Source organism: Lacibacter sp. (assembly GCF_035299325.1).
Taxonomy (GTDB): Bacteria; Bacteroidota; Bacteroidia; order Chitinophagales; family Chitinophagaceae; genus Lacibacter.
The window spans coordinates 1-57,671 of sequence record NZ_DATGWT010000017.1; the positions used below are offsets into that span (position 1 = coordinate 1).

Consider the following 57,671-nt stretch of genomic DNA (forward strand, 5'->3'; position numbering starts at 1 on the left):
TCCACATACATCTGCAATACTTTCAACTCTTCATCCAACGGAATAAAATTCTTTTCGGCATAGTTGAGCAGCGAACGAAGAAAGTTGGAGAAGATGGTGAGATATTTATACGCCTTTGTTGTTTGCTGCGAAACAATTAAATGCTGAATAGAGCTTAATGCATTGAACATAAAATGCGGATTCATCTGTAACCGCAGGTTCATAAACTTTGATTCAGCCATCTTTACATTCAGCTCCATTACTTCCAGTTTTGTTTTCTTCATGGCGTCCATGGCCATGGCACGGGAAATTTTTGCGGAGCTGAGAGAAGCAATGGTTTGCAATGCTTCAAGATGTTGTTTGGTAAAGAAGTTTTTGCGTTGATGTTCTGAATCGATCACTGCAATTACTTTGCCTTCGTGAATGATGGGAACTGTTATTTCAGAAAAACGTTGTTCGTCATCAACAATGTATCGTTTATCTTTTGTAGTGTCGTTGATGATGGTTGGTTTTCCGGTTGATGCCACATCGCCTACAATACCTTTTCCGAACGGAATGATGATTGGGTTTTTGATCTCATAGGCCTTGGGGCTTTTGGGTCCATACGCCGCTTTTTGCTGTAATGCTTTTTGTTCTTCATCAACCGTATAGATCACGCAATCTTCAAAGCCCAAACGAGAGATACAGTTACGGGCAATATCCCAAAGAATATCATCTACTGATGAATGTTCAAAACCTGAATGAGCGAAGTAATCGATCATCTGTTTTACTTCTTTTTCTTTTTTGCGTCGTTGCAGGAAATTGAAAATGCCATACAGCAACGCAAAAAATGCAGCGATGTAGGTAACACGAAACCATGTTTGCTGCCACCAGGGTTTACTGATATTGAGTTGAATGGGATGTGCAGCTTCAAACCAATTAATACCATCTCTGGATGCTTTTACCTGGAAGCGATAGCTGCCCGGCGGGAGTTTGCTGTACACGGCCTGTCCGTAAGCGATCGGTTTTTTCCAATCAGTATCATACCCATCAAGTTTATACAGGAACTGTATTTTTTTTGATCCGGTTAATTCACCTGATGAAAAATAGAAATGAAAAGCGGATGTGTTGTACGGAAAACGAAGTGTGTCGGTAGTTGTAAAACGATAACTGCTATCTGTTGTGTACAATGAATTGATGGATGGTTGCAGTTGCACAGAGATTGTATTCAGTTGCTGCGGATAAAACGAGTTAAGTCCTTTATCACTGCCCCAAAACATTTCACCATCAGCTGCTTTAAAACAACTACGCATCCGAAAACCTGCATGACTGAAACCTAATCCTTCTTCATAAACAGAATAATTATTGGTCGTAGGATCAAAACGGATCAAACAATTCAAATTGCCGATCCAGAGAAAGCCATTTTCATCTTTTAAAATGCCTTCGCATTTATCATTTCGTAAACCTTTGCTGCGGTTGTATACTGTTGTTGTTCCGTTTGGCGCAAGTACTGTTAAGCCGGCAACAGTTCCGATATAAATATTGCCTTGATTATCTTCATTGAACGAGAACACACGATTATGTGAAAGTCCTTCTTTATCGGTGTATCGCTTTAACGTTTGTCTCTGTTCATTATAACACCAGGCTCCTCGACTGGCGCCTATCCAGAGTTGTTGCTTACTATCAATCCAAACGGTGTTTGTATAAAGACCATTTAATTCTTTTAACAAAGGATGTGTTTCAAAATTAGTTACCTGTAAACTGTTGGTGTTTATCTTACAGATGCCTCGCATGGTTGCTACCCAAAGATTACCGGCAGCATCACTACAAAATCCATTTATCCATAGTGAAGGAAGTGAATCATTACTTTCATTCTTTCTTCCAAAATGTGCAATTGTTTTTTGTTGCTTGTTAAGCAACAGTATGCCGTAACGTGATGTACCAACCCATAAGCGATCCTGTTCATCATTATACAAGGCTCTTATCGTTTCTTCTTTATTGAGGTTGGTGCCATTGGGCAAATAATAATCAACAAAAGATGTTTGATTCGTTGTTCTGTTTAAACGAATTAACCGATCCTGTGTGCCGAGCCATACTAAATTATCTTTTGCTGTAATGGCCTGAATAAATCCATCAAACAAATTTCCCTGTTCATCTTTAAAATAAGGACGGTAAGCAATTTGCGGCTGTTTCAGATGCAGGTAATGCAAACCGGATGTGCGTGTGGTTACAAAAAGATAACCGCTGCTGTCGTAATGCACCACATTGGTATTATCACCGCCAATGCTTCGTTCATTCAACGGATCATGATTCAGCAATTGCAAACTTTCTTTCTCCAGATCGATGAGATACATACCGGAGAAACGGGTGCTGAGCGCAAATTGCTGTTCATTGATGCGGGTGATATTTCGAAGGTCTTTTGCCAATGCGTTTCCGTTTTGATCTTTCAGGTTTGTATAAGTGTGCGTTGCAGTTTGTGTTTTTATATTGATGCGGTAGACATTGCTTCCGGAAAGGTTGTACGTAATAATCTCATTGTTGTTGATCCGTGCAGCACCCATTAAACCCGGCATTTCGATCTCCATTATTTTTTTTTGCGTTGCATAATCGATCAGCAGTACACGGTTGTTGCCATAAAACAGAAATTTGTTTTCATCAAACGGCTCAACAAAGCGGGCCGCTTCGGGGAGAAAGGAATCAATAACAGTTTTCCATTCTTCAAAGCGATTGGTTATTGTATTTAAAACATAATGCCCGTTTGCTGTACGAACAATAAGACCTTTTGTTTTCGTTAGCAGATAGTTAATCGGAATATTGGTTTCAGAAGTATCACCAACAGGGAACGAATGAAAATTCCGTTTTGCATCGAGCATGGTTACAACATTTGTGGGTGTTCGTAGCCAGATGCGGTTTTCATTGTCGCAGATTACCTGCAGTATATCATTTGCTGCGAGTTTTGGGTGATTGTATTTGTAATACGTAGTAATGCTGTTACCATCAAAACTATTGAGTCCTTCTGTTGTGCCGATCCAGAGTATCCCGTTCCTGTCACGCTTCACATCATTCACACTGTTATCGCTCAATCCTTCTGCTGTGCTGAGGTGATAAAATGCAGGGCCCTGTGCAGTTACTTTTTGTGCAGTACATGCAATCAACAGAAGAAGCACGATATGAATTACTTTCATCAAACGAATACAACGATTGGTTTCACGGGTCAAAAATTACTCTTTTTCTTTCAAAGCGTTGTAACCAAACTCCGCATTTGCAGCGGAGCCTGATCAACAACGAAAAACAAATAGGGTGTAAACAAGGTCAGCAACTTAACTTCTTATTACCATGCATTATCATATGCCTGTACCAGTTTAGCGGGGCTGGCAACATGTTGTGCGTTATCATCCACATTGCTGTTTGAGTTAATGCTTACATAAACACTGTTGGGGAAACTCATGATGATGCATTCACCGCCGGGGCCGGGACCACCGGGGCCTCCACCATTTTTCCAAAAGTATCTTCCTTTGTCACCGGCAATACCATTTACTCCATCAAAACCGCAACCGGCTATTTTCATTAGTTGTTTTGTTTGTTCAGGCACCAGTTGATTATTTTCAAAGGCGATCATTACCTGCGCAATTTCATAGGTGCTCATCACCAGGCCTCTTGAACCGGCGATCAATACATCATCGCTGTTCGTTACGGGCGCCATATTACTATTCCAACGGTAGAACAAGGTGTAAGGATAATTATTCAACCCCTGGTGATTCCAGTTTCTGAAATCAATTTTTTCCCAATGTGCAATGTTCGATGGTTGCAGCACAAGATCACGCATAATCTCTCTGAACTCTAAAGCAGTTGCAGATTCCAACGTATTATTCATTTCAGCCCCTGCAAAATAACCCTTACCATATTTCATATAGGGAAGCAGTATGCGGCACAATGCAAAGTTGGCATTGTTATAAGTGCGTGTTGTATCGCCTTGTGGCATATTCATCATTTGTTTTAATGATGCATAGTCACGATCGTTTTTTGCAAAGCCGCTGTTGTGTGATAATAATCTGCGAAAGCTGATCTGCATCAACGAAGGATGAATGGTCCATGAGTTAGGCAGATAATTATGGATATAGGCGTCAGGCGAAATGCCTTTCATCTGCAGCATTTTAAATACTGCAATTGCCGTCATGAATTTTGTAACGCTGAAAATTTCCTGTCTTGTTTCAATGGTGTAAGGAACATCGCCATCTGATCTGGAGGCTTTGCCGGCAGCACCAAACCGCATGATCTTATCGCCCACAACAATTGTGTAAGAATAACCAACGGCCTGCGGACCATACGTGGTTTTGATATTCTGTTCAAATTTGTCGAGATCAAATTTTGGTTGGTTACTGTTAATACCCTGTTCTTTCTTTTGGCAGGCAACCACCAGTAGAATAAAACTGGCGAGAATAAGTGTTTGTTTCATGTCTTTGATTTTTGGTTTATTTTTTGGTACTGCTAAAGTAGATGGCCAAAAATCAATTAATGGTATACCGGTTAGTTTGCGGCTGTTGTGTTTGAGTTAGCGGTTAACACTATAAAAAAATCCCCTTTTGCGAAAACAAAAGGGGAGCGATGATAAGGTTAGCGTTTTTACCAAACTGGTCCCTCTTGAAGAGTCAAAAGGGAGTAATAATCAACATGAGAAAAAGGTTTTAGATCACTTGCTTATTTTTTGTTTTGTTTTTTTCTTTCTCTTTCATTTCAGCTTCTGTTGCCTCACCAATAATGATGCGGCCGAAGTTTGACTTCACTTCTACTTTCGATGAACCGGAACCTGATTTTCCTTCATAACTACGATTTGAATCAGGACCATATTTATCCGGAGTATCCGTACGTTTGATGTTGGCATTGGTACGGTCTACCACCGAACCAAAACTTGTTTTGATGGTATAGGTAGCAGAGAAATTTGAAGCAGGACGTAAATTAACAGTGCTGTACGATTCGTTCAACGTAAGGGACGTAAGATCATTGTCGATATTGATGCGGCTGCTGCTGCAGAACTCCATATTGATCTTGTTGCTGCCTGTAAGATTTTCAATGGTTACAGTTGAAAATTTGAATATAGAAGTTGAGTTGTTTACATTCTTCAAGTTTGCTTTACCAAATTCAACTACCAGTTTTTCCGTTTTAGGCAGATTGCCTGCGGTTAATGAACCAAACTTACTGCTAAGTGAAACATTGCCATTATAGTCAGGTAATTTGATTGCACCAAACGAGTTCTCAATTTTTAAAGTGTTGTTGGAAGGTATCTGTACAGTATAGTTAATGCTCATACTGCTTTTGCAATTTTTACAATTGTAATTACTGTTCTTGTTTTTACTGGTTGTGGTTTTGAATTTTATTTCATTGCCGTCTTTGCTTTCTGTAACGTCGATATTCTCGAACATTTTATCCGCCAGTTCTTTGTCGGTAGAACTTGCTTCTATATGAATGTCTACTTTAATTTCATTTCGATCCCAGGTGGTAACAGTTACATTACCAAAACTGTTATTAATGTTCAATGTATTTCCGGAAGCGGAATACGTCTTAGAGATGTTACGTTCTTTAAAATGTTCGTAACGTTTTTTCTCTGTTTTCTCTTCTTTTTGCTGTGCTGTTGCCTGTACTGTAATAAACAGCAGGGCCATACCAAGAATGGTTTTGAATGAAAGGTTCATGTTCATACTTTTTTAATGATGTAAAGTGAATCGTTTGAATGGCATTAACCATTCGGTAATTCATTGTTTTGTTTTGTTTGTTTCTTGATGTCGTTGGTGATCATCAACTGGCGATACAACAGTTCTGCCTGCAGTTGCAGATTCTGAAGCATGGCTTTCATGATCACATCTTTATTGGGCGTGTGAGCTGCTTGTTTTTGCAGCATATTATACGTACTGTCGAGTAATTGCAGATCATCTAAAAACTGTTTGTACAATTCAGGATTGTCAACGGTTGCTTCCTTTAATTCTTCCTGGCGTGTTTCAATGGCATTGAATACTTGTTTTGCTTCTGCTGCATATTCCGGAGCAATGCCGTTAAGTTGTGCAGTATTGGTTGTTGCTTTTGGATCAGTTACTGCCAGTTCATTTTTCTGCTGACGGACATACAGGAAGTACACCGATGTCAGCACAATACAAACCACAGCGGCGGCGGCCGAAAATTTATAGATGTCTTTCAGGGAAAAAACCTTTGCTTCTTTTTTGATGGGGAGCGTTTTTTCGATCTTGCTCCATACATCGGCACCCGGGTGCTCCGTATCAAACTCACTTCGGTTTCTGTTCACGAATTTTTCCAGGTTACTGCTCATATACTTCTTGTTTTAACAGCTGTAATAATTTTTGTTTGGCCCGCATGTATTGTGTGCGAACGGTTGAATGTGCCACTTTCATCATCTCAGCCACTTCTTCCTGTTCGAACCCTTCAATTAAATGAAGCGTCAACACCGTACGGTAGCCATCGGGTAATTTTTGCATGGCTTGCTTAATACTGTCAACCGTGTACCACACTTCATCTTCTTCCAGCACTGTTTCATCTGCAATATTTTCTGCATCCGTTTCCAATCCATTCACATGCAGTTTTTGTTTTTTGAGATGTGCAATGCTTTTGTACACCACGATCTGTCGTAACCATGCACCGAATGTTGATCTGCCTTCAAACGAACGGAGTTGCTGAAACGCATCGGTGAATGCTTCCTGCAGAATATCTTCTGCATCATCGGCCCGGTTCAAAATCCGCAGCGCTGTATTGTACATGGCCTTTGAGTAACGGTCATACAGGGCCCTGTATGCCGAAGCTTCTCCGTTGATGCATTGCTGCACCAATACGTCTGCTGATGGGATGATTGTTGACAGGTTCAATGGTTTTTATAATAGAAAGTATAAAGTTCATTGATTTTGTTGCACGGCCGGGGCAGGAATTTTTTGGCGAAGCGATGGAAGGAGGAAAAAGAGGATGAGTGGAAGCGATAGCTTATCAAGAAAAATCACGCCACCATCATCACCTGCTGATCTTCCTTTGCATGCTTCATCACAAACCAAAGCGTAACGATTGTGGAGAGTAGAAAGTAAGCGCCAATCATATATTTAAGTACAGGACTAAGTGCTGCTACGCCAAACCAATCGCCGGTTTGTAAAATGATAGCAATGCCCAAGCTGTTCTTGATGATCTCCCACACGATGGCGTATTTGTTACGATCCATCAAATCGGTGTAAGCATACACGCTCAGGAAAATGAACAAGCCATAGATATAAATATAATAAGCGTTCAATGCGTTGATGGATGCAATATTGCCAAAGAGATAACTGATAAATAATAATGTCATAGTTATCTGCACCCAACTCCACACATGCAATGAAGTGGAAGCTTTGGTGTCGTACTTCTGCATGTTGTACACATCATTAATCTTGTGTACCGGATATTTCTCCGCAACATCTGCTGGGCGCCAACCGGTTGGCATCATCCAAATACGGAATTTATCGTTCCAGTTTTTTGTCAACCATGCATCTTTAATGAGTAAGCCCAAATGCATGAAATTTATTTTGATCGGGTTCCATGTTTGCACCGGCCGTGTAATACCGTAAACAGGTTTTTTGTCAGGCAGTTCTTCCTGGTACGTGCCAAAGAGTTTATCCCAGATGATAAAGATCTGTCCATAGTTCTTATCTAAATATTCAGGATTGATGGCATGATGCACTCGATGGTGCGAAGGTGTAACAATGATCTTTTCCAAAAATCCCATCTTATTGATGTGTTGCGTATGATACCAGAACTGTGCAAACAAATGCAGAGGTGCCACAACAGCAATCACCATAGTTGGTACACCCAGCAACGCTGCCGGTAATAAAAAGATGGTGAAGAGACGGAATACAACAGAAATACTTTGCCGCAATGCACAGGCCAAATTAAAATCTTCACTGCTATGATGAATGATATGTGCGTTCCAGAAAAAATTATATTCATGATCGAGACGATGCACCCAATAGCCTGCAAAGTCGAGTGCAACAAAAGCAATGACGTACGTAAGAATGGTATTCTCAATATGTACGATCGCTAATTTATCTGCCAGCCAACCATAACCGATAATGGCAATACTTAAACCCAACACATCTTTTGTAACATTGGTAATACCGCTGCTGAGACTGGAGATCATATCCAGATTGCGGACAGTTTGCTTTCCTTTCCAAACACCATACCAGGCTTCGGCAAGTACCAGCAATAAAAAAGCCGGCATGGCAATGAGTAAAATTTTACCGTAGGTTTCCATGTGCAAACAATCTTACTGCGAAAATACGGAAAGGCCGTCAGTTTACCTGCTCCCGGTAATCGGCCATGTATCGGGAAGGCGAAACACCCGTCACCTGTTTAAACACCCGGTTAAAACTTACTGCACTGCTGAAACCACAGTCGTACGCTACGGATGAAATAGCAACAGGATGATTGCCCGTCATTTGTTTGCAGGCTTCGCTGATACGTATTTCGTTGAGGAAACTGATATAAGTTTTACGGGTGTGTTTTTTAAAGTAGCGACAAAAAGCCTGTACTGTCAAATGCGCAACTGCTGCGATCTGTTCAAGGCTGATGTGCTCCGTATAATGTTCCATGGTGTATCGATATACGTCATTCATACGCAAGCCTTCGGTATCGGAAATACTGTAAATAGTTGATGCCGATGAAAGAACCCGATTGCCTCTGCTGTTGCTGAGTGTTTGCAACAGCTGAATGAAATAGGAAAGTCGATACGCTTGTTTTGCCTGTTGCACCTGTTGCATTTCCACAAGAATCTTTTTGGTTGCTGCAGCAGAAATTTTTAATCCGGAGTTTGTCTGTTCAATGAAACGCCGGATTGGTTTGGTTTCCGGCAATGCAAGTACGGTTTCATAGAATTGTGCGGGATTAAAGAAAAGTGACAGTGATTCTACCTTTTTCTTCTTGCGTTTATTAAAGTAAACGGGATCGCTTTTAAACAGGTGGGGTTGATTGGCGCCGAGGATATAAATATCACCGGGTAAGAATGGTTGCATGTAATTACCGGCGATCAATGTTCCCGTTCCTTCTTTGATCCAGGTAATCTGAATTTCCTGATGCCTGTGCAGATGCACATAAAAATGCGGCAATACTTCGTGCTGCACCACAATGGAACTGTCACCCGCCACCGGTATGGTAAACTGTACAATCTTCATTTTTAGCGAATATTAGCCTTGATTGTAAAAATATAGGTATATCGGGTTAATATCGGTAAAGAATCCGTTAAGAACGGCCTCTGTTTTCTATGGGGCATCGGTTACTTTCGTTTAAAATTTTATACTATGTCATTCGAATGGAAAGGGGTATTCCCCGCTTTGCTTACACCGTTTACCGCTAACGATGAAGTTGATCTGCAAATGTTTGAAAAAAACCTGCAGGCGCAACTCGATGCCGGTGTGCATGGCGTGATCATTGGTGGTTCACTCGGCGAAGCCAGCACCATTACAGCTGAAGAAAAGGAATTGCTAATCAAACATGCAATTAAATTCCTAAACGGAAGAATTCCGGTGATCATGAATATTGCAGAGAGCACAACCAAAGATGCAGTGCAACAGGCCGCCAATGCAAAAGAATGGGGCGCAAAAGGATTGATGTTGTTACCACCCATGCGTTACAAAAGTGATGACAGGGAAACAGTGGAATATTTTAAAACCATTGCGAAGTCAACTGATCTGCCGATCATGATCTATAACAATCCGGTTGATTATAAAATTGATGTGACGCTTGATATGTTTGAAGAACTGATCGAATGCAGCAATATCACAGCAGTGAAAGAAAGCACAAGAGATGTAACAAACGTTACCCGTTTGATCAATCGTTTCGGTACACGTTTAAAAATTCTTTGTGGTGTTGATACATTAGCGATGGAAGAATTGTGTTTGGGTGCTGATGGCTGGGTGGCAGGTTTGGTTTGTGGCTTTCCGAAAGAAACGGTGACTATTTACAACCTTGTGAAAGAAGGTAAAATAGCAGAAGCAGCAGCCATTTATCGTTGGTTCATGCCGTTGCTCGAACTGGATATTCATCCAAAGTTGGTGCAGTATATTAAACTTGCTGCTACACAAGCAGGAATTGGAAGTGAATATGTTCGTGCTCCTCGTTTAACTTTACAGGGCAGCGAACGGGATCGTATTTTAAAAATCATTAACGATGGACTCGCTGCACGACCGGTTTTATAATCCATCAAATAACAAACATGAATTTAGCAGATACGCCGTTACATGAAATTGATGCTTACATGCAGGAAGCATGGAAAGCATTTCATATCTATCGCAAAAAAAGTTTGAAAGAACGTGCAGCTTTTATGCGTTCCATTGCCGTTGAGTTAGAAAACTGTGGCGATACATTAATTCAAACAGCGATGCGTGAAACGCATTTACCTGAAGCAAGATTAAGAGGCGAACGTGGCCGTACTATTTTTCAATTGAACAGCTATGCAGCTGCATGCGAAAATGGCGAATGGCTCGAAGCAAGTATTGACACAGCTGTTCCTGATAAAGTGCCTGCAAAGCCGGACATCAGAAAAATGCTGATACCAATGGGACCTGTTGTGGTGTTTGGTTCAAGCAATTTTCCCTTTGCGTATTCAACAGCAGGTGGTGATACAGCATGTGCATTAGCTGCTGGTTGTCCCGTTATTGTAAAAGCACATCCTGCACATCCTGAAACTTCGCACATAGTAGCAGATGCAATTTTTAAAGCAGCTGCATTTAATAATTTACCATTGGGTGTGTTTACGCATGTGTATGGTGCAGGGTTTGAAACAGGTAAAGCATTGGTTACACATCAGCATACAAAAGCAGTTGGCTTCACCGGTTCTTATGGTGGAGGTAAACAGTTATTCGATTGGGCCAATCAACGTAAAGAACCGATTCCGGTATTTGCAGAAATGGGGAGCGTGAATCCTGTGTTTTTATTACCGGAGAAATTGGCAAGTGATGCATCCGGAATTGCAACAGCCTATGCAGGTTCCATTACATTAGGTGTGGGACAGTTTTGTACCAACCCGGGTTTGATCATTGCCATTGAAAGCGAAGCATTGAAAACTTTTACGCATGATCTTGGTAAAGCAATACAAAAAACACAACCGGCAGCTATGTTGCATGCAGGTATTGTAAAAGCGTATAAAGAGAAAAAAGGAAATGCATTGTTGCAGGATGATGTACACCTTGTTGCAGAAAGTGAAACAGCTGTAAAAGAAGATGAGGGTTTGCCAACTGTTGCAACTGCAAGTGCAGAAACTTTGTTAAAGAATCCGTTATTGCACCAGGAAGTGTTTGGTCCGTATTCACTCATTATCCGTTGTAAAGATGAAACAGAGATGCTGGCTGTTGCACAACAACTGGAAGGACAGTTGACGGCAACGCTCATGGCAACTACAAATGAGTTGAAGAAGAATGAAGAATTGATAGAAGCCGTTAAAAATATCTGCGGTCGTTTTATTTTGAATGGTGTGCCGACAGGTGTAGAAGTTTGTTTGAGTATGCACCATGGTGGTCCGTTCCCATCAACAACCGATAGTCGTTTTACGAGTGTTGGTGCCGATGGCATTAAACGTTTTGCACGACCGATCTCTTTACAAAACTGGGAGAATGAATTATTGCCCGATGAATTGAAGAATGAAAATCCATTAGGGATTTGGAGAAGAGTGAATAGCGAACTGACGAAAAATGTTGTTCAGTAAAGTTTATAAAGTTTCAATACATATTGAACGAAGAATTGATAAATCATGAGCCGAATCGATCAACCCATCATAAAGAAATATCCCAATAGTGAACTCTATCGTTTTGGTGGTTGGGTATTTCATTGTGTGGATGCACATACCTGCGGCAACCCGGTTCGTTTAGTCGCTGAAGGTGGTCCTGCATTGCAGGGAAATACGATGAGCGAAAAACGTCAGCACTTTTTAAAAGAGTATGATTGGATACGCAAAGGGTTAATGTTTGAACCAAGGGGTCATGATATGATGAGTGGAAGTATTCTCTATCCACCACATGATCCGCAGAATGATGTAGCTGTTTTATTTATTGAAACAAGTGGATGCTTACCGATGTGTGGACATGGTACCATTGGTACAATCACCATTGCAGTAGAAGAAGGTTTGATCGTTCCGAAAACGCCGGGCATCATTCGTATGGAAGCGCCAGCAGGATTGGTGATGATCGAGTACAAAATGACTGGCCCTGGCCTTCAGGCAAAGGTAAAAAGTGTAAAGCTCACCAATGTACCTGCTTATTTACACTCAACAGAATTAACCGTTGATTGTCCGGAGTTGGGTGAGTTAGTTGTTGATGTTTCCTACGGAGGAAATTTTTATGCCATCGTTGATGTGCAGAAAAATTTTAAAGGTCTTGAACATTATGCTGCTGATAAATTAATTGCATGGGCGAGAGAGTTGCGGAGGAATATCAATGCAAAATATACATTCGTTCATCCGCAGGATGAAACGATCAATGGCTGCAGCCATATTTTATGGGCGGGTTCTGTGATCGATCCCACATCTACTGCACGAAATGCAGTATTCTATGGTGATAAAGCAATTGACCGCAGCCCATGTGGTACAGGAACCTCTGCACGTATGGCGCAATGGTACGCAAAAGGGAAATTGAAAAAAGGCGATCAGTTTATACATGAAAGTATTATAGGTAGTAAGTTCATTGGTACAATAGAAGAAGAGTTGGAAGTGAATGGTATGAAAGCTATCAGGCCCGGTATTGAAGGTTGGGCAAAGATCTATGGTTACAATACCATCAGCATTGATAAAGATGATGATCCTTATGCTTATGGGTTTCAGGTTATCTGAACCATGATTTACAGGATTTATGGGATGGCAGGATAGAATCAAGAAAGCAGAGTTTTCGCATAACAATAATTTATTTACAAGTTTTCAATAGCTGGGTACATGAAAAAAGTATTTCTCCTTTTCCTTGTTTGTCTGTTTCAATTAAACCTGTTTGCGCAAAACAGTTTACAGAAAATTGAATTCGTCAATTTTTCACAGGTGAATGTTACAGATGCTTTCTGGAAACCAAAGATTGATAAAGTAGCTACCAAAACATTGGCAGCCTGTATTTATCAAACAGAAGTAGCTACGCCACGTATTCGAAATTTTGAACGTGTTGCAAGAAACAAAGGTGAACAGCACGAAGGTATTTTTTACGATGATAGCGATGTGTTCAAAGCATTGGAAGCAATGGCGTATTCATTAAAGACCCATCCCAATGCAGAAATGGAAAAGAAATGCGATGAGTGGATCGATAAGATCGCTGCTGCTCAACAGCCCGATGGTTATCTCAATACCTGGTACACATTGAAAGGTTTGCAGGATCGCTACACCGATATGAGTATGCATGAAGATTACAATGCAGGTCATATGATCGAAGCAGCAGTTGCGTATTTCAATGCAACAGGCAAGCGTAAGTTTTTAGATGTATGTACCAAGTGGGCCGATCATTTTGATGCATTGTTCGGCCCCGGTAAACGTCATTGGGTTACCGGTCACCAGGAATTAGAGTTAGCATTGGTGAAATTGTATAAGACAACCAAGAATGAAAAATATTTGAAACTTGCTGATTGGTTATTGAGCGAACGTGGCAAACGTTTGGCAAAAGGTTATACATGGACCGATTGGAAAGACACCGCTTATGCACAGGATGTATTGCCGGTGAAAGAACAAACACAAATTACTGGTCATGCAGTGCGTGCCATGTACATGTACACGGGTGCAGCTGATGTGGCTGCACAAACAGGTGACGTAGATTACATGCGTGCCATGAAAACGGTGTGGCAGGATGTGGTGTTTCGTAACATGTACATCACCGGTGGTATTGGTTCTGCAGGAAGTAACGAAGGGTTTAGTCAGGATTATGATCTGCCGAATGAACAGGCTTACTGCGAAACTTGTGCAAGTGTGGGCATGGTGTTTTGGAATCAGCGAATGAATGCATTAACAGGTGATGCAATGTATATAGATGTATTGGAACGCAGTTTATACAATGGCGCTTTGGATGGATTGAGTTTAACAGGTGATCGTTTCTTTTATGGGAATCCGTTGGCATCACGTGGACAGCATCAACGCAGGGAATGGTTTGGTACAGCATGTTGCCCGGCAAATATTGCACGTATGGTGGCATCGCTCGGCGATTATATTTATGCAAAAAGTGATGAAGGAATTTTTGTGAATCTGTTTGTTGGCAGTAATACGAATATTCAGTTGCCGAAGACAAAAGTGGATGTAAAGATGGAAACAAATTATCCGTGGGATGGGAAAATAAAATTGACTGTTGACCCGGAGAAGAATTCAAAATTCAAAATTTATATTAGAATTCCAGGGTGGTATTTGCCCGTAGGGTTTATTTCTACTGCAGAGGACTTGTATCGTACACCAGAACTTCCTGATTCCTTATGGACTGTGAAATTAAAAGGCAAAGCCCATATTACTACATTCAGGAATGGATATTGTGAAATCGAACCCACTGGAAACTGGACCAAAGGCGATATTGTTGAAATCAATATTCCGATGACGGTTAAACAAGTTGAAGCGAGACCAGAAGTCAAACAAAATAACAACCGCATCGCCATTCAACGAGGACCAATTGTGTATTGTGTGGAAGGTGCAGATAACAATGGTAAAGCATGGAATATAATAGTACCACTCGATACAAAGTTTGAAACCATCGATTATAAAATAATGGATGAACCGGTGAAAGCATTAACAGCAGAAGTACCGGTGGTCCTTGTTGGCGAAGATGGTTTATCGATCCGTACCGGAAAACGTAAGATTATTGCCATCCCTTATTACACATGGGCCAACCGTGGTAAAAATGAAATGCAGGTGTGGTTGCCAACAACAATCAAAGATGTAAAAATTAATTATTAAGATCATGAAAAAATATTTCATCGTTCTGCTTGCGTTGGTTTCTTTCGTTTTACATCATAACGTAAATGCACAGCAAACAAAAATCTGGTCTGTTGAAAAAGCAAATGCATGGTATCAAAAACAAGGTTGGCTCGTTGGGGCTAATTTTTTACCAAGCACTGCCATCAATCAACTTGAAATGTGGCAGGCAGAAACATTTGATCCTGCAACGATCGATAAAGAGTTGGGCTGGGCGGCAGCAATCGGTATGAATGTAATGCGTGTTTATTTGCATGACCTTGCATGGAAAGCAGATGCAGCAGGGTTTAAAAAAAGAATGGATCAGGTTTTAAAAATTGCAGCAAAACATCGGATCAAAATTGTCTTCACCATTTTTGATGATTGCTGGAATCCCGATGCAGCTATTGGCAAGCAACCTGATCCAAAACCCGGTATTCACAATAGTGGATGGGTCCGTAGCCCGAATAAGGAAGTACACAATGATTCCTCTCAATGGAACTATCTTGAGCTGTATGTAAAAGATGTGCTCAACAACTTTAAAAATGATGATCGTGTGTTAATGTGGGATCTGTACAATGAGCCCGGTAACAGCGCATACGATCTTACTTCGCTCCCCCTGCTGAAGAAAGTATTTGAATGGGCATGGGCTGTTCGTCCATCACAACCACTCACCTGTGCAACCTGGTATAACAATAAAGAATTAAATGAGTATCAGCTAAGCCATTCCGATGTGATCAGTATTCACAATTATAATGATGCAACGAATCTTGAAAAAGAGCTGCAGGAAAAATTAAAACTGGGCCGACCTGTTATTTGCAGTGAGTACATGGCCCGCACAAGAAACAGTAAGTTTCAAACACACTTACCTGTTTTTAAAAAGTATAATGTTGGTGCTATCAATTGGGGACTGGTAGCCGGCAAAAGCAACACCATCTATCAATGGGATACACCAATGCCGGATGGCAGTGAACCAAAACTTTGGTTCCATGATGTGTTTCGGAAAGATGGGTCGGCTTATGATCCCAAGGAAATTGAAGTGATCAAAACCTTTACAGGAAAAAAATAGGTAATCGTTATGAAGCAAGTTTTCATTACTGTTTTTCTTTTCACATTAACATGTTCTTACAGTCAATCGTATATTCCTGAAAGGAAAAATGCAAAAGTAAAAGTGCAACCTGTTGTACCGATCAAAGCATTTGCTTTTCCGTTGAGTAATGTGAAACTGTTACAAAGTCCGTTTGCAAAAGCAATGCAGTTAGATAGTGCCTACCTGATATCGTTGAGTGCAGATCGGTTGCTGTATCGTTTTTATGAAAATGCAGGATTGCCCGTGAAAGATTCTGTGTATGGTGGATGGGAGATATTAGGATTGTCAGGTCATACATTGGGGCATTATCTTTCGGCTGCATCGATGATGTATGTGTCAACAGGTAATGTTGAATTTAAAAAACGTGTTGATTATATCGTTGCAGAACTGGAACGTTGTCAGCTGGCACGCAAGACCGGTTATATTGGCGCCATACCAAACGAAGATTCCATTTTTGGCAAAGTAGCTAAAGGAGAAATTAAATCATCCGGTTTTGATTTGAATGGTGGATGGAGCCCTTGGTACACGGTACATAAAGTAATGGCTGGTTTATGCGACGCCTATTTGTATTGCAACAGCAACAAAGCATTAAAGCTGGTAACAGGTATGGCCGACTGGACTTATAACACCGTAAATCATTTGCCCGATTCAACACGATTGAAAATGTTGAATTGTGAATACGGCGGCATGAATGATGTGCTGGCGAATATCTATTCCTTCACAGGCAATAAAAAATATCTTGATCTCTCGTATAAATTTTATGATGATTTTGTAATGGGCAAACTGGCGCAACGCATCGATCCGTTACCCGGCAAACACAGCAATACCAATGTGCCGAAAGCGATCGGCAGTGCAAGACAATATGAGTTAGCAGGAAATAAAAGTGATCAAACAATTGCTACGTTCTTTTGGGAAACCATGGTGCATAATCACAGCTATGTGATTGGCGGTAACAGTAACTATGAGTATTGCGGCGAAGCAGGTAAGTTGAATGAACGACTTAGCGACAACACCTGCGAAACCTGCAATACCTACAATATGCTGAAGCTGACAAGACACTTGTTTGCATGGCAACCTTCTGCACAATTAATGGATTATTATGAACGTGCTTTGTACAATCATATTCTTGCTTCACAAAATCCGGAGAACGGCATGATGACTTATTTTGTGCCGTTGCGTATGGGAACAAAGAAACAGTTCAGCGATCAGTTCAATACATTCACCTGTTGCGTGGGTAGTGGTATTGAAAATCATGCGAAGTATGCGGAGCAGATCTATAGTTATGATGGAAAGAATAATTTGTATGTCAATCTTTTTATTCCTTCAGTATTAAACTGGAAAGAAAAGAATATCCGCATTACACAAACGAATTATATTCCTGAAAGTAAACAGGTAAAACTTATTGTTGGCTCTGCAACTTCAGCTTCTTTTACATTGAAGATTCGTAAACCATCCTGGAGTAATCCATCAAGTGTTATAAAAGTGAATAACATTCCTGTGAAAACTGAAACAGATGCAGCCGGTTATTTAACAACAACACGTGTATGGAAAAACGGGGATGTGGTTTCGGTTGATCTGGACATGAATCTTTACACCGAAGCAATGCCCGATAATCCCAATCGTATTGCGTTCAAATATGGCCCGTTGGTATTGGCAGGTTTGTTAGGCAAAGAAAAGCCCGATCCTGTTATTGGCGTGCCGGTGTTGTTAACTTCAAATCGTAATGTAAATGATTGGATGCGATCAACTTCTTCTCTACAGTTTCAAATGAAGAACGTGGGTAAACCATTTGATGTAAAGCTCATTCCGTTCTATCAAACCTACGATCAGTATTACAGTGTGTACTGGGATTATTTTACACCCGATGAATTTGCCAAACTGCAAGCCGATTATGAAGCAGAGAAAAAACGTATACAGGAAATTGAAAACAGAACAATTGATCACTTCCGTGTAGGCGAAATGCAACCGGAACGTGATCATAACCTCAAAGCAACAGAACGTTCTTATGTGAGCGATGCCATGGATCGTATGGGTCGTGAAGCAAGAAGTAATAATTACTTCGAGTTTGACATGAAAGTGGATGAATCAACAAATAATTCGTTGCTGTTGACTTATATAGGTGATGATAAAGATCGGGTATTTGATATTTTAGTGGATGGCGTAAAGCTTGTTACAGTAGAATGGAAAGGAGGTAAAACGGGTAAGTTTTATGATATAGAATACAAACTGCCTGCAAGTATGGTCAACGGAAAAACAAAGATCACCGTAAAGATCGATGCAAACCATGGTAAAACGGCAGGTCGTATTTTTGATGTACGTACTATAAAAGAGTAACAATAAATTATGGGCAAAGCAATTGTTGTTGGCGGTGGCATTATAGGTTTAAGTTCTGCGTACTATCTGCAACAAAGCGGATGGGATGTAACGGTATTGGATAAAGGTGATTTTTCCGATAACTGTTCGTATGGTAATGCAGGTTATGTTTGTCCGAGCCATTTTGTGCCTTTAGCAACTCCCGGTATTGTAAGTCAAGGTTTGAAATGGATGTGGAATTCAAAGAGCCCGTTTTATGTTGAACCACGTTTAAATACTGCACTCATTTCATGGGGGCTAAAGTTTATGAAAAGTGCAACATCAAAGCATGTTGCAGAATCGGCTATTCCTCTCCGTGATATTGCATTGCTGAGTCAACAGTTATACGAACAATGGACTTCTATTCCGGGATTCGATTTTGCTTATGAAAAGAAAGGATTGCTGGAATATTTTCAAACAACAGAAAAAGAGCAACATTCTCATCATGCTGTTGAAGACGCAAAGAAGTTAGGTCTTGATGCAGTGATGTTATCTGCGGCAGAAGTACAGGCAATGGAACCGCAGGTGCAGCTAAATATTCGTGGAGCGTTGTATTTTAAATGCGATGCACACCTGTATCCGCAAAAATTGATGAAAGGCTTGCTGACGATTTTAAAGCAAACCGGTGTGCAGTTACTTTCAAACGCAGAGGTAACAGGTTTTGAAATGAATGGTCAGCAACTCAGATCTGTAAAAACAAAACAGCAACAGTATGATGCGGACGTGGTAGTTATTGCTACAGGTTCATGGTCGAGAGAAATTGCATCGATGGTTGGTTTGAATTTACCATTAATGCCTGGCCGTGGTTATTCGGTTACATTGGAAGATTCGCCATTCAAATTAAATTATCCGGCTGTGTTGCAGGAAGGTCGTGTTGCCATTACGCCAATGGATGGAAATAAGATCCGCTTTGGTGGTACGATGGAAATCACATCAATAAATACCCCACCACGAATGAAACGGGTAGCGGGTATTCTGGATGCAGTTGAACGTTATTTACCAGAATTTAAAATACCGATGCCGGCAGAAAAGGATATTTGGTACGGTTACCGTCCATGTTCAGCTGATGGAATGCCGTATATCGGTCGTGTAAAGAAAAATGTGATCATTGCAACCGGCCATGCGATGGTTGGCTTGAGTTTAGGTGCAGGAACCGGTAAGCTGGTGGCAGAACTGGCCAATCAACAATCAACAAGCGTTGATTTAAAACCTTACGATCCTCAACGATTTTCGTAATTTGCTGTTATCTCTCATTAACAACCAACAAAATGAAAAAGATATTCCTTTTTTCAATTGCTGTCATCTTATTTACTGTTGCATCAGCACAACATCAATTAGTAAAACTATGGTCAACCGATACAATTTTAAAAGTACCGGAATCGGTTTTGTTTGATGGAAAGAATAAGGTGTTGTATGTAGCTAATATCGATGGACAGCCTTGGGCGAACGATGGAAAAGGTTCGATTGGAAAAGTGGGGCTTGATGGAAAGATTATCGCAGTTGATTGGGTGAGCGGTTTGCTGGCACCCAAGGGAATGGGTTTGTATAAAAATAAACTATACGTTGCTGATCTAACTGAATTGGTGGTGATCGATGTAACTACAGGAACTATAATTGAACGGATAGCAGTTGAAGGTGCCGGGGGGTTAAATGATGTATCGGCCGATGAAAATGGAACTGTTTATGTAACCGACTCACGTGCAAGACGTGTATATGAAGTGAAAGACGGTAAGGCGTCAATGCTGCTAGATAGTTCAAAATTAAAAGGACCGAATGGTATATTAAAACATAAGGGCAGTTTGTATGTGTTGGATGCAGGCAGTATGTATCGCATGGAAAAAGATGGGTCGCTCACCAAACTTGCAGAAGGAATGGAAGGTGGCACAGATGGTATTGAAAACGTTGGAGGCGGGGATTTTCTTGTATCAACATGGGGAGGTGTGGTTTATTATGTTGCAGCTGATGGTACGAAACAGGTGTTACTGGATGGGCGGGGAGACAAAATAAACTCAGCCGATATAGGTTATGATGCTGCGAAACGAATCGTATATATTCCTACTTTCTGGAAAAACTCGGTGGTGGCCTACGAGCTTAAATAACCATTCAAATGCTGGATTTTTTGCAGTAACCGGCACTGATTAGTTCATAAGCCTGACATAGCATAAAGTTGGGTTATACATGTGTGCCAAATAACAATTTAAAATATACACATGAAATAAAGGAATGTGAAAACTTGTCGGACGGTTGTCTGTAACCGTTCGGATGTTCCTAATTTTACAAAACGTATGGACTGTACATCGCAACGGATCAATTACCGTAACACGGCTGCTTTTTCGTCAATTGTATTGGATTACCTGGATAATGCTTCGGCATTGCAGCCTTTCTATGTGCACAGGCCAAACCTTGAGGGCATAAAGCAAGCTATCGCCCAACGTTCAGCGTTTAAGACCAACCGTAAAGTGTTGGTCGATCATCTAAAGCAACAATATAATTCTGTAAGCGAATCAAAGGCAGTGAATCGTAACATCGAATTGTTGTTGCAGGAAAATACGTTTACCATCACTACTGCTCATCAACCTAATTTATTTACCGGCCCGCTTTATTTTATTTATAAAATCCTGCATGCAGTCAAACTTGCTGATACATTGAAGCAGGAGCTGACACAATACAACTTTGTACCGGTGTATTACATGGGAAGTGAAGATGCGGATTTTGAAGAATTAAGTTATGCAACAGTGAATGGCGTAAAATATCAATGGGCTACCAAACAGAACGGAGCCTTTGGTAGAATGGTTGTTGATAAACATATCACACAACTCATTCATGCCATCAGCGGACAATTATTGGTTGAGCCGCATGGAAAAGAGATCGTGGAAGCATTGCTTGCATCATACAAAGAGAAAACAACCATACAGGATGCAACCTTTGCGTTTGTGCATTTCCTGTTTGAACGGTTTGGTTTGGTTGTGATCAATGCTGATGCAAAAGAGCTGAAAGAGCAAATGATCCCGGTATTTGAAGATGAATTACTCAATCGTTCATCTGCAAAAAAAGTAACAGATACCATCACTAAAATTGATGAACTTTATAAAGTACAGGCGGGCGGCAGAGAGATCAACTTATTTTATTTTGATGAAGACCTGCGTGAGCGGATAGAAGCAGATGGAGATAGTTTTGCAGTTGCAAATACAACGATCAAATTTACAAAAGAGGAAATGCTGAAGGAGTTGAACGAACATCCTGAGCGATTTAGTCCCAATGTAATTTTGCGTGGTCTATACCAGGATACTATTCTTCCCAACATTGCCTTTATTGGTGGCGGGGGAGAGTTGGCTTATTGGTTAGAGTTGAAAAATGTGTTTGCACATCATCATGTTCCTTATCCTGTGTTGGTATTGCGTAATTCTTTCCTTGTAACACAAAAGCAATGGATCGGGAAGATAGAGAAGCTTGGTTTTACGGTTGAAGATTTTTTCAAAAGCAGCGAAGCATTACTCAATCAATATGTACATCGCACAACAGTCAATAAAATTCAACTCAATGGCAGTTTAACCAAAGCTGAGGAGTTGTATGAGTTATTGAAGGAACAGGCCGCAACTGTTGATCCCACCTTGTTGCAACATGTTGAAGCATTAAAAGTAAAAGCTGTTTATCGCTTGCAGGAACTGGAAAAGAAAATCATTCGTGCAGAAAAAAGAAAGTATGCCGATGAACAACGCCAGATACAAACGATCAAGCAACAACTGTTTCCAAGTAATGGCTTGCAGGAACGTAAAGAAAGTTTTCTGAGCTTTTATGCAAAGCAGGGAAGTGAGTTTATTGATGCATTGTATCAACACTCTCTTTCTTTGGAGCAGGAGTTTGTAGTATTGACGACTGAAAAGTAAATCAATCAAATTTATTATCCCATCCCTGTTGTTTCAACTTGTTTACTTTGGTAAGCACTTCATCGTTCATCGTTGATTTATAGCTGGCGATCTTTGCAGCAACTGTTTCGTCAAATGTTCCAATGATCTCTGCCGCAAGTATGCCTGCATTTTTTGCAGCATTCAAAGCAACAGTAGCAACTGGTACACCATTCGGCATTTGTAAAATAGAAAGAACAGAGTCCCAGCCATCAATCGAGTTCGATGATTTTACAGGTACACCAATTACAGGCAAGATTGTAATACTCGCAACCATACCCGGCAAATGAGCTGCACCACCTGCCCCGGCAATAATTACTTTCAATCCTCTTTCTCTGGCAGTTTTTGCATACTCCACCATACGAAGAGGTGTGCGATGGGCTGATACAACCGTTAATTCATAATCAATACCAAATTCTTTCAGGATGTCAGCTGCAGGTTGCATAACAGGAAGATCGCTGTCGCTGCCCATGATAATACCAATGATCGGAGTTGCCATAAATTGATTTGCTGCAAAGAAACAAAACTAAAGGCAGTAAAAAAAGAAAGGTCCGGCTGATGGGCCAAACCTTTAAAATCATTTGAGTTGAGTTATAGTTTATTCAAATCTCCCGCCAGCAACTTCATCTCAGCCTCAGCCAGCTTCGCCATGTAAAGAGAATTGATATAACGTGTTTGACCGTTAATATAATCGATCTGCACCTGGCGTAATTCAAGTGAGGTAATGGCCAGCTTACGGAACCGTTCAGTAGCGATCACATTGTTTTCTTCAATCAATGCCAATGTATTTTTTTCAAGCTTTACTAAATTGAGTGCATTCTGAAAATTATAAAATGCATTCAGCAAACTTGTGTTTACCTGGTTCTTTAAACGATCTATTACGATCTGTTGGTTCTTGATACCAATATCTGCTACCTGTTCCTGGCGTTTGATATTACCACCTTGAAAAATTGGAATGGCTATCCCGATATTTCCATTCGGCCCGAGGTTACGATTGAATAAGGTGAAACCTGCATCGTTTTTACTTTGTGATAGGTTGAAGTTGCCATTGAGTGTAACCGATGGCAAACGTTGTGAGATGATCTCACGTTTTTGTTGTACCAATACCGATAAACTGCTTTGAGCAAGTAACAGATCATAGTTATCTGTTGTTGCTTTTTGTTGCAAGGCAGCATAGCTGACAGTTGCATCTGGCTCTATGACCTCCATTACTTCAAAAACAGTTTCGGGTTTACGGGCCAGTAAATTATTGAAGTTGGCTTTGGCGACACGGATATTATTTTCAATAGCTAACAAACTTCCTTTTTGTTGATTGAGATCTACTTCAGCCTGCAGGAAATCTGTTTTAGGTGCAGTACCAATTGTAAACCTGCTTTCAGCGATCAGTTTACGTTCTTCAAAAAATTTAATAGTTGCCTGTAATGCTTTTCGTTGTTGATTCAGCTGTACAATTTCATAATATGCAGCAATCACATTAAACACGGTTGTATTCACCTGGCTGCGGAAACTCAATTCACCGATCTTTTCTAATTCTTCTAACCGACGTTTACTGGCAAACATCCGCATGCCATCAAAGATGCGCCAGCTTACGGCAAAGCCTGCGTTGAGGTTACGAAGAATAGCGCCATTTCGCTTAATGGTTGTGCCATTTGTTAACCGCTGCTCAAGATTGTTAGATGCAATACCTATTGTACTGTTGAGATTAATGTTAGGCCATAAACCTGCTGTGCCCCAATTATTATTGATAGTGCCGATCTGTTGTTCATTCTTTACGATCTCAACATCAAAGTTTTTTTCAACAGCCATACGTATAGCATCATCAACACTCAGCTTTGATGATTCCTGTGCAAATGCGAGGATATTAATCAGAAAGCTTAGTGATAACAGTTTCAGTCTCTTCTTCATGCACTTTAATTTTTTTGGATGACAGGTACGAATACATGGCAGGAATTACAAACAGTGTTAATACTAACGAGAACATAATTCCACCAACAATTACAATACCTAAGGGGATACGGCTTGTTGATGCTGCACCCAATGATAAAGCCAATGGTAATGCACCAAGCGCCATAGCCAGGCTCGTCATTAAAATAGGACGCAAACGCATCGTTGCTGCTTCAATAACCGCAGGTTTCTTCAACATGCCTGCATGTTTTTTCTGATTCGCAAATTCAACGATCAGGATTCCGTTCTTGGTTACAAGCCCGATCAGCATGATCATCCCAATTTGTGAAAAGATATTGATCGTTTGATCGAATATCCAAAGTGAGAATAATGCACCGGCAATAGCCAATGGTACAGTAAACATGATCACCAACGGATCAATAAAGCTTTCAAATTGTGCAGCCAATACAAGGAAGATCAAGATCAATGCAAGACCCAATGCAAAAAATGTATTGCCACTGCTCTCCGCAAAATCTCTTGAGTTACCTGATAATGCTGTGTTGAACGATTCATCAAGCAACTTATCTGCAATGGCTTCCATTTCTTTAATACCATCACCAATCGTTTTGCCCGGTGCTAAACCTGCACTGATAGTTGCTGATTTGTAACGGTTGAAATGATAAAGTGTTGGTGGTGTGGTTTCTTCTTCAAAACTTACAAACTGATCAACAGAGATCATTTGTCCCGCTGCATTTCGTACAAAAAGATTTTTCAGATCGGTTGGATCATCACGGTCACTACGTAACACTTGACCGATTACCTGGTACTGTTTTCCATCTTTAATAAAATAACCAAGTCTTCTGTTACTGAGTGATAATTGCATCAGTTCTGAAATATCGGTTACGCTTACACCTAATTCACTCGCACGTAAACGATCAATATTTAATCGCAGTTCGGGTTTGTTAAATTTGAGATCTACATCAACACTTGAAAACACAGAATTTTTCTGGGCTTCTTCCAGGAACTTGGGCAACACCTCTTTCAGTTTATCAAAATTATTATTCTGTACAACAAACGCTACCGGTAAACCACCACGACGGTTTACTGAAATGGTTTGTTCCTGTATGGCAAATGCCCTTCCTTCATTATACTTTGGAAGATTTCGGTTAATTACATCAACAATCTGTTGTTGCGAACGATCACGTTCATCAGGATCAACAAGTAGTGAACGAACAAAACCACTGTTTACTGATCCCGCTCCTGTAAAACCAGGTGCTGTAACGGAGATGAGTACCTTATTTTCAGGAACACTATCCAATACAAGCTGGTTAAGTCTATCAATATAAGCATCCATTGCTTCAAAACTTGTGCCTTCGGGCGCACTTACCTGTAAGCGAAACTGGCTACGGTCTTCCATTGGTGCAAGTTCGCTTTGCAGCGTGTTGCCAATAACCCAGATAATACCAAAGCAAGCAATAATCAGTAGTAGTGCCACCCATCTTACACGCATAAAACCGATAAGCAGTTTATGATAACCACGTTCCATACCGGTAAAAAATGGTTCTGTTACCCGATAGAACCATCCATGCCTTGTACCACCTTTGCGGGTTAGATAAACGTTGAGTACAGGTGTTAAGGTGAGTGATACAAATGCAGAAATCAATACCGCACCCGCTACCACAATACCAAACTCACGGAACAAACGCCCCACAAATCCTTCTAAGAAAATGATGGGAAGAAATACTACTGCTAATGTGATGGAGGTTGCAATTACAGCAAAATAAATTTCTTTCGAACCTTCACGGGCAGCTTTGTATTTATCCATGCCCTGTTCCATTTTCTTAAAGATATTTTCTGTTACCACAATACCATCATCCACCACAAGACCTGTTGCCAATACAATAGCTAAAAGTGTAAGTACATTAATGGTAAAGCCGCTGAGGTACATGATAAAGAATGCACCAATCAGTGAAACAGGAATATCGATCAACGGACGAATCGCAACGATCCAGTCCCGGAAGAAGAGAAAGATAATGAGTACCACCAATGCAAACGAGAGTACAAGTGTTTCTTCTACTTCTGCAATGGACTTGCGAACAAATTTTGTTTGATCCATACCCACATCAAGTGTAATGTCTGCAGGTACTTCTTTTTTGATCTGTTCGTAACGTTTATAAAACTCATCGGCAATGGCAACATAGTTGCTGCCAGGCTGCGGAACAATTGCCAAAGCAATCATTGGGGTTCCGCTTTCTTTCAAACCACTTTCTTCATTTTCCGGACCAAGTACAACCTGTCCTACGTCTTTTAATTTAACGTCACGCCCTTCAATATTCGCAACAATGAGGTTGTTGAAATCTTCTTCTGTACTTAAACGACCGAAGGTGCGTACAGTTAACTCCATGGTATTGCCGGAAATTTTACCCGAGGGCAGTTCCAGGTTTTCACGTTGCAATGCAGTCTGCACATCTCTTGCAGTTAGCTTATACGCTAATAATTTTTCAGGTTCAAACCAGATACGCATAGCATATCTTTTTTCGCCCCAGATATTCACAGTACTAACACCGGGAATGGTTTGTATTCGTTCGAGCAGATTGTTTGTTGCATATTCTGTAACCTGTAAAGGATTGCGACTCTCACTCTGAATAGTCAATGAGAGGATAGGATCACTGCTTGCATCTGCTTTTGTAACAACAGGCGGTGCATCAAGATCGGCAGGAAGAGATCGAACAGTTTGTGATACTTTATCACGCACATCATTCGCTGCTTCTTCAAGATTAAACCCTAATTCGAACTCTACGTTAATATTGCTGTTACCCTGGCTGCTGCTGCTCGTAATATTTTTTACACCTGCAATACCGTTGATCGATTTTTCCAACGGTTCGGTGATCTGCGATTCAATTACATCGGCATTTGCACCGGGATATGAAGTGCGTACGCTGATATTCGGCGGATCAATAGCAGGATAATCACGAATCCCTAAGAAACGAAACCCGATAACCCCAAACAACACGATCATGATGTTCATCACAATGGCCAGAACGGGTCGCTTCAAACTCAGTTCGGAAATAGTCATACTTAATTATTGAACTTTTGAGAGTTTCACTTTTGCCTCGGGTTTCAAACCGAGTAGTCCGGTTGTAATAATAGTATCGCCGGGAACAACTCCACCTGTAATTTCTACATTGGCAGAATCACGGATACCTGTTTGTACATCTACAAATTTGGCAACACCATCTCTGTAAAGAATTAATTTTTTACCTCTTGCCTGTGGCAATATGGCTTGTGCCGGAACCAGTATAGCATTATCATTTCTTGCAAAGTCCATATCTACTTTTGCAAACGAGCCGGGCACTAATGCTGCATCATTTTGTTGCACCATACAACGCACATTCAAACCACGTGTGGTTTCACTTACGGTTGATTCGGTAGCATACACTTTTGCAATGAATTTGCGGTTGCTTCCTTCAGTTGAAAAACTGATTGTTTGACCGATGCGAATTTTGGAAGTATATTTTTCCGGAACGCTAAACTGTAATTTCATCTGACTCAGCTGTCGAAGACTTGTAATAATTGTAGAAGGAGTGATGTAAGCACCATTCGAAATATTTCTGAAACCGATCTTTCCGTTAAATGGAGCACGTATCTCTGTTTTTACAATATTAGTACGCAGCAATTCAATGTCGGCTTTGATATTGCTTACTTGCAGGAAACTAAGATCATAATCCTGCTGACTGATGCCACTTATTTTCAACAGCTCTTTGTTTCGCTCTTCCGTTTTTTCAGCGATCTGCAACTGTACCTGTAATTTTTTTAATTGCGCCTGCAGATCACCATCAAACAGTTTTACAAGCAATGCACCTTTGTTGACATATGCTCCTTCGTTAATGGAATGTGAAACTACACGACCACTTACTTCGGCCTGTATCTGTGTTTCTTCCATAGGCAACAATGAACCGGGAAGTTGAACCGGCTCGCTAACAGAACCTGTTTTAACGATATAGCCAACAACCGTCATCGGTGCTTGCTGACGGCCTCCCTGTGGTGCTGTGGATTGTTTTTTTTCGTCTTTACAGCTTGTTGCCAATACGAATATGGCAGCTGCAACCAATGTAATTATTCTCATGTGTTGTATAGAATAGCTAAAGGTAAGCATAGAACAATTTTATGCCTGTTTAGTTGGATGAGTGGTAAAAACAATGGCTAGCCATCGGACATAACTGCTTGTATCCGAATTCCTGTGAGTGAAAGGCCTTTTATTTTGTTTTTACTTTCAGTAAATGTTTGATGCGGTTGGCTTTATATGTTAGTTCGCTTCTGTCTTTGCCAATAACAGTAACATGTCCCATTTTACGACCGGGTTTGGTGTGTGTCTTGCCATAAATATGTACGAATGCGTTTTCCATTTTGAGTACATCTTCAAGCCCCTCATAATAGGCGGGGCCGCTATGGCCATCTTCGCCCACAATATTTAAAATAACTGATGGCATGATTGCATCGGTACAACCAAGCGGATAACCAAGCATAATGCGCCACAACATATCAAATTGCGATGAGTAGTTGCCTTCAATACTATGATGACCACTGTTGTGTACACGTGGCGCTGTTTCATTCACCAGTACATCCCCGTTCTTATCAACAAATAATTCTACAGCAAATAAACCCGGCGATTCAAGATTGCGTACAACAGCCATGGCAATAGCTTCCAATTTCCAGAATGTTTTTTCAGGAAGTTCTGAAGGTGAAACCTGGTAGTCAAGTAAATTCAACAGTGGGTCAAAAACCATTTCAGCAGGCGGGTACATGGTTGTTTCACCATCCTGCCCCACTGCCACGATCATGGCAATTTCTTTTTGAATAGGTACCAGTTTTTCTAAAACAGCAGGTGAATCAAAACCACGTTCAAGATCAGCAGCAGTTTTTAATAGTTCAACACCACGACCATCATAACCACCCATACCTACTTTATGTGCCGCCGGTAAAAAAGAAACCAATGCGTTCAGTTCTTCTTTGTTTTCGGTGATCACAAATTCTGATGTTGGTATCTGGTGATGTTGGTAGAATTTCTTTTGTTCAATTTTATTTTTGATGATGCGCAGAGCAGCTGGCTTCGGAAAAACTTTTACGCCTTCAGCTTCCAGTTTTTCCAGTGCTTCCACATTTACACTTTCAATTTCAATGGTAATGGCATCTAATCCCTTTCCAAATTTGTAAACGGTTTCAAAATCCTTGATGTCACCTTTTGTAAAGTGATGACAGAGATGTGCCGATGGGCAATGTTCATCGTTTTCAAGTACAAACGTTTCAACGGGGTAGTTGGCTGCTGCCTGTAATAACATGCGGCCTAACTGTCCGCCGCCGAGGATACCAATTTTTTGCATGCGGCAAAGATAATTGCTTGGAAGGTTTCTGTTTGAAGCTTAATAGTTTAATTTTGCCCCATGCATCCCGATTATGCCAATAAGCGCTTCCACGATAAACGCAGCAACTACTGTTTGCTGATGGAAGTATTGGCGATTGACTCCAACTGATTGTTTTGAGAAAGGTTCTGCTCTTTGAACCTGATTTGTTCCTCTTTTATTGAAATTAAAATCAACAATCATGTCAACAATTGCTGTTAACAAACAACCGGCTGTACAAAAAGATTTTCTTCCATTACACGGCACAGATTACGTAGAATTTTATGTGGGCAATGCCAAGCAGGCGGCGCATTATTATATTTCGGCGTTTGGGTTTCAACCATTGGCCTACGCCGGTCCGGAAACCGGCATGAAAGACAGGGCCAGTTATGTGGTGCGTCAAAATAAACTTACGCTGATGCTCACCACGCCACTTCGTCCGGATAATGAAATGGCTGATCATATTTATAAACATGGTGATGGCGTAAAAGCATTGGCCTTAAAGGTAGATGATGCAGCCTCGGCTTTGCAAGAAACTACCAATCGTGGTGCAAAACTTTATAAGGAAACAACAACCTTAACAGATGATCAGGGAAAGGTTGTCATTAGTGGCATTCATACATATGGAGATACGGTTCATTTGTTTATTGAACGCAAAGATTACAATGGGGTGTTCATGCCCGGCTATCGTTCGTGGAGCAATCCCTATTTCAAAGTAAAAGATACCGGCTTGCAATATGTTGATCATTGTGTGGGTAATGTTGGGTGGAACCAAATGAATCCATGGGTAAGCTTCTATGAAAATGTGATGGGCTTCCGTAATATTCTCAGCTTTGATGATAACGACATTTCAACAGAATATTCTGCATTGATGAGTAAAGTGATGAGTAATGGAAACGGCTATGTGAAATTCCCCATCAATGAACCGGCTGAAGGCAAAAAGAAATCGCAGGTGGAAGAATACCTCGACTATTATAACGGCGAAGGTGTGCAACATGTGGCCATGGCTACCAATAATATTGTAGAAACTGTGACAGAATTGCGCAGCAGGGGAATAGAATTTCTGCAGGTGCCTACCACTTATTATGATGATCTGCTCGACCGTGTGGGCCATATTGATGAAGATCTTGCCCCGTTGAAAGAATTAGGAATTTTAGTTGACAGGGATGATGAAGGATATTTACTTCAGATTTTTACCAAGCCTGTCGAGGACCGTCCCACGCTGTTTTTTGAGATCATTCAGCGTAAAGGTGCCCAGAGTTTTGGTAAAGGAAACTTTAAAGCTTTGTTCGAAGCGATAGAAAGAGAGCAGGAAGCCAGAGGAAATCTGTAATTTTACGGGGCAGTTTTACTGCCCCGTTTCATTTGATTTTATCCACAATTTGAAATATTTTTGACAGCATCCCGTTCATAACAAATCCAGTATGCTCAACAAAAGCCTTCTATTCATTTTAAGTTTCAGCCTGTTTGTAACAGGTGTTGTTGCACAGTCGCCTTACGAAGGAAGCAGTGCAACCGTTTCTGCCGCCCGTAGTTTTAAAGGAGCCGGCATATTTTCCAAAGTAGAAGATTCATTGCGTAAAGAATTAAAGGAAAAAGGTTTTCAATGGCCGTTGAAGTACATGTATATGCGTGCCTTTAAGCACGAGAAGCAATTGGAAGTGTGGTTGAAGAACGATTGGGACGAAAAATTTGAACTCTTTAAAGTGTATAAAGTATGTGCAACATCCGGCACTTACGGACCCAAACGTAAAGAAGGCGATAAGCAGATACCCGAAGGCTTCTATTATATCAACGAATTTAAACCCAATAGTAATTATCATCTGGCTCTGGGTTTGAACTATCCCAATACTTCTGATGCTATTTTAAGTGATCAGGTGAAACCAGGCGGTGATATTTATATTCATGGTAACTGTGTAACCATTGGTTGTTTACCGTTGACCGATTCATTGATCGAGCAAGTGTATTACTTAGCATCTGTTGTAAAAGACCAGGGACAGGATTTTATTCCTGTGCATATATACCCGGTTCGTTACGACAATCAAAAGGGCATGGAACAATTGGTGACGAAAACAAAAAACAAACAGGGTGTACAGGAATTTGCTAAGCAAATCAAGGATGCTTATGAATTTTTTGAAGATACACATCAACTGCCTACTGTATTAATCGCCAAAAATGGCAGTTACGTTGTAGCTACAAATCCTGAGACGCCGAAAGTAAAACGCATAAAAGTAATTGAAACCAATAATAAGGCAAATCCATATGCCGCCTGGGCATTAGAAGAAAAAGTGGATCGTGTTCCTTTTCATAAAGATGGCAATGCTGCATTGCAAAAATGGTTATTTAATTTAAGTCAATCTTTGGTTCCGTACTTAGATGGAAACCCTTCCATGTCTTTGCAGGTTGAATTCATAGTAGATAAAAATGGCAACACTGCATTAGCAACAGTTATTCGTGGTGGCCATGCCGAACTGAACAGGGTTGTGAAAGAGAAATTTGAAAAAGAATTGAAATGGCAGCCGGCTACAAAAGATGGCCAGCCAGTAAATACAAAGCTGATCCAGAACCTCAATATTGCAGCGCCGGAAGATTTATAGTATCTTTCAAGTTCGAACCACAAAACCCAACATCCAGCATTCATGTAAAGCGATCTGTACGCCGTGGAAAAACCCACCACATGAAACTTGGACAGTTTATAACCATTTGCTTATCTCTAACTGCTTTTTTCATCTCACAGAAAAGCAAGGGGCAAACTATATCCGGTGTTATAAACGATTATTATAATGTAACTGGAATAACAAATTACGGCACCCACAATTCCTATTCTTATTCAGGCATCACGTTACAGAATATCTCGAACCTTTCTACTGGCGATCGTGTACTCATCATTCAAATAAAAGGTGCAACTATAACTGAAACAAATACCTCAAACTTCGGCAACATTAATTCAATTGGTAATGCCGGTAAATACGAATTCTCATCTATCTGCGGTTTTTTAAATAATACCATTGTCTTAAGTAATCATTTGCTGAACACTTATGATGTTGCAAATGTGCAAGTGATAAAAGTTCCTGTCTTCACTGATGTAACGGTCAGCGGCACATTAAGAGCAATAGAATGGGATCCGGTCTCGGAAACCGGAGGCATTATAGCGTTCGAAGCATCCGGTACAATTACAATGAATGCAAATATCAGTGCCGATAGTGCAGGATTTAAAGGCGGGCCACTGTTTAGAAACACAACGTATCATTGTGGTTCTGAAACTGCTTGGTATTATGGCTTAACAGGAAACGAAGGAGCACCTAAAGGAGAGGGTATTGCAGCATTTATCAGTAATAAAGAATATGGGAGAGGCAAACAAGCAAATGGTGGTGGTGGTGGAAACGAAGATAACACAGGTGGCGGTGGAGGATCAAATTATGCAGCCGGTGGTGGTGGCGGCCATAAATTAATTACTTGTGTAGCCACAACATCAGGCGAACCAGGTCTTGCTTTAAGCGGATTTGGATATTCACTCTCAAATAATAGAGTTTTTTTGGGTGGGGCTGGTGGCAACGGAGAAAGCAACAATAATTATGGTGGAGCTTCTGTTTCCGAAGGAACTCCTGGCGGTGATGGCGGTGGATTAGTTTTTGTTAAAGCAAACGAGTTAATTGGGAATGGGTTCACTATTTCAGCAAATGGTTCACAAGGTTTAAATCCTCAATTACCTGTTAAAACTGAAGCCGCTGGTGATGGTGGTGGAGGTGGTGGTGGTGCAGGTGCGGTTATGCTAAACATCACTACTTACACTGGCAGCGTTACTGTACAGGCAAGAGGTGCGAACGGTTCCAATGCAGGATTTCAAGCACAATGCCCTGGTCCTGGTGGTGGTGGTGGTGGTGGCGTAATTTGGACATCTTCTTCTTTGCCGGCAAACGTTTCAACATCAGTTGCAGGGGGTACGGCAGGTGTTATTAAACCTACATCTTACGACCCTTCATGCGAAGGATCAACGAACAATGCAACTGCAGGCAGCGCTGGCATAGTTCAATCAGGTTTTGTTGCACCCCAAGGAACCATTACAATTGACTGTTCTATTTTACCAGTTGATCTCTTAAAACAATTTATTGGCAAACGAAACAGCACGAACGTACAATTGAATTGGGAATTAAGAAATAAAGATGCTGTTCAGAAAATAGTATTAGAGAGGAGAATTGGTAATGAATCTTTCAGGAATGTATATGAACAATTAGATCCACAAACCAGTAATGGTTTTTATACTGATGAACCAGTAAACTCAAATGTTACCTACCGCCTTGTTGTGTTTGCTTTAAATGGAGAGAAGCAATATTCGAATCATGTATTTATTGAAGCAGATGCACGAAAAACATTTCATCTCTATCCCAACCCTGCAAATGATGATGTAACCATTCAGTTGCCTGCAAACTTTAACGGCAAAACACAGGTAGTAGTGACAGATATAAATGGTCGACAGGTTATCAATCAACAACTATTTATTCAATCATCGCAAATCAATACTGTTGTTTCCGTGAAACACTTACCTGCTGGAATTTATAATATCCGGCTAGAAAATAAAGATGGATCGTACTCAGCAAAACTGCTGAAGCAATAATTACAACATCAGCATCTGCACCGTTTCAGGGCTTTGTTGTTTTAACTCAATTTTTTTTCCGGCTGTTAATCGCTCAATGGTTTCGTTGTTGTAATGACGGATGCTGAGCAGTGTTAATCCTTTCTCCACCTGCACATCAAATTCATTTGATGCAGCTAATGCAAGCTTTTCCACTTTATCAGGACGATCATCAATACACAATTGCAAATTCACGGCATGGGTTTGAATAAGGTTAGGTTTGATGTGCAGCTTTGCCATCATTTCATACAGATCACTCATAGGCTGTTCACCAATGAACGAAAAATCTTTTGTGTGCAGTTGCAGCAATACCTGGTTTTGCTTGATAACGATAATGGGCGGCAGATTTTTTACCGGGTTGTTATGAATAACTGTGCCGGGCAAACTTGCATCAGCAAAGCATTTTACATACAGCGGAATATTTTTATTCTGTAATGGTTTAATGGTTTTTGGATGTATCACCTGTGCACCATAAAAAGCCATTTCAATTACTTCATCGTAATTCAGTTCGCTGATGTATTGTGCATCGGCGAATAACTTTGGATCAGCATTCATCACGCCTTTCACATCTTTCCAGATAGCCACACTTTCTGCATCGAGCATGTATGCAAATACCGCAGCTGTATAATCACTTCCTTCACGACCAAGCGTGGTGCTTTCATTTTCATCGGTACAACCAATAAAACCTTGCGTAACTACAATATTGCTATTTGTAAATAAAGGTTTGATGATTGCATTCACCTGTTGTTGTGTGAATGAAAAGTCAATTGCTGCGTCACGAAAATTATCATCTGTGCGGAACACATCTCTTACATCGATCCATTGATTGCTGATACCAATTTCATTGAGATAAGCACTTACAATGGAGGTGCTTAATAACTCACCAAGACAAACAATCTGATCGTAGTAATAATCATAATCACGAACGGGTTGATCATGTAAGAGCCATTCCACTTCAGTAAAGAAATTATTGAATTGCTCCATCAACGGATTGAAATGGGTGACCAGCAAATACTTTGCTTCATCCAAATGTTGCAGCTTTACGGCACGAAACAGTTGCAATGCTTCTTCTTTCTTGCCAGCAAAAAAAGCTTCGGCAACTTTCTCCAGTGCATTGGTGGTTTTGCCCATGGCAGAAATAACGATCATCAATTGCTCATCGGGATATTGTTTGATGATGTTGCCAAGGTTCTGCACTTTTTCATAGTTACTTACACTGGCGCCGCCGAATTTGAAAACCTGCATGAAGATGTCTGATTTATGATGTATGATGTAGGATGTTCATCCCCTTCTTTGTATAAAAGTGCTGCAAAGATAGGGGGTGGTTGTGTGCTCACCTGAATGATGACTGTACAACGCACTTACTGAAACCGGGTTTACTATTTGCTGAAAAATATTCAGCCGCTCAAAGGCTGTCCCGAAAAGAATCGGGGTCTTCGACGGGATATGAGAAAGGCCTGATGCGAAACGGAGTGGAACCCGGAACTCAGCAGCAATCCGGACAGACCTGTGGCAGGGGGTGGGAAACTCGGCTGACAGCCCAACACACTAACTAAGAACTTAGAACTCAGAACTATGTCTTTTCTGCCAATTTTTCACCTTCACCCCCCATGGCATTATCATTGAGTAGGGTAAGTGAACTTAAAAACAATCCAGATCATGGGAAAGATTATAGGAATCGACTTAGGTACAACTAATAGCTGCGTATCCGTAATGGAAGGAAACGAGCCTGTTGTGATTGCAAACGATGAAGGGCGCCGTACAACCCCATCGGTAGTGGCTTTTTTGAAAAACGGTGAACGTAAAGTGGGTGATCCTGCAAAACGCCAGGCGATCACAAACCCTATTAATACCATTAGCTCAGTGAAGCGTTTTATGGGTCGCCGCTTTGATGAAGTGGGCGAAGAGATAAAACACTGGAGTTATAAAGTGTCTCAAGGTGACAATAATACCGTTCGTATTGACATAGATGGCAGACTGTATACCCCACAGGAGATCTCGGCGATGGTGCTTCAGAAAATGAAGAAAACCGCTGAAGATTACCTGGGCCAGGAAGTAACAGAAGCGGTTATTACCGTACCTGCTTATTTTAACGATGCGCAACGCCAGGCTACAAAAGAAGCCGGTGAAATTGCAGGTTTGAATGTTCGTCGTATTGTGAACGAACCTACAGCTGCAGCCCTGGCTTACGGTCTCGATAAAAAACATAAAGACCAGAAGATCGCAGTATTCGATCTTGGTGGTGGTACATTCGATATTTCAGTTTTGGAATTAGGTGATGGTGTATTTGAAGTAAAATCTACTAACGGTGACACTCACCTTGGCGGTGACGACTTTGATAAAGTAATCATCGACTGGTTGGCTGATGAATTTAAAAACCAGGAAGCAATTGATCTTCGCAAAGATCCAATGGCGTTGCAACGTTTGAAAGAAGCTGCTGAAAAAGCAAAAGTTGAATTGTCTTCTTCAAGCGAAACAGAGATCAACCTGCCTTATGTTACAGCAGTTGATGGCGTTCCAAAACACTTAGTATTAAAGTTAAGCCGTGCAAAGTTTGAAGCATTAGCAGATAATTTATTTGCCCGTTGTTTGAAACCTTGCGAAGCTGCATTGAAAGATGCAGGTCTATCTACCAGTGATATTGACGAAGTGATCTTAGTGGGTGGTAGTACACGTATTCCTAAAGTGCAGGAGATCGTTGAAAAATTCTTTGGTAAAAAACCAAACCGTGGTGTAAATCCTGATGAAGTGGTTGCAGTTGGTGCAGCTATTCAAGGTGCGGTATTAACCGGTGAAGTGAAAGATGTATTATTGCTCGACGTTACTCCGCTGAGCCTTGGTATTGAAACTTTGGGTGGTGTAATGACTACGTTGATTGCCAGCAACACAACTATTCCTTCTAAGAAAAGTGAAACGTTTTCTACTGCGGCCGATAATCAACCGGGTGTACAGATTCATGTATTGCAGGGTGAGCGTCCGATGAGTAAGGATAATAAGAGCTTGGGTATGTTTAACCTCGATGGTATTCCGCCAGCTCCACGTGGTGTTCCGCAGATTGAAGTAACCTTTGATATTGATGCCAATGGTATTTTGCATGTAAGTGCAAAAGATAAAGGCACAGGTAAAGAACAAAAGATCCGTATTGAAGCAGGCAGTGGTTTGAGCAAGGAAGAAATTGAAAAGATGAAGAATGAAGCGAAGGCCAACGAAGCAGCGGATAAAGCGGAAAAAGAAAAAGTAGAGAAGATCAACCAGGCTGATAGTTTGATCTTCCAAACAGAGAAGCAGTTGAAAGAATACGGTGATAAAATTGGTGCTGATAAGAAAGCACCGATTGAAGCTGCACTTACTAAACTGAAAGATGCACACAAAGCACAGGACCTTGCAGCAATTGATGTGGCAATGACCGAAATGAATACCGCATGGACAGCAGCCAGTGAAGAAATGTACAAAGCAACACAGGATGCGCAAGCTGCACAGCCCGGTGCAGATGCAGGCGCTGGTCCGGATGCTTCAGCAGGTCCAAAAAGTGATAATGTAGAAGATGCACAGTTTGAAGAAGTGAAATAAACCACTGATTTAAATTGAAGCAATGATGATACTGATAAGCCCTGACAGATTTGTCGGGGCTTTTTTATTTAGAATATAATTGGGGCATGAAAAAGTCCGTCACTTTTCAGTAATGAGCCATCTATAAAAAAGTTCAGGTAGTAGTTAAATCAGGTCTAACGCTTTTACGAAGTAATAACAGATAAAAGGAAAAGTGGCGGTAATATAATTAGTAAAAGCCGGGGAAAATAAAATATTACACAAGCAGCTACAGAAACAAAAAACGAGATTTTAAACAGATTAAATTAAATGATTAGGTGAGTAAATTCATTGCGATAAAATAACTAAAAAGATGAAACAAAAGTTCGCAATTATTTTGAAATCTTCTCTTTGTTATTAATCTTTGCCTGACTTTATTTTCTAACCCAAAACATTTTTATGAAAAAGAACTTTTTACTGCTTGTCATTTTAGTTTCCTCTTTCTCTTTTGCACAGGCACAATCAACTCGATTTGGATTTACAGCCGGTGCAACTCTTGCCACACAAAAAATAAAAGTGGAAAGTGTATCAATTAAATCGGATGGAAAAATTGGCTTTACAGCAGGTGTTTTTGCTGACATTGCTTTGTCAGAAAAATTCGCATTTCAGCCTGGTCTTAATTTTACCCAAAAGGGGGGTAAATTCGATGGAGGAGAATTTGCTGAAGATGATGTAACAATGACATTAAATTATCTTGAGCTTCCTCTTAATGTCCTGTATAAAGCTCCTGCAGGAAATGGTAAATTCTTTTTTGGCCTCGGTCCTTCTATTGCCTTTGGTCTTAGTGGTAAAGCAAAATCAGGTGGTGAAAGTGAAGATATTAATTTCGGTAGTGATGAAAACGAAGACGCTTATAAACCTTTAGATTTCGGCGGTAACATTGTTGCAGGTTATGAGTTGTCAAGTGGTTTGTTATTTTCGGTAAACTTTAATACCACATTGAATAATATCAATACAACTTCTGACGCTACAGTTAGGAATACTTATTTCGGTCTTCGTATTGGATATTTACTTGGCGGAAATAAATAAGAAAATTTCCCTGATCTTTTTTGAAAGAGTATTGCCATGCAATACTCTTTCTTTTTTAATAATGCTTGGAGGTTCAAAATAAAATATTTACCAGTCGTGCCTAAAATCTGTATTAGTAATTTGGCTTTATGTTCATCAGATACAAAAAAAGCCCGTCACTTTTCAGCAACGGGCCATCTATAAAAAAGTTCAGGTAGTAGTTAAATCAGGTCTAACGCTTTTACGAAGTAATAACAGATAAACGGAAAAGTAGCGGTAATATAATTAGCAAAAGCCGGGGTAAAATAAAATATTACACAAGCAGCTACAGAAACAAAAAACAGAATCCAGTTTAATGCAGATGATTTCTTTTCCATGCGTTAAGAATTTTTGCGAAGATAAGGGAAGAGAAGTGAACAGAAAAGTGCTGTTGAAAATCTCAATTCATATACACTTTACAACTGTTTGTTGACCATTTGTAACATCACATATACATGTTATTGGTTTTCTTAATTCATTTTCGGTATTTTGCCGCCATTATTAACCAAATCAATCATCAAAAATCAAGCTCTACTATGAGAAAGATTATCATCGTCCTTTTAGCAGTTATTTTCAGCGTTTCTTCTTATGCGGGAATCATCTATGTTCCGGCAAATGCGTCCGACAATGCAAAAGCAGGCATTGAAACAACCATTGAAAAGGTAAAAACTACAAACATGGATGCATTCCTGGCGCTTACTCCGGCTAAGGTGCAGAAAATGACAGGTAAGAAAATGACCTTCGGCCAGAAGATTGCCCTGAAAATGGCCCAAAAGAAATTGAGCAAGCAGCTTAAGAAAGGAAAATCAATTGATATTCATGATGAAAGACAAATGCTTCGTTTATGGATAATCTTCGCTTTGGTTGCTATTGTACTGGCTATCCTGGGTTTATTCATTCCGTTTGTATGGTTCTTGTCAGGTCTTGCATGGCTTGCATCTTTGATCTTCTTTATTCTTTGGTTGATAGCATTAACTGCGTAATTCAACTTTGTGTTATAAAAAAGGCCCTCAGTTTGAGGGTTTTTTTTTGCCCAGATACATCCTTAGATTATTTTTACTTCGAAACAAACTTATATATGACCGATAAACAGCAATTTTTAGAACAACAACAGCAGTATATTGAGCAGGATGGATTTCGTATTCAATCATTCGATTTCAGCCGTCCCTGGGGTGGTTTTTTTGTTTTGGACGAAAGCCAGGCCGATCTTTTTATTGAAACATATTTCCCAACGTATAAAAAGGAAGATCTGATGCTGGGCAATAAACTCAGCCCAAAAATTCTGGTAGTAGAACCAGGCAAACGTCTGTCGTGGCAATACCATCACCGCCGTGCAGAAATATGGCGTGTGGTTGAAGGCGAAGTGGGTGTTGTGATGAGTGATACCGATGAAGAAACCGAAGTAAATATTTTTGAAGCAGGTGATATTATTGTCTTGTCAACTGGCCAACGCCATCGTTTGGTTGGTTTGAATGATTGGGGCGTAATTGCCGAAATTTGGCAACATACCGATCCGGCAAATCCATCAGATGAAGACGATATTGTTCGTTTGCAGGATGATTTTGGCAGATAGAAATAAATAATTGACAAAATGAAAAGATGTGTTGTAAAATCTGCACATCTTTTTTTATGGAATTTCATTAACTTAAACCTGAATTAAAACCCGAACAGAATGAGAAAAGTTTCGCATATACTCCAGCGTAAAGGCAAGAATGTTATTTCAGTTGAACCTGGTTTACCGGTGATCAACGCATTACAGCTAATGGCCGAAAAAAATATTGGTTCTGTTATGGTGATGGAGGGAAGTGAATATCTTGGAGTAATGACCGAGCGTGATTATGCCCGTAAGGTGATCCTGAAAGGAAAATCATCAACTGAAACTTTTGTAAAAGATATTATGACAACGGGTTTGCCCCGCATAACACCTGATAATTCAATTGAAACCTGCATGCACATCATGAGCGAAAGCAATATCCGTTACCTGCCTGTATTTGTAAACGACCAGGTAACCGGTATTATATCCATTAACGATGTGGTTACCGAAACCATTCTTTCGCAGAAAGAAACCATTGAACAGTTGCAGAATTATATTCAATCGTAATGCTTGTTGGACGGCGACCAGCAGAAGCCTGAGAAAACGTTCCGTTAAACTATTCCATCATTTGATGAACGGCCTTGCCATGGCCTTTCCGTGTGTAACTTTGCCGCTGCATGAAACATCTCTCGTATCTCAATAAATATTTCTGGAAGTACAGGTGGCGGTTGTTGCTGGGTATTATTTTTATTTTCATCTCCAACTATTTTGCTGTACTGGCGCCACAGGTAACCGGTTACATTATTGATAAGGTACAGGCGTTCTTAACTAGCAGTACCCCCAAAGGTTTGCTCCGGCAAGATGATTGGCTGGTGGTAGCTACGGTTAACTGGATCGAAAAAATGTCGATGTCACCAACTGGCATTGTGGCAATGCTTGCAGCAATGTTGTTACTGTTTGCTGTGTTGCGTGGTTTCTTTATGTTCCTGATGCGGCAAACGATCATTGTGATGAGCAGGCATATTGAGTTTGATCAGAAGAACGAAGTGTTTCAACATTACCTGCAACTCGATGCCAATTTTTACAAGACACATGAAACGGGCGATCTCATGAACCGCATGTCTGAGGATGTGAGCAGGGTGCGCATGTACACCGGTCCCGCCATTATGTATCTCATCAACCTCATTGCACTCATTTCACTGAGTGTATTTTATATGGTGAAGAAGAATGCAGAACTCTCGTTGTATGTATTGGCACCAATGCCCATCCTTGCCATCACCATTTATTTTGTGAACAACATCATTCACAAAAAGAGTGAAGAGGTTCAAGCCAAACTATCTGATCTTACTACCAATGCTCAGCAATCATATTCCGGTATTCGTGTCATAAAATCTTTTGTGCAGGAAAAAGCTATGTTGCGTTTCTTTGAAACCAACAGTGAACAATACCGTAACAGTGCAACAGCATTGTATAAAGTGGAAGCTATTTATTTCCCCATCATGGGTCTCATCATCGGTATCAGCACTTTGCTGGTTATACTGGTTGGTGGGCTGAAATATATGGAAGGCCAGATCAATTTCGGTGATATGGCTGCCTTCATCATGTATCTTACTATGCTGGCATTTCCTGTGAGTGCCATTGGCTGGGTGGCAAGTACGATTCAACGGGCTGCCGCCTCACAGCAACGGTTAAACGAATTTCTGCTCACCAAAACAAATATTCCTTCACCTGTTGATGGTGTGAAAAATAAGTTAGAAGGCGATGTTGAATTTGAAAATGTAAGTTTTGTTTATCCGCACACGGGCATTGTGGCGTTGAAAGATTTCAATCTTCATATTAAGAAAGGAGAGAAGGTAGCCATTATTGGTCGCACGGGTTCCGGTAAAACAACCATTGCACAACTGTTACTACGTTTTTACGATCCGTCAAAAGGAACGGTACGTATTGATGGGAAAGAACTAAAGCAACTTGAATTACAGCATTACCGCAGCCAGGTAAGTTATATACCACAGGAGGTATTTCTCTTCAGCGATACTATTGCCAACAACATTGCATTTGGAACAGGCAACAATACCGAAGAAGAAATTAAAACGGCAGCCATGTCAGCGTCGGTGCACCGGGATATCCAATCGTTTCCACAGGGTTACCAAACAATGGTGGGCGAGAGAGGTGTAACGCTCAGCGGCGGACAAAAGCAACGTATCTCCATTGCCCGTGCCTTGGTGAAAGATCCCGGTCTTATTATTATGGACGATTGTTTGAATGCGGTTGATGCCCGAACTGAAAAGGAAATCCTTACACATCTGGCAACTTACCTGCAACATAAAACGGCCATCGTTATTACCCATCGTATCTTTTCCCTTCTTCAATTCGACCGTATTATTGTGATGGATAATGGCCGCATTGCCGAGCAGGGTACGCATGAACAATTGCTGCAACAGCAGGGCTTATATGCCGACTTATACAACCGCCAGCAGCTTGAGGAAACCCCTTCCTGAGAATGAAAATCAACGCCGTTTGAAGCTTTTTGGAAAATTTTGCCAAATCGAAAAGAAATATATCTTTGTCGCTGTTTGAAAAAAAGCATTGCAAACTAAAACCTAAAAACTGTGGCGTACGAAAACAATGACAAACGGATGGAAAGTATTTACAGCAAGCGCATCCGTGCTGGTAAGAGAAGAACTTATTTCTTTGATGTAAGATCTACACGTGGCAACGATTATTATCTCACCATTACGGAGAGCCGTAAACGTTTTACGGGTGAAGGGTATGACCGTCATAAGATTTTTCTGTACAAAGAAGACTTCAACAAGTTTATTAAAGGATTGAATGAAGCGGTTGATTATGTGAAAACAGAATTAATGCCCGATTTTGATTTTGATGCATTCAACCATGAAGATGCTCCATCAAGTGGCGATGGTGAATACAGCAATAATGAGGCAATTGAATCTTCAAATGGGTCGCCTGTAGCAACTGCTGCACCGGCGGCATCAACTCCGGCCCCTGTTCAGGAAGCACCTGCTGCACCTGCAGTTGAAGAAGTACCTGCAACAAGTGGCGACAACCTCGCTAACGAAGAGGTTGATAAATGGTAAGAACCGAAACCGACTGATAAAAGTAAACCCCCAACTAGTTGGGGGTTTTTAGTTTCATAACCGGACAGAAAAACGAATTAATAAACTTTCACCATGTACACATAATCCTGAATCTTCTTCACTTGTTCGCTTGCGCCCATTCCTTTTACAGAAGATTTAGAAGGCAGTTTCAGTTCAATGGTTGAATCATCTTTTTTCAATTGATTCACGGTTTCAATAATATATTTCGACTGGATGGCGAATACAACACCATCAGCCTTTGTTTCTTTTGTACTCAGGATACCGATCACCTCTCCATTCTTATTAAATACAGGCCCGCCACTGTTACCTGGATTAGCTGCAACAGCAATCTGGCAACTGAGTGTATCTCCGTTAAACCCGGTTTTAGCACTCAGGTAACCTTCGCCGTAAACAATTTCATTACGTGGATAACCAAGTGTGAAAATAGGTTCAGCAATATCGGTTGATGATTTACGGATGCTGTAAGGAAGCATGCCTATTGATTTATAATCCTTATCAACGATTTTAAGAATAGCAATATCTTTTGATTCGTCAATTTTTACAACAATCGCTTTAAATTCCGCACCCTTACTGTTTAATACGATAATGCCTTTTGCATTTCGTAATACGTGAGCATTGGTTACGAGATAACCTTTGCCATCAACTAAAAATGCAGAGCCAAATCCTGTAACCGAAGTTCCGGTAGGGATCTTTGTAGCATTTGCAATATGGTTGATCTTTTTGTCTTGTACGATTAGTTGGCCCTTAATGTCTTTAACCGAGTTTACCAACTCTTGTACCTGTTTGTCGTTGCTCTTTGGCGTAAACAGCAACGTCATGCTGCTGATTGAGATAGCAGTAATACCTGCAATAGAAGCTGCAATGGTTATGGTGCGTTTGTAACGCTTCCACATATTTACCACTTTGGCACTGGTTGAAAGCACTTCTTCTTTTATCTCTCCATCCTGCAGCAATTGGTTATGCACCTCATGCAGCGAATGTTTCATCTCACGCACACCACCATAACGTCCAAACTGCTGCAGGAAAAACGAATGCTCTACTACCATCTGATCAACTTCCTGGTTTGTTTCCCGGAGCTGCTCAAACATAGCTTTCTCCTCAGCATTCATTTCGCCGTTGAGGTAACGCTCAGTTGCATCTAATAGTAAAATTTCATCCATCTCAGTCCGCTTTTTTATATTGAGCAAAGAATAACTTCTTTAGTCTCATAAGGCACTTATACTTTTGGTTCTTGGCGTTATCGGCATTGGTGTAGCCAAACTCAGCGGCAATATCCAGCATCTGTTTTTTCTGGATGTAGTACGATTCCAGTAAACTTTTGCAGGGCTCACCTAAATGGTTCAGCGCCTTTTCCATCACCCCAAACGCTTCGTTTTTACGATCATGCTCTTCCAGTTCTTCCTCCACCGGCACCACATCTTCCAAGCTTTCAACAGGAGCGCCAAAACGTTGTAACTGTTGTAAGCGTTTCAGCCAAAGTCGCCTGCAAACAGAATAAACATAGGTTTTGATCTGGCAGTTCAACTCCAGCTGTCCATCTTTTGCCTTCTCGTAAAGAACGATCATAGCTTCCTGAAAAACATCCCTTGCATCATCGGTTGTACCATTATTATTCAGTATAAACGCCTGAACCATACTATAGTTCTGCTTATACAGGGTTTCAACCGCCTTTCTGTCGTTCCGGGCCAATCCTTCCAGTAATTCCGATTCGTTTATCTCAGGTTTCACTATCTGTGTTATTTTAATACCCAAAAGGGCAAATTGTAACCCAAAGAACGGCTAAAAATATTTTTTAAAAAAACCGGGTTACCTTTTCCCGCTTCCTGTATTAATCCCTGATAATTATCTTAAACTTTAAAATTTAGAAAGAATGAAAAAGGTTTTATTAGCGTTCGCTATCCTCGGTTTTGTAGCTTGTAACAATGAAGGTGAAAAAACAGAAGCAACTGATACTACAACAGTAGCTCCTGCTGATACTACAGCTCCAGCTCCAGTTGATACAACTGCTGCTCCAGTTGATACTACAGCTGCTCCTGCTGCTGATACAACTAAGAAGTAATTTCAGCTACACGGGCTCTTGTGAAGAAGGAAGATCCCAGCTTGCCGGGTAGTGATTAAGCCCGAGGTCAAAAATTTTCATATGGCAAGCAATCGTTAACGGCCGTTCCATTCCTGGAATGGCTTTTTTCGTGTCTTGAATCAACCGTTTTTACTTCAACCATTAATTAAAAACACGTAGTTCCTGAACCTGCTCCAAACGGTTGCATAGATTTTTTTTACGACTAACACTTGTTTTATGCTTGCTCTGGTTTATTTTTGACTTGATGACAATCAACAAAGGATACCGTTTCTTTTATTTTAGCTTCTTTTATTTTAGAATGAAGCCGGGACTCCTGTTGTTGAAAGTGAACTAAACGAACTAAACGAATCAACATAAAGAATCCCGGCCAAAAGGTCGGGATTCTTCATTTTACGCACTATGGCAAAAGTTACAATACAAGGTTACGAAGGCAGTTTTCACCAGGAAGCGGCAAGACAATTCTTTGGAAAGGAGGTGGAAGTGATTCCCTGTGCAACGTTCAGGGAAGTGGTAAAGATCGGTGCCAACAAAAAAGAAAGCGACGGTGCAGTAATGGCAATTGAGAATTCTATTGCCGGCAGCATTTTGCCCAACTATAATTTATTACAGAAAAGTAATCTCACGATCGTTGGTGAAGTGTACCTCCACATCAAACAAAACCTGATCGTTAACCAGGGAGTAAAGCTCGAGGACATTAAAGAAGTGCATTCGCACACCATGGCTTTGCAGCAGTGTTACGATTTTTTAGATAAGTACAAATGGAAACTGGTTGAATCGGAAGACACCGCTTTGAGTGCAAAACATATTTACCAGCACAAGAGTAAACATATTGCAGCTATTGCAAGTAAACTGGCTGCTGATCTATATGGACTGAATGTGATTGCTCCTGGTATTCAAACCATGAAGAAGAACTATACAAGGTTCCTCATTTTACAACGTGAGCAAAACGGTTCAATTGAACATGCCAATAAAGCATCGGTGAATTTTGTAACCGATCATTCGAAAGGAAGTTTGGCAAGAGTGCTGGGACAAATTGCAGATGGCGGTATTAATTTAAGTAAGCTGCAAAGTTTTCCTATTCCGGGAACAGATTTTAAATACAGTTTTCATGCAGATATGGAGTTTGAAACAATCGAACAGTTTCATAAAGTGATTGAAGCAATCAAACCTTCAACAGTTGAGTTGAAGATATATGGTGTATATAAAAACGGGAAGAGTACGAATTAAATAAAACATTACACGAATTACACGAATGAATTCAATTAGTGCAATTCGTGTAATTCGAAAAATTAGTGGCATGCAAACAGCAAAACGATTGGATGGTATTGGTGAATATTATTTCTCGCAGAAGTTGCGTGAGATCGATGAACTGAACAAACAAGGTAAACAGATCATCAATCTTGGTATAGGTAGCCCCGATTTGCCACCACACCCCGATGTAATAAAAGTATTACAGGAAGAAAGTGCAAAACCGAATGTACATGCCTATCAATCGTACAAGGGTTCAATTGTGTTGCGTAAGGCCATGAGTGATTGGTATAAGAAATGGTATAATGTTGAATTGAATGCCGATACAGAAATTCTTCCGCTCATTGGCAGTAAGGAAGGCATTATGCATATCTGCATGACCTATTTAAATGAAGGCGATGAAGTATTGGTGCCGAATCCCGGTTACCCAACTTACAGAAGTGCAGTGAAGCTGGCAGGTGGCGTATCTGTTAACTACGATTTGAAAGAAGACAACAACTATGCACCTGATTTTGCAGCATTGGAAGCAGGCGATCTTTCAAAAGTGAAATTGATGTTTGTGAATTATCCGCAGATGCCAACCGGACAGCTGCCCGACAGGAAATTATTTGAACAACTGGTTGCATTCGGAAAGAAAACAGGCATCCTCATCATTCATGATAATCCGTACAGTTTTATTTTGAATGAGCATCCGATGAGTTTATTAAGTATTGATGGCGCAAAAGATTGTGTGTTGGAATTAAACTCACTCAGCAAAAGTCAGAATATGGCGGGCTGGAGAGTAGGGATGTTGAGTGGAGCAAAAGAACGTATTGATGAAGTGCTTCGTTTCAAAAGTAATATGGACAGTGGTATGTTTTTGCCATTGCAACTGGCAGCTGCAACAGCATTGAATCTTGGTAAAGACTGGTACGACGGCGTAAACGCAATTTACCGTGAACGCAGAGAAAAAGTATTTGAATTACTTGATCTGTTGAACTGTGTGTATTCGAAAGATCAGGCAGGTATGTTTGTATGGGCGAAGATCCCGGTGAAATACAAAACCGGTTATGAGTTGAGTGATGAAGTATTGTACAACAGCAATGTATTTATTACTCCGGGTGGCATTTTTGGTAATGCAGGTGATGGTTATATAAGAGTTAGTTTGTGTGCGCCGGTAACAAGATTTGAAGAAGCAATTGCACGTATAAGTCAAAAGTAAAAGGTCAAAAGCAAAAAGTATGGAACGTAAACGAATTGCAATCATTGGTGTGGGTTTAATTGGTGGGTCACTGGCCATTCAACTGCATGAGAAAAAGATCTCATCAAGATTGATTGGTGCTGATGCTAATAAAGAGCACGAAGCAAAAGCTTTGGAACTGGAATTGGTGGATGAAATATTGCCATTAGACGAAGCCATTGCACAAAGCAACGTAGTGATCCTTGCTTTCCCGGTTGATAAAATGGTTGGCTTGTTACCTTCTATTCTTGATAAAGTTGAACAGCAGATTGTTGTTGATTTGGGTTCTACCAAATCGCAATTGACAGAAGCTGTAGCAAATCACCCCAAGCGTGGACGTTATGTTGCAACGCATCCGATGTGGGGTACGGAGTACAGCGGTCCGGCTGCAGCTGTACGTGGTGCGTATGAAAATAAAGCGGTGATTATTTGCAACGAAGGTGAAAGTGATCTGGATGCATTGGAGTGGACAAAATACATGTACAAGAAAATAGGGATGCACTTGTTGAGCATGGAAGCAAAAGCACATGATCTGCATGCGGCGTATGTAAGTCATATTTCACACATTACATCTTTTGCATTAGCGAATACGGTGTTGGAAAAAGAGAAAGAAGACAACGCCATTTTCGAAATGGCGAGTGCAGGTTTTGAAAGTACGGTACGTTTGGCAAAAAGTAATCCAGCCATGTGGGTGCCCATCTTTTTACAGAATAAAGTAAATGTACTGGATGTATTGAATGAACATATTCAACAGTTAACAAAATTCAGAGACAGCATCAGGGATGATAAAGGAACAGATTTGCAGAATTTAATTGAACATGCGAACAAAATAAGACGCATTATCAAATGATTTTTCGTGAAGCAACGATACAGGATATTCAGCAAATACAGGTTGTACGCAACGCTGTAAAAGAAAACATGTTGAGTAATCCGGCGTTGGTGCCTGATGCGGATGTGGAAGACTATATTACAAGAAGAGGTAAAGGTTGGGTTTGTGTAATTGATGATGTGGTGGTTGGATTTTCTATTGCTGATTTAGTGGATCAAAATATCTGGGCTTTGTTTGTTGATCCCAACAGTGAAGCAAAAGGAATCGGCAAGCAATTACATGATCTGATGATGAACTGGTATTTCGAACAGACATGTGAAACAGTTTGGTTGAGTACAAGTCCCGGTACAAGAGCCGAAACATTTTATCGTAAACAAGGGTGGATCGAAACAGGAGTGTATGGAAAAGGTGAGATAAAGTTTGAAATGTCTGAACCACGATTTAAAGAGATTCAACAGATGCAGAAGATGAGTGATGAATAATAAGTGATGAATAATGAGTGATGAATAATGAGTGATGAGTAATAAGAGTGTTCATCCCCTCCTTGGAGGGGTAGCAGAGTGCAAAACATAAGTGATGATAGATAGGAGTGGGTCAGAAGAATAGAATTAAGAACGCACAAGAGTGCGACGCAACAAAAGAAACATAGCAGAACAAGTGTTCGCAACATAAAACTTAACTTTACAACCAATAACAATGCAAACAACAGAAGCAAACATGAAAGAAAAAGTGCAGGAAGCATGGAGTAAAAAGCCACTGATCATTGGCGGACCATGCAGTGCCGAAACCGAAGATCAATTAGTATCAACCGCACAGCGCCTGGCAGCAACAGGAAAAATAAATATGTTGCGTGCAGGTATCTGGAAACCTCGTACCAAACCCGGCATGTTTGAAGGGATTGGCGCAAAAGGGTTACCATGGCTGCAAAAAGCAAAAGCATTAACAGGCTTACCAACAACTGTTGAAGTTGCAACGGGCAAACAGGTGGAAGATGCATTGAACTTTGAAGTGGATGTATTGTGGATCGGTGCACGTACTACCGTAAACCCTTTCAGCGTACAGGAAGTTGCTGATGCGTTACGTGGTGTTGATATTCCGGTGTTGATCAAGAACCCGATCAATCCTGATCTTGAATTGTGGAGTGGCGCTGTTGAACGTGTGGCTCGTGCAGGCATCAAACAAATTGGTTTAATTCACCGTGGATTTTCTTCTTACGGTAATACAGAATATCGCAATGCACCGATGTGGCATTTGGCAATTGAAATGAAGCGTCGTAATCCTGATCAGATCATCATTAATGATCCTTCACATATTTGCGGTCGCAGAGATATTTTACAAGAGACAGCACAAAAAGCAATCGATCTCGACTTTGATGGTTTGATGATCGAAAGTCATATTGATCCGGACAATGCTTGGAGCGATGCGAAACAACAGGTTACTCCTGAGCGTTTGGCAGAAATGTTGAGCAGTATCATCTGGCGTAAAGAAGATGTAGCATCAGCAGAGTTTCACCAGGCATTGGAAAAATTACGTCAGCAAATTAACCAGCTTGATGATGAGTTGATGCAGATCCTTGGTCAGCGTATGAAAATTGCTGAGAACATTGGTCAGTATAAAAAAGATAACAACATCACCATCTTGCAAACAAATCGCTGGAACGAAATCCTGGAACGTGCATTTAAAGAAGGTGAGCGTAAAGGGTTGAGCAAAGATTTCATCACGAAGTATTTTGATGCGGTACATATGGAAAGCATTAACCATCAGAAGAAGGTGCTTGATTCGTGAGTTGTGAATGCTGAGTTGTGAGTGGGCTGCAGTAATGCGATGTTGCTGTAGTTGCGTCGCACACTTGTACGATTTGTAATTCTATTCATCTTTTCTTTGTGTCTCTGTGTCTTTGCGGTAAAACTTTATTCATGGTAAAACGTACATACAAATTCTCAACTGCTTCTGTTGATTACTACTTTGAAGGACAGCTTTCACAGTTAGGTAAGATCGTTGATAAAACACATGCAGTCATTATTACTGATGAAAACATTTTCAAAGCACATGGCAATAAGCTGAAAAACTGGAATACAATTGTATTGAAGGCAGGCGAGGAATTTAAAATTCAACCGACTGTTGATACCATTGTTGAACAGCTGATCGAATTAGGTGCAGATCGTAAATCAACTTTAGTTGGTATTGGTGGTGGCGTCATCACTGATCTTACAGGTTATGTCGCATCGGTGTACATGCGTGGTATCAAATTCGGTTTTGTACCAACAACAGTATTGGCTTTGGTTGATGCAAGCATTGGTGGGAAAAATGGAATTGATGTGGGTGTGTTTAAAAATATGGTGGGAGTAATCCGTCAGCCTTCTTTTTTATTGCATGATATGTCGTTGCTTTCTTCCTTGCCGCAAAGCGAATGGGAGAATGGTTTTGCTGAGATCATTAAACATGCATGTATTAAAGATGCAGCGATGTTCAAAGAACTGGAAGCACATACACTGGCTGACTATCAGAAAAAGAAAATCCTGATGGCTGCACTCATTAAGCGCAACGCACTCATCAAAACAAAAGTGGTGCAGGCTGATGAATTTGAAAGTGGCGATCGCAAGTTGTTGAACTACGGACATACGTTGGGTCATGCAATTGAAAACATGTATGAGTTATCACATGGACAAGCTATCTCAATTGGTATGACCTATGCCTGTCATATTTCTGAACAACTCACAGGATTTAAACAAACACAGAAAGTGGTGAGCTTATTAAGTAAGTATGGGTTACCCACTTATGCTGAGTTTGATAAAAAGAAGGCATTTGAAATCCTGCAAAAAGATAAAAAGAAAGTGAAAGCGGAGATGAGTTATGTATTGCTGAATAAAATCGGCAAGGGAGTGGTGAAGAATATTCCGTTGACACAATTGAAAACCATTATCGAAAGTTTATAACGTGAAGGTAACAATACAACCATCTACACTCACCGGAACCATTCAATCGAACGCATCAAAAAGTTCGATGCAACGTGCATGTGCTGCTGCATTGGTGGCGAAAGGAAAGAGCATCATTAAAAATCCTGGCCACAGTAACGATGATAAAGCGGCGATGGATATTACCCAACGTTTAGGCGGTACTGTTACAAACAACGGGAACGAACTGATCATTGAAAGCAATGGTGTGCAACCGGTGAGCAGTGAGATCAATTGCGGTGAAAGTGGTTTGAGCATCCGCATGTTTACTCCTTTGGTTGCATTGAGCAATCATGAACTTGCAGTAAACGGCACCGGCAGTTTAACTACAAGGCCAATGGATTTCTTTGATGAGATCTTGCCGCAACTTGGTGTGCATGTAAAAAGTAATCAAGGAAAATTGCCGTTGAATATACAAGGACCAATCGTTCCGAAAAATATTACCATTGATGGTTCACTCAGTTCACAGTTCTTAACCGGATTGTTGCTGGCTTATGCAGCAAGTGATGCCAGTAATGTATCGATTACAGTAACCAATCTCAAAAGCAAACCATACATTGATCTTACACTTGATGTAATGAAACAGTTTGGTTTGAAAGTGCCGGAGAACAGGAATTACGAAGAGTTTTATTTCGCCGCTGATACTCATCACTCATCACTCATCACTCATCACTACACTGTAGAAGGCGATTGGAGTGGTGCTGCATTCTTACTCGTTGCAGGTGCAGTTGCAGGAAATATTGTGGTGAAAGGATTAGATGTATTTTCAACACAGGCCGATAAAGCTGTGCTGCAGGCGTTGATGGATTGCGGTTGTATTATCTCCATTCAACCCGAACAGATTGAAATTGGTCCGGCTCCTTTGAAGCCTTTCCATTTTAATGCAACTGAATGTCCCGATCTGTTTCCGCCATTGGTTGCATTGGCAGCTTTTTGCAATGGTAAATCAGTGATTGAAGGAACAACACGTTTAACACATAAAGAAAGTAACCGTGCAATCACCTTGCAGGAAGAATTTGCGAAGCTGGGTGTAACAATAGAATTACAGGATGATCTGATGATCATTCATGGTGGTGGCGGATTAAAAGGCGCTACTGTACATTCACGCCATGATCATCGTATTGCCATGGCTTGTGCTGTTGCTGCGTTGAAAGCAGAAGGCGAAGTGACGATCGAAGAAGCCGAGGCTATCAATAAATCGTACCCTGATTTTTATGAGCACTTGAAAGTATTGGGTGCAAACGTATCTTTATAATCAAACCATTCAACTTTGAACTCATTCGGTAAATTATTTCGTGTATCCATCTTTGGCGAATCGCATGGCGAAAGCGTAGGCATTGTAGTAGATGGTTGTCCGGCAGGTCTTGCATTAACGGTTGATGATCTCTTACCCGATCTCGAACGCAGAAAAGGCGGTAAACAAAAAGGAACTACTCCACGTCAGGAAGCGGATTATCCGTTTTTTAAAAGCGGTTTGTTCAATGATAAGACAACGGGTTTCCCAATTGCCATCTTCTTTGAAAATAATAATACACGCAGCGAAGATTATAATAAGCAACGCAGCATTCCACGTCCGGGTCATGCCGATTGGGTGGCGCACCAAAAATTTGGTGGTCATGAAGATTATCGTGGTGGCGGGCATTTCAGTGCACGACTCACAACAGGCTTAGTGGCGGCGGGTGCAATTGCAAAAAAACTCATGACTGGTGTCGGCATTCATGCCGATGTTATAGAAATTGGTGGAGAAAAAGATTTAGAAAAAGGATTGCAAAATGCAATTGATGCAAAAGATTCTGTGGGTGGTTTGGTTGAATGTAGAGTAACAGGTTTACCTGTTGGTTTAGGTGAACCGTATTTTGATTCAGTAGAATCATTGCTTGCACAAATGATGTTTACTATTCCTGCTGTACGTGGTGTAGAATTCGGAACCGGGTTTGCTGCTGCAAAAATGTTCGGCAGTGAGCATAACGACGCCATCGAAACTATGGCTGGTAAAACAGTTACCAATCATGCAGGTGGCGTGGTAGGCGGGATTACTAATGGAAATGAACTGGTGTTCCGTATTGCTATCAAACCAACATCTTCAACTCCAAAAGAACAAACCAGTTTAAACTGGGATACAGAACAGATGGAAAAGTTTTCTATCAAAGGCCGTCATGATCTGTGTGTCGCTTTGCGGGCTCCTGTTATTGTAGAAGCGGCAACTGCCATTGTATTAGCTGATTTGATGTTGCAGGAACAACGGATCAAACGAATCGTCTCTTAACTTTACCGTATGCTTCAACGAATCACGATTGCCTTTTTTGCCTTTCTCATCACAACGATTTCTTTTGCACAAACCGATGCAAAGATCGAAGTGGTGAAACACAATCATGTTGCCTTACACGTAAAAGATATTGCAGCAAGTACTAAATTTTATAAAGAAGTCATGGGTTTGGAACCTGTTGCTGTACCCGATTCACTCAAAGCTATTCGTTCCTGGTTTAAATTGGGAACCGATCAACAAATACATTTGCTGGCAGGAAGAAATTTTGAAGTAAAGAACGATCGCAATGGTGGTCACTTTGCATTATTTGTTACCTCAATTACTGCTGCTGAAAAATATTTATCGCAACACAAAATGAGCTTTCACAAGCAGGTTCGCTTTGATGGCGCTGTGCAAATCTATCTTGCCGACCCCGATGGTTATTTAATTGAACTGAACGAAGTAAAACGTTAACGATGCCCATTATTTATCATGTTACAACAGCTGCTGAATGGAATGCAGCAAAAGAAAACGGCTATTATGAAACACCTTCTCTCAAAGAAGAAGGATTTATTCATTGCTCACAGGAAAATCAGGTTGCAGGTGTGCTCGAACGTTATTTCATCGGCAAAACAGATTTGGTAAAGCTTGTGATTGATACCGATAAGCTTACCAGTCGTTTTGTATTTGAATGGAGCCCTTCAACTGAAGATACATTTCCGCATGTGTATGGAACGATCAATGTGGATGCGGTTGTAGATGTTGTGCTAATTAATTAAAAGAAAATTTCTTCAGCTTTTTGAAATCAAGATCGAGCACTTCATAATTCCTGTCATTCGGCCAGTAATAATGCCACCATTCTGTTTCCAATGAGTTGAAACCATGTTTCAGCATTACCTCTTTCAACAGTTTCCTGTTTTGTAAAACAGCTGGGCTTAGTTGTGTAAAGGAGTGATGTGCTGTATCTGTAAAATTATCAAAGTCAGTTCCCATATCTAACTCAACACCTGTTTTCAAATCAACAATGGTTAAGTCAACAGCCAAGCCACGGTTATGTCCGCTTCCTTTTGATGGATTGGCAACATAACGTTCATCTTTGATCAGTTCCCAGAATTTTATAGTAACAGAGTAGGGGCGGTAAGCATCAAAAATCTTCAACCCAAATCCTTTTTCATTCAACTCCGTTTGTACTTTTTGTACGGCATTTGCAGCAGGTGATCTTAAAAAGGTGAAATCAGTATTCACGGAATAAAGGGGTCGTTTTACAAAATTGTCACTGGTTGCGTAGTGAAATTCATAAATAAGTGCGGGCATGAGCTGTTTCAATTCAACCATTTTTTTATTGCTGTCCAATGTTAATGTTTGGCGGTAACTTTTTTCAGAAGCAATATACCGAACGCCATAGCTGCTGGTTTTCAGCTGTTGTGCAAATGAGGGTAAAACCAAAAGGGAAAAAAACAAGACAGCGGTTATTGCTATGTGCAACCGTTTCACTATTTTGACTATCTGAAAAACATCCATTACTGAATTTTTTGGTGATGGAAAGATAAATGTAGTCATTACATGAGAAATCAGTTTACAGTCTCTTCTTTATTCCTGTTATCTCTTTTTCTATTAACCATGAACGCCTGTGGCGATGGAGAAGCCAAAGAGGTAAAAGATATTGTTGATGAACCCGAACAAATGAACGAACGGGTGAAAACCAATATCAATGAATTACTTTCCCGTATTGAAGCGGATGGAAAAGCTGATGACAGTACCAGGGTTTCCCGTTTCACTGCTGTTGATGCCTTTTATAAACAATCAGGTTATAAAGCTGCATGGAGTAGTGATGAACAATTTCTTTCTTTTGCTGATTCAATGTTGCTGTTTATTCAACAGGCAAAATTGTATGGATTATTTCCCAACGAATATCATTATCCGGTATTAAAAAATATTGCTGCACGTTTTGCTGCAGATACTGCTGCTGTTGGTGACAGACGTGATGCTGCGCTTTGGTCGAAGGCTGATGTATTGCTGACTGATGCATTTTTCAATATTGCAGCTCATTTGCATGTGGGTCGTTTGAAAGTTGACAGCACGTTCATGAATCCTGATTCTGTGCTGACGGATAAATTTTATCACTCAAATCTTAATGCAGTAATAAATGGCAAACCTGTATCGGAAGTATTTCATGCATTAGAGCCATCACATGAAGGTTACATCGAATTGAAAAAAGCTACAAAGCAATTTATTGATAGCGCTGATTTCGAAAAAAAATATACTTATGTTTCCTATCCATATAAAGATTCATTGGCGTTTGTAAAATCGTTGATAAGACGTTTACAGGAAGAAGGAATGCTTAGCTGGCAATTAGAACAGGTTGATTCAACACAATTAAAAGAAGCGCTTATAAAACTGCAAAAGAAAAAGGAGTTGACAGTTGATGGTAAGTTTGGTGCGCAGGTAGTGCGTTATCTGAATAATACTGATGCAGAAAAATTTTATCGCATTGCTATTAATCTCGACCGGTATAAAGTATTGCCTCCAAAAATGCCCGAACGTTATATATGGGTCAATCTCCCGGCTTATAAACTTGAACTGTGGGATAATGATACGCTTCGTCTTGAAAGCAAAGTGGTAGTGGGTAAACCAAATACAAGAACACCTTTGTTAACAAGCCGTATCAGCGACATGGTTACTTATCCGCAATGGACAATTCCAAACAGTATCATCATGAAAGAGATTGTACCTGCAATGCGGCGTGATCCCGGCTACCTTGCAAAAAAAGGATATTCACTTTTTACATGGGAAGGAGAGGAGGTAGACCCATACTCGGTAGATTGGGCTAAGTATAAAAAAGGGATTCCATATAAAGTAGTGCAGGGTAGTGGCGATGATAATGCGTTGGGTATTCTCAAATTCAATTTCCCCAATAAATATTCTGTTTACCTGCACGATACGAATCAACGCTACCTCTTTAAAAATGCAAAGCGTGCATTAAGTCATGGTTGTGTGCGTGTGCAGGAGTGGGAAAAGCTTACTTATTATATTTCGGCACTCGACAGTATCAATTACGAATTTGATCCCTCCCGTGTAGAAAGCGATTCGATTAAAGTTTGGCTTGAGCGAAAAGAGAAACATGTGGTTAGGGTAAAAACCAAACTCCCCGTTTATTTCCGTTACTTTACCGCAGCCGGGAAAGAGGGGAAACTTATTTTCTTTGAAGATATTTACAACGAAGATAAAGTGGCACGTGAAGCATATTTCTCAACTAAATAACGATTGATGACGAAATTCTGCCTTCTATTTGTTTTGGTCTTTTCTGTGTCGATGCCCGACATTGCAGCGCAGCAAGATGGTACAAAACAGGAGAAAAAATCAGGTGGTAAACCTAAGATCCAATATGGAATGGCCAGTTTCTACTCCAATAAGTTTAATGGCCGTAAAACAGCAAATGGCGAAATATTCAATAACCAGAAACTAACCGCTGCGCACAATACGCTTCCTTTAGGCACTTATGTTCGGGTAACCAATCTCCGAAACAAACGCTCGGTTGTTGTAAAAATAAACGACAGGCTTCATCATAAGAATAAGCGTATCATCGATTTGTCAAGAACAGCTGCTACGAAGTTGGGCTATATTAAAAGCGGACTGACCCGGGTAAAAGTTGAAGTGTTGGGTAAAAAGCCACCTTCAA

Annotated in this window: 49 protein-coding genes (1 of these 49 running past the window's edge); 32 read left to right on the plus strand and 17 right to left on the minus strand. The window is 40.6% G+C overall.

The annotated features are described in order from the left end of the window. The 7 genes from VK159_RS10425 to VK159_RS10455 form a co-directional block, all read right to left on the minus strand. A partial coding sequence (locus tag VK159_RS10425; protein ID WP_324230078.1) for a two-component regulator propeller domain-containing protein occupies window positions 1-3,176 on the minus strand: 3,176 nt, incomplete at its 3' end. A 113-nt stretch (window positions 3,177-3,289) separates the two neighbouring features. Continuing rightward, the gene (locus tag VK159_RS10430; protein ID WP_324230079.1) at window positions 3,290-4,414 is read right to left on the minus strand and encodes a serine hydrolase domain-containing protein; all 1,125 of its coding nucleotides are present in this window, start codon (window positions 4,412-4,414) and stop codon (window positions 3,290-3,292) included. Between the two features lie 229 nt (window positions 4,415-4,643). Continuing rightward, window positions 4,644-5,648 (minus strand): hypothetical protein, encoded by a 1,005-nt coding sequence (locus VK159_RS10435; protein WP_324230080.1) that lies wholly within the window; start codon window positions 5,646-5,648, stop codon window positions 4,644-4,646. Window positions 5,649-5,692: 44 nt separating this feature from the next. Further along, on the minus strand, window positions 5,693-6,277 hold the full coding sequence (locus VK159_RS10440) for a hypothetical protein (RefSeq protein WP_324230081.1): 585 nt from the start codon (window positions 6,275-6,277) through the stop codon (window positions 5,693-5,695). Then, window positions 6,267-6,827 (minus strand): RNA polymerase sigma factor, encoded by a 561-nt coding sequence (locus VK159_RS10445; RefSeq protein ID WP_324230082.1) that lies wholly within the window; start codon window positions 6,825-6,827, stop codon window positions 6,267-6,269. Before VK159_RS10445 ends, VK159_RS10440 begins: the two co-directional genes overlap by 11 nt. A gap of 125 nt (window positions 6,828-6,952) precedes the next feature. Continuing rightward, on the minus strand, window positions 6,953-8,233 hold the full coding sequence (locus VK159_RS10450) for a sterol desaturase family protein (protein ID WP_324230083.1): 1,281 nt from the start codon (window positions 8,231-8,233) through the stop codon (window positions 6,953-6,955). Window positions 8,234-8,270: 37 nt separating this feature from the next. Beyond that, the gene (locus VK159_RS10455) at window positions 8,271-9,149 is read right to left on the minus strand and encodes an AraC family transcriptional regulator (RefSeq protein WP_324230084.1); all 879 of its coding nucleotides are present in this window, start codon (window positions 9,147-9,149) and stop codon (window positions 8,271-8,273) included. Window positions 9,150-9,275: 126 nt separating this feature from the next. On the opposite strand from VK159_RS10455, the gene VK159_RS10460 reads away from it, so the two are divergent. The 9 genes from VK159_RS10460 (at window position 9,276) to bshC (ending at window position 22,198) form a co-directional block, all read left to right on the plus strand. After that, complete coding sequence (locus VK159_RS10460) at window positions 9,276-10,172, plus strand: dihydrodipicolinate synthase family protein (protein ID WP_324230085.1); 897 nt, start codon at window positions 9,276-9,278, stop codon at window positions 10,170-10,172. Between the two features lie 17 nt (window positions 10,173-10,189). Beyond that, window positions 10,190-11,677 (plus strand): aldehyde dehydrogenase (NADP(+)), encoded by a 1,488-nt coding sequence (locus tag VK159_RS10465; protein WP_324230086.1) that lies wholly within the window; start codon window positions 10,190-10,192, stop codon window positions 11,675-11,677. Window positions 11,678-11,722: 45 nt separating this feature from the next. Next, window positions 11,723-12,796 carry a 4-hydroxyproline epimerase gene (locus VK159_RS10470; protein ID WP_324230087.1) on the plus strand — a complete coding sequence of 358 codons (1,074 nt, stop codon included), beginning with the start codon at window positions 11,723-11,725 and terminating at the stop codon, window positions 12,794-12,796. A 99-nt stretch (window positions 12,797-12,895) separates the two neighbouring features. Then, a complete protein-coding gene (locus tag VK159_RS10475; protein WP_324230088.1) occupies window positions 12,896-14,872 on the plus strand; it encodes a glycoside hydrolase family 127 protein in 1,977 nt (658 codons plus the stop codon). A 4-nt stretch (window positions 14,873-14,876) separates the two neighbouring features. Next, window positions 14,877-15,938 carry a glycoside hydrolase family 2 TIM barrel-domain containing protein gene (locus VK159_RS10480; RefSeq protein WP_324230089.1) on the plus strand — a complete coding sequence of 354 codons (1,062 nt, stop codon included), beginning with the start codon at window positions 14,877-14,879 and terminating at the stop codon, window positions 15,936-15,938. 9 nt (window positions 15,939-15,947) lie between these two features. Then, window positions 15,948-18,293, plus strand: coding sequence for a glycoside hydrolase family 127 protein (locus VK159_RS10485; protein ID WP_324230090.1), 2,346 nt, complete (start codon window positions 15,948-15,950; stop codon window positions 18,291-18,293). Between the two features lie 9 nt (window positions 18,294-18,302). Next, window positions 18,303-19,547: an FAD-dependent oxidoreductase gene (locus VK159_RS10490; RefSeq protein WP_324230091.1), complete on the plus strand. Its 1,245-nt coding sequence runs from the start codon at window positions 18,303-18,305 to the stop codon at window positions 19,545-19,547. Window positions 19,548-19,579: 32 nt separating this feature from the next. After that, window positions 19,580-20,410 carry an ATP/GTP-binding protein gene (locus VK159_RS10495; protein ID WP_324230092.1) on the plus strand — a complete coding sequence of 277 codons (831 nt, stop codon included), beginning with the start codon at window positions 19,580-19,582 and terminating at the stop codon, window positions 20,408-20,410. A 186-nt stretch (window positions 20,411-20,596) separates the two neighbouring features. Then, window positions 20,597-22,198: a bacillithiol biosynthesis cysteine-adding enzyme BshC gene (bshC, locus tag VK159_RS10500; protein WP_324230093.1), complete on the plus strand. Its 1,602-nt coding sequence runs from the start codon at window positions 20,597-20,599 to the stop codon at window positions 22,196-22,198. A gap of 1 nt (window position 22,199) precedes the next feature. Here bshC and purE read toward each other — a convergent pair whose 3' ends face one another. The 6 genes from purE to VK159_RS10530 form a co-directional block, all read right to left on the minus strand. After that, the gene (purE, locus tag VK159_RS10505) at window positions 22,200-22,715 is read right to left on the minus strand and encodes a 5-(carboxyamino)imidazole ribonucleotide mutase (RefSeq protein ID WP_324230094.1); all 516 of its coding nucleotides are present in this window, start codon (window positions 22,713-22,715) and stop codon (window positions 22,200-22,202) included. A 92-nt stretch (window positions 22,716-22,807) separates the two neighbouring features. Further along, a complete protein-coding gene (locus VK159_RS10510; RefSeq protein ID WP_324230095.1) occupies window positions 22,808-24,121 on the minus strand; it encodes a TolC family protein in 1,314 nt (437 codons plus the stop codon). After that, window positions 24,078-27,176 carry an efflux RND transporter permease subunit gene (locus VK159_RS10515; RefSeq protein WP_324230096.1) on the minus strand — a complete coding sequence of 1,033 codons (3,099 nt, stop codon included), beginning with the start codon at window positions 27,174-27,176 and terminating at the stop codon, window positions 24,078-24,080. The genes VK159_RS10510 and VK159_RS10515 overlap by 44 nt, the downstream gene beginning before the upstream one ends. 6 nt (window positions 27,177-27,182) lie before the next feature. After that, entirely contained in the window at window positions 27,183-28,226 is a 1,044-nt protein-coding gene (locus VK159_RS10520; RefSeq protein ID WP_324230097.1) for an efflux RND transporter periplasmic adaptor subunit, read from the minus strand. A 130-nt stretch (window positions 28,227-28,356) separates the two neighbouring features. Then, complete coding sequence (locus tag VK159_RS10525; RefSeq protein WP_324230098.1) at window positions 28,357-29,481, minus strand: 5-(carboxyamino)imidazole ribonucleotide synthase; 1,125 nt, start codon at window positions 29,479-29,481, stop codon at window positions 28,357-28,359. 39 nt (window positions 29,482-29,520) lie between these two features. Further along, a complete protein-coding gene (locus VK159_RS10530) occupies window positions 29,521-29,703 on the minus strand; it encodes a hypothetical protein (protein ID WP_324230099.1) in 183 nt (60 codons plus the stop codon). Between VK159_RS10530 and hppD the strand changes: the two genes are divergently transcribed. The 3 genes from hppD (at window position 29,702) to VK159_RS10545 (ending at window position 34,114) form a co-directional block, all read left to right on the plus strand. Further along, window positions 29,702-30,832 (plus strand): 4-hydroxyphenylpyruvate dioxygenase, encoded by a 1,131-nt coding sequence (gene hppD, locus VK159_RS10535; RefSeq protein ID WP_324230100.1) that lies wholly within the window; start codon window positions 29,702-29,704, stop codon window positions 30,830-30,832. The two genes, VK159_RS10530 and hppD, sit on opposite strands and share 2 nt — an antisense overlap. A 91-nt stretch (window positions 30,833-30,923) precedes the next feature. Continuing rightward, window positions 30,924-32,096 carry a L,D-transpeptidase family protein gene (locus VK159_RS10540; protein WP_324230101.1) on the plus strand — a complete coding sequence of 391 codons (1,173 nt, stop codon included), beginning with the start codon at window positions 30,924-30,926 and terminating at the stop codon, window positions 32,094-32,096. A gap of 80 nt (window positions 32,097-32,176) precedes the next feature. Further along, window positions 32,177-34,114: a T9SS type A sorting domain-containing protein gene (locus VK159_RS10545; protein WP_324230102.1), complete on the plus strand. Its 1,938-nt coding sequence runs from the start codon at window positions 32,177-32,179 to the stop codon at window positions 34,112-34,114. On the opposite strand, the gene VK159_RS10550 is transcribed toward VK159_RS10545, so the two are convergent. Continuing rightward, window positions 34,115-35,377, minus strand: coding sequence for an aspartate kinase (locus VK159_RS10550; protein WP_324230103.1), 1,263 nt, complete (start codon window positions 35,375-35,377; stop codon window positions 34,115-34,117). It lies immediately after the preceding gene. Between the two features lie 414 nt (window positions 35,378-35,791). Between VK159_RS10550 and dnaK the strand changes: the two genes are divergently transcribed. The 7 genes from dnaK (at window position 35,792) to VK159_RS10585 (ending at window position 43,396) form a co-directional block, all read left to right on the plus strand. Next, window positions 35,792-37,702 carry a molecular chaperone DnaK gene (gene dnaK / locus VK159_RS10555; protein WP_324230104.1) on the plus strand — a complete coding sequence of 637 codons (1,911 nt, stop codon included), beginning with the start codon at window positions 35,792-35,794 and terminating at the stop codon, window positions 37,700-37,702. A 417-nt stretch (window positions 37,703-38,119) separates the two neighbouring features. Then, window positions 38,120-38,749 (plus strand): porin family protein, encoded by a 630-nt coding sequence (locus tag VK159_RS10560; RefSeq protein WP_324230105.1) that lies wholly within the window; start codon window positions 38,120-38,122, stop codon window positions 38,747-38,749. A 554-nt stretch (window positions 38,750-39,303) separates the two neighbouring features. Next, complete coding sequence (locus VK159_RS10565) at window positions 39,304-39,750, plus strand: hypothetical protein (protein WP_324230106.1); 447 nt, start codon at window positions 39,304-39,306, stop codon at window positions 39,748-39,750. Between the two features lie 95 nt (window positions 39,751-39,845). Continuing rightward, on the plus strand, window positions 39,846-40,340 hold the full coding sequence (locus VK159_RS10570; protein WP_324230107.1) for a cupin domain-containing protein: 495 nt from the start codon (window positions 39,846-39,848) through the stop codon (window positions 40,338-40,340). A gap of 99 nt (window positions 40,341-40,439) precedes the next feature. After that, complete coding sequence (locus VK159_RS10575; protein ID WP_324230108.1) at window positions 40,440-40,868, plus strand: CBS domain-containing protein; 429 nt, start codon at window positions 40,440-40,442, stop codon at window positions 40,866-40,868. Window positions 40,869-40,978: 110 nt separating this feature from the next. Then, window positions 40,979-42,799 carry an ABC transporter ATP-binding protein gene (locus VK159_RS10580; RefSeq protein ID WP_324230109.1) on the plus strand — a complete coding sequence of 607 codons (1,821 nt, stop codon included), beginning with the start codon at window positions 40,979-40,981 and terminating at the stop codon, window positions 42,797-42,799. Window positions 42,800-42,910: 111 nt separating this feature from the next. Beyond that, window positions 42,911-43,396: a DUF3276 family protein gene (locus VK159_RS10585; RefSeq protein ID WP_324230110.1), complete on the plus strand. Its 486-nt coding sequence runs from the start codon at window positions 42,911-42,913 to the stop codon at window positions 43,394-43,396. 77 nt (window positions 43,397-43,473) lie between these two features. Here VK159_RS10585 and VK159_RS10590 read toward each other — a convergent pair whose 3' ends face one another. Together VK159_RS10590 and VK159_RS10595 are read right to left on the minus strand one after the other, a co-directional pair. Continuing rightward, complete coding sequence (locus VK159_RS10590; RefSeq protein ID WP_324230111.1) at window positions 43,474-44,577, minus strand: serine protease; 1,104 nt, start codon at window positions 44,575-44,577, stop codon at window positions 43,474-43,476. A 1-nt stretch (window position 44,578) separates the two neighbouring features. Beyond that, a complete protein-coding gene (locus tag VK159_RS10595; RefSeq protein WP_324230112.1) occupies window positions 44,579-45,145 on the minus strand; it encodes a sigma-70 family RNA polymerase sigma factor in 567 nt (188 codons plus the stop codon). Between the two features lie 142 nt (window positions 45,146-45,287). On the opposite strand from VK159_RS10595, the gene VK159_RS10600 reads away from it, so the two are divergent. The 11 genes from VK159_RS10600 to VK159_RS10650 all read left to right on the plus strand — a co-directional run bounded on the left by VK159_RS10600 (window position 45,288) and on the right by VK159_RS10650 (window position 54,771). After that, window positions 45,288-45,476 (plus strand): hypothetical protein, encoded by a 189-nt coding sequence (locus VK159_RS10600; RefSeq protein ID WP_324230113.1) that lies wholly within the window; start codon window positions 45,288-45,290, stop codon window positions 45,474-45,476. A gap of 420 nt (window positions 45,477-45,896) precedes the next feature. Beyond that, window positions 45,897-46,724 (plus strand): prephenate dehydratase, encoded by an 828-nt coding sequence (locus tag VK159_RS10605; RefSeq protein WP_324230114.1) that lies wholly within the window; start codon window positions 45,897-45,899, stop codon window positions 46,722-46,724. A gap of 70 nt (window positions 46,725-46,794) precedes the next feature. Next, a complete protein-coding gene (locus VK159_RS10610; RefSeq protein WP_324230115.1) occupies window positions 46,795-47,946 on the plus strand; it encodes a pyridoxal phosphate-dependent aminotransferase in 1,152 nt (383 codons plus the stop codon). 19 nt (window positions 47,947-47,965) lie between these two features. Beyond that, window positions 47,966-48,814 (plus strand): prephenate dehydrogenase, encoded by an 849-nt coding sequence (locus VK159_RS10615; protein ID WP_324230116.1) that lies wholly within the window; start codon window positions 47,966-47,968, stop codon window positions 48,812-48,814. Beyond that, complete coding sequence (locus tag VK159_RS10620) at window positions 48,811-49,275, plus strand: GNAT family N-acetyltransferase (protein WP_324230117.1); 465 nt, start codon at window positions 48,811-48,813, stop codon at window positions 49,273-49,275. The genes VK159_RS10615 and VK159_RS10620 overlap by 4 nt, the downstream gene beginning before the upstream one ends. Before the next feature lie 214 nt (window positions 49,276-49,489). After that, window positions 49,490-50,578 carry a chorismate mutase gene (locus VK159_RS10625; RefSeq protein WP_324230118.1) on the plus strand — a complete coding sequence of 363 codons (1,089 nt, stop codon included), beginning with the start codon at window positions 49,490-49,492 and terminating at the stop codon, window positions 50,576-50,578. 131 nt (window positions 50,579-50,709) lie between these two features. Further along, on the plus strand, window positions 50,710-51,729 hold the full coding sequence (aroB, locus tag VK159_RS10630; RefSeq protein WP_324230119.1) for a 3-dehydroquinate synthase: 1,020 nt from the start codon (window positions 50,710-50,712) through the stop codon (window positions 51,727-51,729). Window position 51,730: 1 nt separating this feature from the next. Next, window positions 51,731-53,002 (plus strand): 3-phosphoshikimate 1-carboxyvinyltransferase, encoded by a 1,272-nt coding sequence (gene aroA, locus VK159_RS10635; RefSeq protein WP_324230120.1) that lies wholly within the window; start codon window positions 51,731-51,733, stop codon window positions 53,000-53,002. A 15-nt stretch (window positions 53,003-53,017) separates the two neighbouring features. After that, window positions 53,018-54,013, plus strand: a complete 996-nt coding sequence (locus tag VK159_RS10640) for a chorismate synthase (RefSeq protein ID WP_324230121.1) — start codon at window positions 53,018-53,020, stop codon at window positions 54,011-54,013. A 9-nt stretch (window positions 54,014-54,022) separates the two neighbouring features. After that, complete coding sequence (locus VK159_RS10645) at window positions 54,023-54,466, plus strand: VOC family protein (protein WP_324230122.1); 444 nt, start codon at window positions 54,023-54,025, stop codon at window positions 54,464-54,466. A 2-nt stretch (window positions 54,467-54,468) separates the two neighbouring features. Further along, window positions 54,469-54,771, plus strand: a complete 303-nt coding sequence (locus VK159_RS10650) for a DUF952 domain-containing protein (protein ID WP_324230123.1) — start codon at window positions 54,469-54,471, stop codon at window positions 54,769-54,771. On the opposite strand, the gene VK159_RS10655 is transcribed toward VK159_RS10650, so the two are convergent. Then, the gene (locus tag VK159_RS10655; protein WP_324230124.1) at window positions 54,764-55,453 is read right to left on the minus strand and encodes a M15 family metallopeptidase; all 690 of its coding nucleotides are present in this window, start codon (window positions 55,451-55,453) and stop codon (window positions 54,764-54,766) included. The two genes, VK159_RS10650 and VK159_RS10655, sit on opposite strands and share 8 nt — an antisense overlap. A gap of 102 nt (window positions 55,454-55,555) precedes the next feature. On the opposite strand from VK159_RS10655, the gene VK159_RS10660 reads away from it, so the two are divergent. Continuing rightward, window positions 55,556-57,253, plus strand: a complete 1,698-nt coding sequence (locus VK159_RS10660) for a L,D-transpeptidase family protein (RefSeq protein WP_324230125.1) — start codon at window positions 55,556-55,558, stop codon at window positions 57,251-57,253. Window positions 57,254-57,259: 6 nt separating this feature from the next. Further along, a protein-coding gene (locus tag VK159_RS10665; RefSeq protein ID WP_324230126.1) for a septal ring lytic transglycosylase RlpA family protein crosses the window boundary here: on the plus strand, window positions 57,260-57,671 show its 5' portion. It continues 5 nt past the right edge of the window; 412 of the gene's 417 nt are visible here — the first part of the coding sequence; it begins with the start codon at window positions 57,260-57,262; its stop codon lies beyond the right edge, outside the window.

Excerpts from the sequence above, each read along its gene's own strand:
- VK159_RS10430 (WP_324230079.1), bottom strand. The coding sequence starts at position 4,414 with ATGAAACAAACACTTATTCTCGCCAGTTTTATTCTACTGGTGGTTGCC.
- VK159_RS10435 (WP_324230080.1), bottom strand. The coding sequence starts at position 5,648 with ATGAACCTTTCATTCAAAACCATTCTTGGTATGGCCCTGCTGTTTATT.
- VK159_RS10440 (WP_324230081.1), bottom strand. The coding sequence starts at position 6,277 with ATGAGCAGTAACCTGGAAAAATTCGTGAACAGAAACCGAAGTGAGTTT.
- VK159_RS10450 (WP_324230083.1), bottom strand. The coding sequence starts at position 8,233 with ATGGAAACCTACGGTAAAATTTTACTCATTGCCATGCCGGCTTTTTTA.
- VK159_RS10455 (WP_324230084.1), bottom strand. The coding sequence starts at position 9,149 with ATGAAGATTGTACAGTTTACCATACCGGTGGCGGGTGACAGTTCCATT.
- VK159_RS10460 (WP_324230085.1), top strand. The coding sequence starts at position 9,276 with ATGTCATTCGAATGGAAAGGGGTATTCCCCGCTTTGCTTACACCGTTT.
- VK159_RS10465 (WP_324230086.1), top strand. The coding sequence starts at position 10,190 with ATGAATTTAGCAGATACGCCGTTACATGAAATTGATGCTTACATGCAG.
- VK159_RS10470 (WP_324230087.1), top strand. The coding sequence starts at position 11,723 with ATGAGCCGAATCGATCAACCCATCATAAAGAAATATCCCAATAGTGAA.
- VK159_RS10475 (WP_324230088.1), top strand. The coding sequence starts at position 12,896 with ATGAAAAAAGTATTTCTCCTTTTCCTTGTTTGTCTGTTTCAATTAAAC.
- VK159_RS10480 (WP_324230089.1), top strand. The coding sequence starts at position 14,877 with ATGAAAAAATATTTCATCGTTCTGCTTGCGTTGGTTTCTTTCGTTTTA.
- VK159_RS10485 (WP_324230090.1), top strand. The coding sequence starts at position 15,948 with ATGAAGCAAGTTTTCATTACTGTTTTTCTTTTCACATTAACATGTTCT.
- VK159_RS10490 (WP_324230091.1), top strand. The coding sequence starts at position 18,303 with ATGGGCAAAGCAATTGTTGTTGGCGGTGGCATTATAGGTTTAAGTTCT.
- VK159_RS10495 (WP_324230092.1), top strand. The coding sequence starts at position 19,580 with ATGAAAAAGATATTCCTTTTTTCAATTGCTGTCATCTTATTTACTGTT.
- bshC (WP_324230093.1), top strand. The coding sequence starts at position 20,597 with ATGGACTGTACATCGCAACGGATCAATTACCGTAACACGGCTGCTTTT.
- purE (WP_324230094.1), bottom strand. The coding sequence starts at position 22,715 with ATGGCAACTCCGATCATTGGTATTATCATGGGCAGCGACAGCGATCTT.
- VK159_RS10510 (WP_324230095.1), bottom strand. The coding sequence starts at position 24,121 with ATGAAGAAGAGACTGAAACTGTTATCACTAAGCTTTCTGATTAATATC.
- VK159_RS10515 (WP_324230096.1), bottom strand. The coding sequence starts at position 27,176 with ATGACTATTTCCGAACTGAGTTTGAAGCGACCCGTTCTGGCCATTGTG.
- VK159_RS10520 (WP_324230097.1), bottom strand. The coding sequence starts at position 28,226 with ATGAGAATAATTACATTGGTTGCAGCTGCCATATTCGTATTGGCAACA.
- VK159_RS10525 (WP_324230098.1), bottom strand. The coding sequence starts at position 29,481 with ATGCAAAAAATTGGTATCCTCGGCGGCGGACAGTTAGGCCGCATGTTA.
- hppD (WP_324230100.1), top strand. The coding sequence starts at position 29,702 with ATGTCAACAATTGCTGTTAACAAACAACCGGCTGTACAAAAAGATTTT.
- VK159_RS10530 (WP_324230099.1), bottom strand. The coding sequence starts at position 29,703 with ATGATTGTTGATTTTAATTTCAATAAAAGAGGAACAAATCAGGTTCAA.
- VK159_RS10540 (WP_324230101.1), top strand. The coding sequence starts at position 30,924 with ATGCTCAACAAAAGCCTTCTATTCATTTTAAGTTTCAGCCTGTTTGTA.
- VK159_RS10545 (WP_324230102.1), top strand. The coding sequence starts at position 32,177 with ATGAAACTTGGACAGTTTATAACCATTTGCTTATCTCTAACTGCTTTT.
- VK159_RS10550 (WP_324230103.1), bottom strand. The coding sequence starts at position 35,377 with ATGCAGGTTTTCAAATTCGGCGGCGCCAGTGTAAGTAACTATGAAAAA.
- dnaK (WP_324230104.1), top strand. The coding sequence starts at position 35,792 with ATGGGAAAGATTATAGGAATCGACTTAGGTACAACTAATAGCTGCGTA.
- VK159_RS10560 (WP_324230105.1), top strand. The coding sequence starts at position 38,120 with ATGAAAAAGAACTTTTTACTGCTTGTCATTTTAGTTTCCTCTTTCTCT.
- VK159_RS10565 (WP_324230106.1), top strand. The coding sequence starts at position 39,304 with ATGAGAAAGATTATCATCGTCCTTTTAGCAGTTATTTTCAGCGTTTCT.
- VK159_RS10570 (WP_324230107.1), top strand. The coding sequence starts at position 39,846 with ATGACCGATAAACAGCAATTTTTAGAACAACAACAGCAGTATATTGAG.
- VK159_RS10575 (WP_324230108.1), top strand. The coding sequence starts at position 40,440 with ATGAGAAAAGTTTCGCATATACTCCAGCGTAAAGGCAAGAATGTTATT.
- VK159_RS10580 (WP_324230109.1), top strand. The coding sequence starts at position 40,979 with ATGAAACATCTCTCGTATCTCAATAAATATTTCTGGAAGTACAGGTGG.
- VK159_RS10590 (WP_324230111.1), bottom strand. The coding sequence starts at position 44,577 with ATGGATGAAATTTTACTATTAGATGCAACTGAGCGTTACCTCAACGGC.
- VK159_RS10600 (WP_324230113.1), top strand. The coding sequence starts at position 45,288 with ATGAAAAAGGTTTTATTAGCGTTCGCTATCCTCGGTTTTGTAGCTTGT.
- VK159_RS10605 (WP_324230114.1), top strand. The coding sequence starts at position 45,897 with ATGGCAAAAGTTACAATACAAGGTTACGAAGGCAGTTTTCACCAGGAA.
- VK159_RS10610 (WP_324230115.1), top strand. The coding sequence starts at position 46,795 with ATGCAAACAGCAAAACGATTGGATGGTATTGGTGAATATTATTTCTCG.
- VK159_RS10615 (WP_324230116.1), top strand. The coding sequence starts at position 47,966 with ATGGAACGTAAACGAATTGCAATCATTGGTGTGGGTTTAATTGGTGGG.
- VK159_RS10620 (WP_324230117.1), top strand. The coding sequence starts at position 48,811 with ATGATTTTTCGTGAAGCAACGATACAGGATATTCAGCAAATACAGGTT.
- VK159_RS10625 (WP_324230118.1), top strand. The coding sequence starts at position 49,490 with ATGCAAACAACAGAAGCAAACATGAAAGAAAAAGTGCAGGAAGCATGG.
- aroB (WP_324230119.1), top strand. The coding sequence starts at position 50,710 with ATGGTAAAACGTACATACAAATTCTCAACTGCTTCTGTTGATTACTAC.
- VK159_RS10645 (WP_324230122.1), top strand. The coding sequence starts at position 54,023 with ATGCTTCAACGAATCACGATTGCCTTTTTTGCCTTTCTCATCACAACG.
- VK159_RS10650 (WP_324230123.1), top strand. The coding sequence starts at position 54,469 with ATGCCCATTATTTATCATGTTACAACAGCTGCTGAATGGAATGCAGCA.
- VK159_RS10660 (WP_324230125.1), top strand. The coding sequence starts at position 55,556 with ATGAGAAATCAGTTTACAGTCTCTTCTTTATTCCTGTTATCTCTTTTT.